Origin of the sequence: Paenibacillus catalpae (assembly GCF_900112695.1) — a bacterium.
In the GTDB taxonomy this organism is placed as follows: domain Bacteria; phylum Bacillota; class Bacilli; order Paenibacillales; family Paenibacillaceae; genus Pristimantibacillus; species Pristimantibacillus catalpae.
Map to the genome: position 1 here is coordinate 173,014 of NZ_FOMT01000002.1, position 57,671 is coordinate 230,684.

58 protein-coding genes and 1 riboswitch (1 of these 59 running past the window's edge) are annotated in these 57,671 nt (G+C 51.6%); of the genes, 47 read left to right on the top strand and 11 right to left on the bottom strand.

All coding sequences use genetic code 11. The features are described 5' to 3' along the window. Positions 1-215: 215 nt before the first annotated feature. A complete protein-coding gene (locus BM200_RS08490) occupies positions 216-908 on the top strand; it encodes a VOC family protein (RefSeq protein WP_091183931.1) in 693 nt (230 codons plus the stop codon). Here BM200_RS08490 and BM200_RS08495 read toward each other — a convergent pair. Beyond that, positions 902-1,750, bottom strand: coding sequence for an AraC family transcriptional regulator (locus BM200_RS08495; RefSeq protein ID WP_175532795.1), 849 nt, complete (start codon positions 1,748-1,750; stop codon positions 902-904). The genes BM200_RS08490 and BM200_RS08495 overlap by 7 nt on opposite strands. A gap of 124 nt (positions 1,751-1,874) precedes the next feature. On the opposite strand from BM200_RS08495, the gene BM200_RS08500 reads away from it, so the two are divergent. Beyond that, on the top strand, positions 1,875-4,283 hold the full coding sequence (locus tag BM200_RS08500; RefSeq protein WP_091183937.1) for a glycoside hydrolase family 2 TIM barrel-domain containing protein: 2,409 nt from the start codon (positions 1,875-1,877) through the stop codon (positions 4,281-4,283). Between the two features lie 44 nt (positions 4,284-4,327). Beyond that, entirely contained in the window at positions 4,328-5,407 is a 1,080-nt protein-coding gene (locus tag BM200_RS08505) for a glycoside hydrolase family 172 protein (RefSeq protein ID WP_091183940.1), read from the top strand. Between the two features lie 59 nt (positions 5,408-5,466). Here BM200_RS08505 and BM200_RS08510 read toward each other — a convergent pair whose 3' ends face one another. Together BM200_RS08510 and BM200_RS08515 are read right to left on the bottom strand one after the other, a co-directional pair. Next, a complete protein-coding gene (locus tag BM200_RS08510; protein ID WP_245772950.1) occupies positions 5,467-5,880 on the bottom strand; it encodes a cupin domain-containing protein in 414 nt (137 codons plus the stop codon). Next, complete coding sequence (locus BM200_RS08515; protein ID WP_091183942.1) at positions 5,877-6,752, bottom strand: helix-turn-helix transcriptional regulator; 876 nt, start codon at positions 6,750-6,752, stop codon at positions 5,877-5,879. The genes BM200_RS08510 and BM200_RS08515 overlap by 4 nt, the downstream gene beginning before the upstream one ends. Before the next feature lie 178 nt (positions 6,753-6,930). Here BM200_RS08515 and BM200_RS08520 point away from each other — a divergent pair, with 178 nt between their 5' ends. From BM200_RS08520 to BM200_RS08540, 5 genes are all read left to right on the top strand, one after another. Then, positions 6,931-8,298 (top strand): MATE family efflux transporter, encoded by a 1,368-nt coding sequence (locus BM200_RS08520; protein WP_091183944.1) that lies wholly within the window; start codon positions 6,931-6,933, stop codon positions 8,296-8,298. Positions 8,299-8,764: 466 nt separating this feature from the next. Continuing rightward, positions 8,765-10,240: a serine hydrolase domain-containing protein gene (locus BM200_RS08525; protein WP_245772951.1), complete on the top strand. Its 1,476-nt coding sequence runs from the start codon at positions 8,765-8,767 to the stop codon at positions 10,238-10,240. A gap of 106 nt (positions 10,241-10,346) precedes the next feature. Continuing rightward, positions 10,347-12,227: a molecular chaperone HtpG gene (htpG, locus tag BM200_RS08530; protein WP_091183946.1), complete on the top strand. Its 1,881-nt coding sequence runs from the start codon at positions 10,347-10,349 to the stop codon at positions 12,225-12,227. A 193-nt stretch (positions 12,228-12,420) separates the two neighbouring features. Beyond that, on the top strand, positions 12,421-13,941 hold the full coding sequence (gene adh / locus BM200_RS08535) for an aldehyde dehydrogenase (RefSeq protein WP_091183948.1): 1,521 nt from the start codon (positions 12,421-12,423) through the stop codon (positions 13,939-13,941). A gap of 1 nt (position 13,942) precedes the next feature. After that, complete coding sequence (locus BM200_RS08540; RefSeq protein WP_091183949.1) at positions 13,943-14,314, top strand: DUF779 domain-containing protein; 372 nt, start codon at positions 13,943-13,945, stop codon at positions 14,312-14,314. A 70-nt stretch (positions 14,315-14,384) separates the two neighbouring features. On the opposite strand, the gene BM200_RS08545 is transcribed toward BM200_RS08540, so the two are convergent. Next, entirely contained in the window at positions 14,385-14,582 is a 198-nt protein-coding gene (locus tag BM200_RS08545; protein ID WP_091183952.1) for a hypothetical protein, read from the bottom strand. Positions 14,583-14,737: 155 nt separating this feature from the next. On the opposite strand from BM200_RS08545, the gene speD reads away from it, so the two are divergent. From speD to BM200_RS08565, 4 genes are all read left to right on the top strand, one after another. Next, positions 14,738-15,547 (top strand): adenosylmethionine decarboxylase, encoded by an 810-nt coding sequence (gene speD, locus BM200_RS08550; RefSeq protein WP_091183954.1) that lies wholly within the window; start codon positions 14,738-14,740, stop codon positions 15,545-15,547. A 140-nt stretch (positions 15,548-15,687) separates the two neighbouring features. Further along, complete coding sequence (locus BM200_RS08555; protein WP_091183957.1) at positions 15,688-16,176, top strand: CYTH domain-containing protein; 489 nt, start codon at positions 15,688-15,690, stop codon at positions 16,174-16,176. A 12-nt stretch (positions 16,177-16,188) separates the two neighbouring features. Beyond that, positions 16,189-16,782, top strand: coding sequence for a P-loop nucleotide/nucleoside kinase family protein (locus BM200_RS08560; protein WP_091183958.1), 594 nt, complete (start codon positions 16,189-16,191; stop codon positions 16,780-16,782). Next, positions 16,766-17,308: a hypothetical protein gene (locus BM200_RS08565; protein WP_091183961.1), complete on the top strand. Its 543-nt coding sequence runs from the start codon at positions 16,766-16,768 to the stop codon at positions 17,306-17,308. Before BM200_RS08560 ends, BM200_RS08565 begins: the two co-directional genes overlap by 17 nt. A gap of 724 nt (positions 17,309-18,032) precedes the next feature. Here the strand turns inward: BM200_RS08565 and BM200_RS08570 are convergent. Beyond that, positions 18,033-18,845, bottom strand: a complete 813-nt coding sequence (locus BM200_RS08570; RefSeq protein ID WP_091183962.1) for an ABC transporter permease subunit — start codon at positions 18,843-18,845, stop codon at positions 18,033-18,035. Next, a complete protein-coding gene (locus tag BM200_RS08575; RefSeq protein ID WP_091183965.1) occupies positions 18,842-19,747 on the bottom strand; it encodes an ABC transporter ATP-binding protein in 906 nt (301 codons plus the stop codon). Before BM200_RS08575 ends, BM200_RS08570 begins: the two co-directional genes overlap by 4 nt. Positions 19,748-19,898: 151 nt before the next feature. On the opposite strand from BM200_RS08575, the gene BM200_RS08580 reads away from it, so the two are divergent. From BM200_RS08580 to BM200_RS08655, 16 genes are all read left to right on the top strand, one after another. Next, entirely contained in the window at positions 19,899-20,501 is a 603-nt protein-coding gene (locus tag BM200_RS08580; RefSeq protein ID WP_175532796.1) for a TetR/AcrR family transcriptional regulator, read from the top strand. 96 nt (positions 20,502-20,597) lie between these two features. Beyond that, positions 20,598-20,774: a DUF3934 domain-containing protein gene (locus BM200_RS08585; protein ID WP_091183969.1), complete on the top strand. Its 177-nt coding sequence runs from the start codon at positions 20,598-20,600 to the stop codon at positions 20,772-20,774. Positions 20,775-21,024: 250 nt separating this feature from the next. Further along, positions 21,025-21,714 carry a thiaminase II gene (gene tenA / locus BM200_RS08590; protein ID WP_091183971.1) on the top strand — a complete coding sequence of 230 codons (690 nt, stop codon included), beginning with the start codon at positions 21,025-21,027 and terminating at the stop codon, positions 21,712-21,714. Then, positions 21,711-22,535, top strand: coding sequence for an ABC transporter ATP-binding protein (locus BM200_RS08595; RefSeq protein ID WP_245772952.1), 825 nt, complete (start codon positions 21,711-21,713; stop codon positions 22,533-22,535). The genes tenA and BM200_RS08595 overlap by 4 nt, the downstream gene beginning before the upstream one ends. After that, positions 22,532-23,281 carry an ABC transporter permease gene (locus BM200_RS08600; RefSeq protein WP_091183975.1) on the top strand — a complete coding sequence of 250 codons (750 nt, stop codon included), beginning with the start codon at positions 22,532-22,534 and terminating at the stop codon, positions 23,279-23,281. Before BM200_RS08595 ends, BM200_RS08600 begins: the two co-directional genes overlap by 4 nt. Positions 23,282-23,481: 200 nt before the next feature. Beyond that, positions 23,482-24,501 carry an ABC transporter substrate-binding protein gene (locus BM200_RS08605; RefSeq protein WP_091183978.1) on the top strand — a complete coding sequence of 340 codons (1,020 nt, stop codon included), beginning with the start codon at positions 23,482-23,484 and terminating at the stop codon, positions 24,499-24,501. 91 nt (positions 24,502-24,592) lie between these two features. Further along, the gene (locus BM200_RS08610; RefSeq protein WP_091183981.1) at positions 24,593-25,615 is read left to right on the top strand and encodes a thiazole biosynthesis adenylyltransferase ThiF; all 1,023 of its coding nucleotides are present in this window, start codon (positions 24,593-24,595) and stop codon (positions 25,613-25,615) included. Between the two features lie 22 nt (positions 25,616-25,637). Beyond that, positions 25,638-26,282, top strand: a complete 645-nt coding sequence (thiE, locus tag BM200_RS08615; protein ID WP_091183983.1) for a thiamine phosphate synthase — start codon at positions 25,638-25,640, stop codon at positions 26,280-26,282. After that, positions 26,266-26,463, top strand: coding sequence for a sulfur carrier protein ThiS (gene thiS / locus BM200_RS08620; protein WP_091186191.1), 198 nt, complete (start codon positions 26,266-26,268; stop codon positions 26,461-26,463). Before thiE ends, thiS begins: the two co-directional genes overlap by 17 nt. A gap of 7 nt (positions 26,464-26,470) precedes the next feature. Beyond that, on the top strand, positions 26,471-27,250 hold the full coding sequence (locus BM200_RS08625; RefSeq protein ID WP_091183986.1) for a thiazole synthase: 780 nt from the start codon (positions 26,471-26,473) through the stop codon (positions 27,248-27,250). Between the two features lie 34 nt (positions 27,251-27,284). Further along, the gene (thiO, locus tag BM200_RS08630) at positions 27,285-28,391 is read left to right on the top strand and encodes a glycine oxidase ThiO (protein ID WP_091183988.1); all 1,107 of its coding nucleotides are present in this window, start codon (positions 27,285-27,287) and stop codon (positions 28,389-28,391) included. Between the two features lie 141 nt (positions 28,392-28,532). Then, on the top strand, positions 28,533-29,360 hold the full coding sequence (gene thiD, locus BM200_RS08635) for a bifunctional hydroxymethylpyrimidine kinase/phosphomethylpyrimidine kinase (protein ID WP_091183991.1): 828 nt from the start codon (positions 28,533-28,535) through the stop codon (positions 29,358-29,360). A 66-nt stretch (positions 29,361-29,426) separates the two neighbouring features. Further along, positions 29,427-29,777, top strand: a complete 351-nt coding sequence (locus BM200_RS08640; RefSeq protein WP_091183994.1) for a hypothetical protein — start codon at positions 29,427-29,429, stop codon at positions 29,775-29,777. A 103-nt stretch (positions 29,778-29,880) separates the two neighbouring features. After that, a riboswitch (cyclic di-AMP (ydaO/yuaA leader) is annotated at positions 29,881-30,019 on the top strand. Positions 30,020-30,198: 179 nt separating this feature from the next. Continuing rightward, on the top strand, positions 30,199-31,218 hold the full coding sequence (locus BM200_RS08645) for a KamA family radical SAM protein (protein WP_091183995.1): 1,020 nt from the start codon (positions 30,199-30,201) through the stop codon (positions 31,216-31,218). 54 nt (positions 31,219-31,272) lie between these two features. Beyond that, positions 31,273-32,373: an alpha/beta hydrolase gene (locus BM200_RS08650; RefSeq protein WP_091183998.1), complete on the top strand. Its 1,101-nt coding sequence runs from the start codon at positions 31,273-31,275 to the stop codon at positions 32,371-32,373. Between the two features lie 289 nt (positions 32,374-32,662). Beyond that, positions 32,663-33,175 carry a C40 family peptidase gene (locus tag BM200_RS08655; protein WP_091183999.1) on the top strand — a complete coding sequence of 171 codons (513 nt, stop codon included), beginning with the start codon at positions 32,663-32,665 and terminating at the stop codon, positions 33,173-33,175. A gap of 281 nt (positions 33,176-33,456) precedes the next feature. Here the strand turns inward: BM200_RS08655 and BM200_RS08660 are convergent, their stop codons facing one another. After that, positions 33,457-34,524 carry a CapA family protein gene (locus tag BM200_RS08660; RefSeq protein WP_091184002.1) on the bottom strand — a complete coding sequence of 356 codons (1,068 nt, stop codon included), beginning with the start codon at positions 34,522-34,524 and terminating at the stop codon, positions 33,457-33,459. Positions 34,525-34,536: 12 nt separating this feature from the next. Next, positions 34,537-35,583, bottom strand: a complete 1,047-nt coding sequence (locus tag BM200_RS08665; protein WP_091184004.1) for a YheC/YheD family endospore coat-associated protein — start codon at positions 35,581-35,583, stop codon at positions 34,537-34,539. Between the two features lie 216 nt (positions 35,584-35,799). Here BM200_RS08665 and BM200_RS08670 point away from each other — a divergent pair, with 216 nt between their 5' ends. The 6 genes from BM200_RS08670 (at position 35,800) to BM200_RS08695 (ending at position 40,442) form a co-directional block, all read left to right on the top strand. Then, positions 35,800-36,549, top strand: a complete 750-nt coding sequence (locus BM200_RS08670) for a YheC/YheD family protein (protein ID WP_091184006.1) — start codon at positions 35,800-35,802, stop codon at positions 36,547-36,549. Between the two features lie 179 nt (positions 36,550-36,728). Beyond that, complete coding sequence (locus BM200_RS08675) at positions 36,729-37,550, top strand: squalene/phytoene synthase family protein (RefSeq protein ID WP_175532797.1); 822 nt, start codon at positions 36,729-36,731, stop codon at positions 37,548-37,550. Between the two features lie 269 nt (positions 37,551-37,819). Further along, positions 37,820-38,284: a heme-degrading domain-containing protein gene (locus BM200_RS08680; protein ID WP_091184008.1), complete on the top strand. Its 465-nt coding sequence runs from the start codon at positions 37,820-37,822 to the stop codon at positions 38,282-38,284. A gap of 94 nt (positions 38,285-38,378) precedes the next feature. Further along, positions 38,379-39,074 (top strand): HAD family hydrolase, encoded by a 696-nt coding sequence (locus BM200_RS08685; protein WP_091184010.1) that lies wholly within the window; start codon positions 38,379-38,381, stop codon positions 39,072-39,074. A gap of 81 nt (positions 39,075-39,155) precedes the next feature. Continuing rightward, positions 39,156-39,629, top strand: a complete 474-nt coding sequence (locus BM200_RS08690) for an MEKHLA domain-containing protein (protein ID WP_245772953.1) — start codon at positions 39,156-39,158, stop codon at positions 39,627-39,629. A gap of 204 nt (positions 39,630-39,833) precedes the next feature. Then, a complete protein-coding gene (locus BM200_RS08695) occupies positions 39,834-40,442 on the top strand; it encodes a polysaccharide deacetylase family protein (protein ID WP_091184013.1) in 609 nt (202 codons plus the stop codon). 94 nt (positions 40,443-40,536) lie between these two features. On the opposite strand, the gene BM200_RS08700 is transcribed toward BM200_RS08695, so the two are convergent. Beyond that, the gene (locus BM200_RS08700; RefSeq protein WP_245772954.1) at positions 40,537-41,175 is read right to left on the bottom strand and encodes a M15 family metallopeptidase; all 639 of its coding nucleotides are present in this window, start codon (positions 41,173-41,175) and stop codon (positions 40,537-40,539) included. Positions 41,176-42,176: 1,001 nt separating this feature from the next. Between BM200_RS08700 and BM200_RS08705 the strand changes: the two genes are divergently transcribed. The 13 genes from BM200_RS08705 (at position 42,177) to thrC (ending at position 56,660) form a co-directional block, all read left to right on the top strand. Further along, positions 42,177-43,793: an S-layer homology domain-containing protein gene (locus BM200_RS08705; protein WP_245772955.1), complete on the top strand. Its 1,617-nt coding sequence runs from the start codon at positions 42,177-42,179 to the stop codon at positions 43,791-43,793. A 291-nt stretch (positions 43,794-44,084) separates the two neighbouring features. Then, the gene (locus BM200_RS08710) at positions 44,085-45,548 is read left to right on the top strand and encodes an aminotransferase-like domain-containing protein (RefSeq protein ID WP_091184014.1); all 1,464 of its coding nucleotides are present in this window, start codon (positions 44,085-44,087) and stop codon (positions 45,546-45,548) included. A gap of 229 nt (positions 45,549-45,777) precedes the next feature. After that, entirely contained in the window at positions 45,778-46,686 is a 909-nt protein-coding gene (locus tag BM200_RS08715; protein ID WP_091186202.1) for a D-alanine--D-alanine ligase, read from the top strand. A gap of 22 nt (positions 46,687-46,708) precedes the next feature. Beyond that, positions 46,709-47,878, top strand: a complete 1,170-nt coding sequence (locus tag BM200_RS08720) for an aminotransferase class I/II-fold pyridoxal phosphate-dependent enzyme (RefSeq protein WP_091184016.1) — start codon at positions 46,709-46,711, stop codon at positions 47,876-47,878. A gap of 439 nt (positions 47,879-48,317) precedes the next feature. Beyond that, positions 48,318-49,208, top strand: a complete 891-nt coding sequence (locus BM200_RS08725) for a DUF72 domain-containing protein (RefSeq protein ID WP_091184018.1) — start codon at positions 48,318-48,320, stop codon at positions 49,206-49,208. 34 nt (positions 49,209-49,242) lie between these two features. Continuing rightward, positions 49,243-49,866 (top strand): DUF2306 domain-containing protein, encoded by a 624-nt coding sequence (locus tag BM200_RS08730; protein ID WP_091184022.1) that lies wholly within the window; start codon positions 49,243-49,245, stop codon positions 49,864-49,866. Between the two features lie 77 nt (positions 49,867-49,943). Continuing rightward, positions 49,944-50,495 carry an RNA polymerase sigma factor gene (locus tag BM200_RS08735; protein ID WP_342716301.1) on the top strand — a complete coding sequence of 184 codons (552 nt, stop codon included), beginning with the start codon at positions 49,944-49,946 and terminating at the stop codon, positions 50,493-50,495. Further along, positions 50,488-51,612 carry a hypothetical protein gene (locus BM200_RS08740; RefSeq protein WP_091184027.1) on the top strand — a complete coding sequence of 375 codons (1,125 nt, stop codon included), beginning with the start codon at positions 50,488-50,490 and terminating at the stop codon, positions 51,610-51,612. Before BM200_RS08735 ends, BM200_RS08740 begins: the two co-directional genes overlap by 8 nt. 24 nt (positions 51,613-51,636) lie before the next feature. Beyond that, positions 51,637-52,719: a PQQ-dependent sugar dehydrogenase gene (locus BM200_RS08745; protein ID WP_091184030.1), complete on the top strand. Its 1,083-nt coding sequence runs from the start codon at positions 51,637-51,639 to the stop codon at positions 52,717-52,719. A gap of 104 nt (positions 52,720-52,823) precedes the next feature. Then, positions 52,824-53,258, top strand: a complete 435-nt coding sequence (locus tag BM200_RS08750) for an SRPBCC family protein (protein ID WP_091184031.1) — start codon at positions 52,824-52,826, stop codon at positions 53,256-53,258. 1 nt (position 53,259) lies between these two features. Next, complete coding sequence (locus BM200_RS08755; protein WP_091184034.1) at positions 53,260-53,634, top strand: ArsR/SmtB family transcription factor; 375 nt, start codon at positions 53,260-53,262, stop codon at positions 53,632-53,634. Positions 53,635-54,095: 461 nt separating this feature from the next. Beyond that, positions 54,096-55,148 (top strand): undecaprenyldiphospho-muramoylpentapeptide beta-N-acetylglucosaminyltransferase, encoded by a 1,053-nt coding sequence (locus BM200_RS08760; protein ID WP_091186204.1) that lies wholly within the window; start codon positions 54,096-54,098, stop codon positions 55,146-55,148. Positions 55,149-55,259: 111 nt separating this feature from the next. Further along, positions 55,260-56,660 carry a threonine synthase gene (gene thrC, locus BM200_RS08765; protein ID WP_091184036.1) on the top strand — a complete coding sequence of 467 codons (1,401 nt, stop codon included), beginning with the start codon at positions 55,260-55,262 and terminating at the stop codon, positions 56,658-56,660. A 79-nt stretch (positions 56,661-56,739) separates the two neighbouring features. Here thrC and BM200_RS08770 read toward each other — a convergent pair whose 3' ends face one another. Together BM200_RS08770 and BM200_RS08775 are read right to left on the bottom strand one after the other, a co-directional pair. Then, the gene (locus BM200_RS08770; protein WP_091184039.1) at positions 56,740-57,249 is read right to left on the bottom strand and encodes a methylated-DNA--[protein]-cysteine S-methyltransferase; all 510 of its coding nucleotides are present in this window, start codon (positions 57,247-57,249) and stop codon (positions 56,740-56,742) included. Beyond that, positions 57,246-57,671 carry the 3' portion of a bifunctional transcriptional activator/DNA repair enzyme AdaA gene (locus BM200_RS08775; RefSeq protein ID WP_091184042.1) on the bottom strand. The gene runs 144 nt beyond the window's last position, so 426 of the gene's 570 nt are visible here — the last part of the coding sequence; the start codon falls outside the window, past its right edge; it ends in the stop codon at positions 57,246-57,248. The genes BM200_RS08770 and BM200_RS08775 overlap by 4 nt, the downstream gene beginning before the upstream one ends.

The window sequence follows — 57,671 nt, forward strand, 5'->3', positions numbered from 1 at the left end:
GACTACGTTGCACGAAATACAGCATAATTACCCGAATTAGCTAGGGTGATAGAGCTACATTGCACAAAATGCAGCATAATTGCCGCCAATCAGCCGGAATGAGCGGAATGCAACCGATTATACTGTAAAAAATACAACGCAGCAGCAGGTGCAACTTATTTTCACCCGATTATCCTGCATAATGTGCAGGATATTGCAAATAAGGAGAGTGCCATATGATCATCCAACGCTTAGAGCTCTACACGCAAGTTTTGACGGAGCAAAAGAACTTCTATACCCGGGTGCTGGGCATGCAAATGATCGGGGAAACAGCGGATTCCTTCACTGTCCAAGCCGGGTATACTCGGTTAACGTTTAAGCAGGCTAATGAAAGAAATATCTATCATTTTGCCTTTAATATCGAGGAGAACAAGTGGGAGTCAGCGATTAACTATGTGAAGGAACGGACCCCGCTGCTGAGCGAAGGGGAGGATGAGGTTTTTCATTTTGAGGACTGGAATGCCCATGCCTGTTACTTCTATGATGCCGGAGGCAATATTGTTGAATTTATTGCACGGCATAACCTTGTCAGCCAATCGGCTGGACCATTCTCGATTCAGGATCTAACAGGCATCAGTGAGCTTGGCATGCCGGTAGAAGCTGTCGCGGACATTGTTCAATATTGCTCGAATGAACTGGACCTTGCGCCTTGGCGCGGCAACGGGACAACCTTCCAGCCCGTAGGCGACGAGCATGGCCTGTTTATTGTGGCCACGGTAGACCGTACATGGTATCCAACGCAGGAAGAAGCGGAGATTGCTCCGTTCTCGATCACGATAGCCGGGCCATCCGATCGGAAAGTTGTTATACCCGGCTATCCCTATGAGATCACGACCTCCAGCTCTCCCGTATCCCTTAGCCCTCATTGAAACTTCTTCTTGTACTCGCTTGGGGGAATACCAACCGTACTGCGGAAGATCCGGCTGAAGTAGAGCGGATTATCGTAGCCGACAACGGCTGCGACCTCCTTCACATGAAGGGAGGACTCGGAGAGCAGTTTTTTTGCTTCATTCATTCGGATCTCGGTAATATATTTCATCGGCGTCATGCCGGTAACTTCCTTAAACTTATGAATAAACCGGAATACGCTTAGGCTGCATTCTCCGGCCAGATCAGAGATGCTTAAGTTCCGGCTATATTTCTCGTGAATGAAAGCAATCATTTGATTAATGTCGGGATGCCGGCCTTGCGTACCGGGTTCATCGGTCGTTTGCAGCCTTCTTCCGAGCAAGGTGAGCATCTCGTACAAATAAGCGGTTGTTAGATGCAGACCAAGCGGCATATGGCTGTTTAGTTCCTGTACGATTTTCTTGAATAGCCCGATTACTTCATCCATGATCCCAACCGTATGGACAGACTGATTCAGGAGACCAAATTGCTGCAAGTAATCATGGGCGCCATAACCGGTAAAATGAATCCAATAAGCCTCCGTTCCATCCTCCGCTTTGTAGCTGTAATATTGTGGCTGACCAGGTATATAGATGACCAGGTTGCCGCTTGCAACCTCGATCGTCTCATGGCCAAATCGAAACGTTCCTTTTCCCTGGGTAATATAGATCAGCTGGTAATCCACTCTGCCTTGATCGCGGCTGCGAGATAAGCTTTTCGTCAGCAGCTTCTGATAGCCGCACCAATTAACGGCAAGAAATTGTTCTTTATTCTCAATGCCAAATTCATGCCAGCTATGCGCATCGCCGGAAATACTGATCAAGAGACTCACGCTCCCGCAACAATTTTGTGTATGTTTACAGCAATTTGATTCATTCTATATTCCCTATTATAGCTCTATAATCTAGGTGAATCGCAACTAAAGGGAATGCGAAAGGGGAAAGCGGATGGACAAGGGGCGTATCATTCAAACGATTAATCTGGACTGGAAGTTTCACAGAGGCGAAGAGCCGCGTGCCTGGTATAAAGGGTTAGACGATTCGGACTGGCGTCAGGTTACGATTCCTCATGACTGGTCAGTCGAAGAGCCCTTCTCGGAGGAGCATTCCAGCGGAACGGGCTATTTGCCCGGCGGCATCGGCTGGTATAGAAAAGCAATAACCCTCCCTCCCGCGCTCCAAGGCAAACGCGTCTACATTACTTTTGAAGGCGTTTACAATAACTCGCAGGTTTGGTGCAACAGCTATTATATCGGCAAACGGCCTTATGGCTACAGCTCTTTTACTTATGATATAACGGATTTTGTTTCTTTTGGAGACCAGGGGAATGTGATTTCGGTGAAGGTTGACCATAAGGATATCGCGGATTCCAGATGGTTTACCGGCTCCGGTATTTACAGGGATGTATACGTGACGGTTACGGATCAGGTTCATATCGATACGTACGGAGTGTTCGTTACAACACCCGCGGTATCGGAAGAGCAGGCTACGGTTGCTGTAAACGTAAAAATATCGAATGGTACGGCCAAGGAGGAGTCGGTCCAAATTCGGAATGTCCTCCTCGATCAGTCGGGGCAAGTCGTACAAGCCGTGAACAGCAGCATGACGGTACCGGGCGATTCCGCAAAAGAGACGGAACAGACGATTATCGTAGCGAATCCGAAGCTGTGGTCGCCGGACAGCCCGTATCTTTATACGGTCAGAACGGAAGTAAGCCGAGACGGCGAGCTGATCGATCATGTCGAGACGCCGGCCGGTATCCGCTGGTTCGAATTTGATCCGGCTAACGGCTTCTTCTTAAATGGCGTGAATATGAAAATGAAGGGCGTATGCGTCCACCACGATGCAGGCGGCTTAGGTGCCGCTGTCCCGGCAAAAGTATGGGTCCGCCGGCTGGAAGCGCTGAAGGAAATGGGCTGCAACGCAATCCGCATGAGCCACAATCCGCCGGCTTCCAATCTGCTTGATCTATGCGACCAGATGGGCTTCCTTGTTATCGATGAAGCGTTTGATGAATGGGAAGGCGTCAAGAATAAATGGTCGACGGGCCATAACGTGTATCCGCCGAAGCATTTTGGCTATTATGAGGATTTTCCGCAATGGGGCGAGATTGACCTGAAGGAAATGGTACTGCGCGACCGGAACCATCCGTCGATCATTATGTGGAGTGTCGGCAATGAAGTCGACTATCCGAATGACCCGTATTGCCATCCTTATTTCGAGACGATGACCGGCAATAATGATGCGAACAAACCGGCTGCGGAGCGTCAGTACGATCCGAACAAGCCTAATGCAGACCGGCTGGCGACGATTGCCAGACGGCTTGCGAAAGCGGTCAAGGAATGTGATACGACACGGCCGGTTACGGCAGCGCTTGCTTTTCCGGAGCTGTCCAACCTGACGGGATATGCAGAGGCTCTCGACATTGTCGGCTACAACTACAAGGAGCATCTGTATGAGGGAGATCTCCGGAAATTCCCGGACCGGGTCACCTACGGCAGCGAAAACAGCTCCAGCCTTGAAGCATGGCTGGCTGTCAGAGATAACGACGCGATCAGCGGCCAATACATCTGGACCGGCATCGATTATTTGGGCGAGGCCAAGGGCTGGCCGGTACGGGTAGCCGGAGCCGGATTCCTGGACACGGCGGGCTTTAAGAAAACAAGCTATTATTACCGCCAAAGCTTGTGGAGCGACAAGCCGGTTGTCTTCCTGGCTGCGATGAAGGCTGAGCAATCTGATAAGGGCTCAAGAAGATGGACGGGCGGCGCTCCTCATTGGAACTGGGAAGCGGGCGAGCTGCTCAAGGTCAGCTGCCATACGAACTGCGAAGAAGTGGAATTGTTCCTGAACGGGCGGTCGCTTGGCGTGAAGAAGCTGGCGGATGCTCCGCAGCTGTACCTGAACTGGGAGATTGCTTATGAAGAAGGCATGCTGGAAGCGGTGGCGAAAGGCAAGGACGGAGAGACCCATGCTTGCATACTTAGCACAGTCGCTGAACCGGCATTGCTGCAGGCAAACGCGGATGCTGCCGAGCTTCAGGCCGATGGCCAGGATATCGCTCATATCGAGATTCAGATCACGGATGAAGAAGGTCGTCCCGTCTATTTGGCGGACCATCCGATCGCAGTAAGCATTGAAGGCCCGGGTGAAATTATCGGGATGGAGAATGGCGATATTCAAGACCTGGAGCCATACAGCTCACGGGTACGCAAAGCCCATCGCGGCAAGCTTCTGGCCTATGTTAGAACAACAACAGAGGCAGGAGAGATTGTGGTAACAGCAGCGGCAGATGGACTCCAGTCATCAAAGGTAACCATTACAGCAATAGAAATTACAGAACCCGTAAACGCATAAGCAGGCATCATCACCTACTTTATATTTCAGGAGGCAGCTGATACATGAACGCTTTTAACGGATTAGGCATGGGACTTGGCAATTTGGCACGGGTATCTAACGCAGTAACGAGATCAATCTCACCGGAAAATTTCACAGGCGAGAAGGGCAAAGGCGCCATGGCTTCAGAGGGAACGGGCGCCCATGCGGCTCGTGACCTCGGCGTAGGCTGGAAGGTATCCCCTTCCGTCAAGATCGAAGGGCATGAAGAGTTTACGATGGGGGTCATTGACGGCCCCGGCGTCATTCAGAATATATGGCTGACTTGCCCTCATCAAGCGGTCAGATCGCTTATCTTCCAGATATATTGGGATGAAGAAGAGGATCCGTCCGTCTGCGTGCCGGTTGGCGATTTCTTCTGCAACGGCTGGGGAGAACGTGCGTTAGTTAACGCGCTGCCAATCTCGGTTAATCCGGCGGGCGGCTTCAACAGCTATTGGGAGATGCCTTTCCGCAAGAAAGCCCGGATTGTGATGACCAATCTGTCGCATGAATCCACCTTCCTGTATTACCAGATCAACTACACGCTGACGGACATTCCTGACGATATGGCCTATTTCCACGCTCAGTGGCGCCGCAGCAATCCGGTTCAATATAAGGATGTCCATACGATTGTTGACGGGATTAAAGGTAAAGGGCATTATGTAGGCACTTATCTCGCTTGGCAGGTGAACAGCAACAACTGGTGGGGAGAGGGCGAGCTGAAGTTCTACATGGATGGCGACAAGGACTATCCAACGATCTGCAGCACGGGCACGGAGGATTATTTCGGCGGCGCCTGGAACTGGGATATGAACGGGCAGTATGTGACGTATTCCACGCCTTTCCTCGGCATGCATCAGGCCATTAAGGCCGACGGATTGTACAAGGCGAATCAGCGCTTTGGCATGTACCGGTTCCATGTAATGGACCCGATCCGCTTCGAGGATGATCTGAAAGTAACGGTGCAGGCGCTCGGCTGGCGCTCGCATGGACGTTATTTGCCGCTTCAGGATGATATCGCATCGGTTGCGTATTGGTATCAGCTTGAGCCGCATACCCCGCATCCGGCAATGCCAAGCATGGACGATTTGGAGATTATTTAGGTCATAAAACAGGCTGACTTCCATGTCCCGCTATCGGGGATTGAAGTCAGCCTTTTCTTTTACCAATCGACTAGTTCGGATTGATATTGCTCAAATAACTTCCGCAGTCCTTCTGCGCTTCGATCCGATGCAGCATGAATCGCCTGAATTAACTCGTTGATCCGGGTTGTCATGATCAGGAGATATCGTGCAGGCTCAGCCTTCGGATTCCAGTAGGTATGAGCCGTTCCCCGCGGAACCATTACGGCTCCGCCGGCACTCGCCTCCACGATCTGGTCGCCGATTTGGAAGCCAAGCGTCCCTTCCAGCACATACCACGCTTCATCATCCTCGCGATGAATATGGAGCGGAGCAATTCGCATAGGCTCCGTCCCTTCCGCACAGCCTTCTGCTATCCACTCGGCCATGACCAGGTTCGCCCCTTCCGTTGCAAGCAGGTGTCCCGCTAATGGTGAAGTTATAGCCTTATTCATATCGATTGCCCCTTTCGAAGATCACGCGGAGATAAGCCGCGTAATTGGCGGAACAGCTTCGAGAAGCTGTTAATGCTGCTGCAGCCGATCTCGGCGGCAATCTCCGTGACGCTCATGGATGTATTCTTCAACAAATATTCCGCTTTATTAATCCGGTTAAGATTCAGGTATTGCACAAACGTTTGGCCAGTCACCTTCTTGAACATCCGGCAAAAATGATACGGGCTCATATGAACGAGCGATGCGGCCTGCTCCACGGTTACACGTTCGGCAATATCTGACTCCAAACGGGTGAGCAGCTCCTTGAACCGGTCCATCTTCACGCGAAAAGCGTTCATCTCCGAATCGCTGCGCTGCATCACGGTAAATTCTCGGCTTAGCCAGGTGAAGAGCAGCTGGCAATACGACCGGACCGCAAGCTCGTAACCATAGCGCTTCTGCTCGAATTCTGCTGCCAGCTGCATGGTTGTCTGTTTCAAAAGCGGATACCAAGGGTCTGTCTGCTCAATCCGGCTCGCGATCATGGACATGCCGTTTGTATAAGGGGCGACCAGATCGACGATATGCGGTTCCTTGAGACCAAGTATGGACGGATTAAACACCAAAGCGTACACCGTGAACGGTTCATTCGGATAGAGAGAGGTGGCAGAATGGAGCTCGCCGCTGTTGACGAACAGCATGTCGCCGGGCTTGGTCGGGAACGGCCGTCCCCCGATTTGGTAGAGCACTTCACCGCTCTCGACGTAGATCAGCTCGAAATGCTCATGCCAGTGCAGACGCAGCGAACACCCAATTCCGAAGGTCGGGTGAAACACATTAATCGGCAGAGCCGGATCGGTCATGAGGGTATTTTCCCATAATTCTCTTCGCATAGCAGCTGCCTCCGGCAATCAGATTAGCAAGATCGGGATAATAAATAACAAGAAGTATTAAGACATTGATAAGCGAAAGCTCTATATTGATTTATGTTATCACACTTATTTGCCGTTGGGGATATCGGATGGTTTGAAGCAAAATCGTTTAAACAGGGCTGGGAGGCAGTTAACATCTATGACCGACTTAAATAAGGACAGACCGATCACGTTATACGCACTCGCTTGGCCGATTGCCATCGAGTTGATTTTACAATTTCTCATGGGCACTGTAGATTCCCTGATGGTCAGCCGCTTAGGGGACAATGCGGTGTCGGCCGTAGGAGTATCCAATCAGGTCATGCGTTCCCTGCTTACGATCTTTGTATTGATTAACGGAGGGGCAGGGATCGTTATTGCGCGCCGATGGGGAGCGGGCGACCCGCATACCGCAAGACGCGCGGCGGCTATGGCGATCAAGGTTGGGCTAATCGGCGGCGTGGTTGTCAGCCTGCTGTTTGCTTTTGGCTCGGGTACGATTGTACATCTGATGGGTACGCCAGCCGAAGTGGTGCCGCAGGCGACCACTTATATGACGTTTATCGGCGGCTGCTCGATCCTGACGGAGCTAAATATGATGCTGACCGTAATGATCCGTAATACTGGCAATACACGTGGTCCAATGATGATCGCTGTCGGAATGAACGTGGTTCACGTCTTGCTGAACTATGTATTTATATTTGGCGAGCTTGGTTTTCCGCAGATGGGGATTGAGGGGATTGGCCTCTCAACGATTATCAGCCGCCTGCTTGCGGTTATCGTTGGGGTATGGCTGCTGCTCCGTTCCTTCCCGAGCCCATTTCAGCGGAGCGATTGGCGCGGGTTTGACCGTCCGCTGCTGAAGGAGATGATCGGCATAGGCCTGCCGAATCTGGGGAATGCGGCATCCTGGGGATATTCCCAGATTGTTACGCTTGCGATCGTCTCATCGATGGGAGCAGCCCAGCTCGCGGCCTTCTCCTACTTTAACATTATCCAGCAGCTGCCTTGGCTGATAGGCAATTCGATCGGAATGGCGGTACAGATTCAATGCGGCCAGCTGTATGGCGGGAGGCGGTATGACGAGGTTTACCGGGCTCCTTACCGGGCTGCTGCGATCGGAATGGTCCCAACGTTTGTGCTTGCCGTACTGCTATACATGTTCGGAAATACAACGATCGGTTGGTTTACTTCCGATAAGGACATTACCGGCATCCTGCTGCCGCTGTTTCTCTGGTGTATGATTTGGCAGCCAATGCGGACATGGACGTATTCGTTCATCCAGTCCTTGACGGCGATCGGAGAAGCCAGATTTGTTGCACTGAGCAGCGTGCTGGGGATGTGGATCTTCGCCACGGGCGGCGCTTATGTGTTTGGCGTTGTGCTTGATATGGGGATCATGGGCGTACTGGTCGGCTTGCTGCTCGATGAATTATTCCGTGCCGTCCTCGTTGGAACCCGCTGGATCCGCCGCCGCAAGCTTCCCCGGCAGCAGGCCGAGCCTGCTTCTGCGATACGGGCGCTGTAGATAGAAAGGTGCAATAAAGCCATTCCTGCGGGAGTGGCTTTTTGTTGTAACGGCTTTCCTAGAGATCAGTTGGCTGTTGTTCTGCGTTCGGGTAACCAGCTTGGCGTACGTTGGAAAACGTACAGTTAAATTACGCTGTAATGCCCGCGTAACCTTGCCACGTTGGAATTGATCCAACCCAATTGGCGCGCAGCCGTTCAAGCTGAACTTTATACAGTAATTTCATTGGATGGAATCCAATCTGAGATTTCCATTATCGGGTAAACAAGCAATCAGGTTGGACAAAATCCACTCTAGAAGTGCTGGTCTTTTCAATCTGGAAATTAGAGGAATATGGAAGCAGTTGATTGAAGTATAAGAGTTATTTATGAAGAACCTGTAGAGGATCATTAAAGCCGCGTTATGCCGATGAATTCAATGTTGGTTATGACGGTAACGGCTTTTCACTAGAATAGGGGGTTTCCATTTGCTGCCATCAGATTACCCGGAAAATCACGGCTTGTCCTCCCGGGCACTCTATGACCTGTTCGGCCAAATCGAGCAGCGTGAACTGCATCTAAACAGCTTTATGCTGCTGCAGGACGGGAAAGTGACTGCTGAGTTTTGGCGGGAGCTTTACCGTAAGGAGATTCCGCAGCTGCTCTATTCCTTAAGCAAAAGCTTCACGTCGATTGCCGTCGGCATCGCCTGGGACAAGGGGTTGCTTGATCTCGATGATCCGGTCATTCTGTATTTTCCGGATAAGATGCCGGATGTCGTATCGCCGAAGCTCGCCCGAATGAAGATCCGTCATCTGCTCTCCATGACCGCAGGCCATGACTATAATATCTATGCTGCGGTTGAGGCGGAGCAGGATTGGGCCGCCGCCTTCCTTGCCCAGGAAGTGGCACTGGAGCCAGGAACTCATTACCTGTACAGTACGCATTCTACTTATATGCTGTCGGCTATAATAGAGCGGGTGACGGGGCAGTCGCTCGTGGATTTTCTGATGCCGTCTTTGTTCGAGCCTCTTAGCATACCAAGACCTGAATGGGAGACCTGTCCGTTAGGCGTAACCGCCGGGGGAATGGGGCTGAGTCTTACGACGGAAAGTGTAGCGAAGTTTGGATTGATGCTGCTCGATAACGGGATCTATGAGGGCAAAAGGATCGTCTCGGAGCGATACCTCGCGCTTGCGACAGCCGAGCAAAGCGATAACCGCATGGCCAACGCCGGAAAAATCGACTCCATGCAAGGCTACGGCTATCAGTTTCATATGTGCCGCCGGGGCTGTTACCGGGGTGACGGCTCTTTTGGTCAAATGTGTTTTGTCGCTCCGAAGGAGAAGATCGTTATTGCGATGACGGCAAGCTTCCGCAGTATGCGTGAGCTGCAGATCATGCTTGATCTCATCTACGAGCATCTCTTGGACCGGCTGGAGATAGAGGAGACAGCTATATCAGAATCCGAACCCAAGTCCCTTCAACACCAACTTAGCCGAATGACCAAGCTGTACCTGCCATCAGCTCATCCACTATCGAGTGATCCCGGTATCCATCTGCCTAACCGGAGATACAGCCTGTCGGATAACGCCCACGGGCTCCGGGAACTCGCATTTATGGAGGGAGCAAACGAACGCCAGACAGAACTCCAGTTTATCTACAGGGACAGTCGGCGGAATAAGAGGCTGCAGTTCTCTTTTTCAAAGCCATTCCTGTCTAAATCTCTTTTCACCAAAGACTTGTCCGATCACGAGCAGACCGTAATTGCTTATGCGACTTGGGAGACCAGCCATCAGCTGAAACTCACGCTCTACTATATAGAGACGCCTTATGTCGTCACTTATCGGTTGGTTTTCCTCGACAAGACGCTGGAGCTTCAGTTCCACATCAATGTGTCGCTTAACATCCCGAATTTTACAGCTCACGGTGCACTTATTCCGCAGTCATTTTCTGTATCGTAGTTGACACTCAAAATCCCGATATTATATAGTTAAAGCAAGGATTAGCACTCTAACTTAGAGAGTGCTAACATACTCATTACGATATTGGAAGGAGAACATCACACGAATGGAAAAGCAACAGTTCAAAGCGGAATCGAAACGGCTGCTGGAGATGATGATCAACTCCATTTATACGCAGCGCGAAATTTTCTTAAGAGAGCTTATCTCGAATGCCAGCGATGCGATTGATAAAATCTACTACAAAGCACTGACTGATGATCAACTGGTATTTAACAAGGAGAGCTATTACATAAAGGTAACCGTCGATAAGGCTAACCGCACGCTGACCCTGTCAGACACGGGGATTGGCATGACGCAGGAGGAGCTGGAGAACAACCTCGGCGTTATTGCGAAGAGCGGATCGCTCGCGTTCAAGAAGGAGAACGAAGCGAAGGACGGCCATAACATTATCGGCCAGTTTGGCGTGGGCTTCTACTCTGCGTTTATGGTCGCGGACAAAGTTGAAGTCATCAGCCGCGCACTGGGCGCTGACGAGGCGTTCAAATGGGAGTCGGAAGGCGCGGACGGCTACACCATCTCCACTGCGGACAAAGGAACGGTCGGCACGGACATCATCATGACGATCAAGCCAAACACCGAAGACGACAACTACGATGAGTTCCTGGAAGAGTACCGCCTGAGAGCCATCATCAAGAAATATTCCGATTTCATCCGTTACCCGATCAAGATGGATATGAAGGGCCAGCGTCCGAAGGAAGGCAGCGAAGGCGAGTTCGAGGAATATCAAGAGGAACAAACCGTTAACAGCATGGTGCCGATCTGGCGGAAAAATAAAAGCGAGCTGACGCAGGAAGACTACGACAACTTCTACTTCGAGAAGCGCTACGGCTTCGACAAGCCGCTTAAGCATCTCCATATCAGTGCGGACGGCGCGGTGGTTTATAACGCGATTCTCTTTATTCCGGAGAATACGCCATTCGATTATTACACGAAGGAATTCGAGAAAGGCCTGGAGCTTTACTCGAACGGCGTCCTCATTATGGACAAATGCGGCGACCTGCTTCCGGACTATTTTGGCTTCGTCAAAGGGATGGTCGATTCCGAGGATCTGTCGCTTAACATTTCCCGGGAACTGCTCCAGCATGACCGTCAATTGCAGCTTATCGCGAAGAACATCAAGAACAAGATCAAGAGTACGCTGCAAAGCCTCCTGAAGGATGAGCGCGAGAAGTACGAAAGCTTCTACACGTCGTTTGGCCGTCAACTGAAGTTTGGCGTATACAACGACTACGGCGCCAACAAGGATACGCTGCAGGATCTTCTTCTGTTCTACTCTTCGAAGGAGAAGAAGCAGGTTACGCTTGATGAATACGTATCGCGTATGCCGGAAGACCAGAAGTTCATTTACTACGCATCAGGCGAGTCGATCGACCGTCTGGAGAAGCTGCCTCAAGCCGAGATTGTAACGGACAAAGGCTATGAGCTGCTCTACTTCACGGACGACATCGACGAGTTCGCGATCAAGATGATCAATACGTACAAAGATAAATCGTTCAAGAACGTGTCGAGCGGCGATCTGGGCATCGAGGCAGACGAAGCCGACAAGCAGACGGAAGAAGAAGTAAACGAGAACAAGGACCTGTTCACTTCCATGAAGGAATTCCTTGGCGACAAAGTAACGGGCGTCAAAGCTTCGAAACGTCTGAAATCCCATCCGGTCTGCCTGTCGTCCGAAGGCGAAGTGACGATCGAGATGGAGAAGGTGCTGAAGGCGATGCCTAACGGCCAGGACGTGAAAGCGGACAAAGTGCTGGAGATCAACGTGAACCATGACGTGTTCAAGGCGCTGAAGGACGCTTACGCAAGCGATAAAACAAAGCTGAATCTCTATACGAACCTTCTGTACAACCAGGCACTTCTTATCGAAGGCTTGACGGTGCAGGATCCGGTAGAGTTTACGAACGATATTTGCAAGATCATGGTGTAACCGCCGCCTGAGCAAAAGCAGCGGAAGCCGGCCAAAGGGACATTCCTTTGGCCGGCTTTTTTGCATTTCGTTCTAACATGAACCTGCCACACATAAGCTTGTATCACTATGGTAGCGTTTTCGTGAAACGGCGTCTCTGAATCTATCAAATAACGCTAGCAAGCTACTTTTCAAAAAGGGAGATGGTTAGCCAATGATTTATGCTGAGCCGGGCAAGCAGGATTCGAAGATTACGTTTAAGAAGAGGTACGACAACTACATAGGGGGAAGGTGGACGCCCCCAACACAAGGCCAATATTTCGAAAATGTTTCTCCGGTGAACAACGCCGCATTCTGCGAGGTGGCCCGTTCGACATCGGAGGATATTGAGCTCGCGCTTGACGCGGCGCATGCGGCAAAAGCCGCCTGGGGACGGACATCGGCGGCGGAGCGCGCCAATATCCTGAACAAGATTGCCGACCGGATCGAGAGCAATCTGGAGCTGCTAGCCGTTGCGGAGACCTGGGATAACGGCAAGCCGATCCGTGAATGTCACGCAGCGGACCTGCCGCTTGCCATCGATCACTTCCGGTATTTTGCAGGCTGTATCCGCGCGCAGGAAGGGTCGCTCAGCCAGCTCGACAACGATACGGTCGCTTACCATTATCATGAGCCGCTAGGCGTCGTTGGCCAGATCATTCCTTGGAATTTCCCGCTGCTGATGGCAACGTGGAAGCTTGCGCCCGCGCTTGCGGCCGGCAACTGCGTCGTCTTGAAGCCGGCTGAGCAGACACCTGCCTCCATCTGCGTGTTAATGGAACTGATCGAAGATTTGCTGCCTGCCGGCGTAGTGAATATCGTAAACGGTTTTGGTCTGGAAGCGGGCAAACCATTGGCATCAAGCAATCGGATTGCGAAAATCGCCTTCACAGGCGAAACAACAACCGGCCGCCTCATTATGCAATATGCCTCGCAGAACCTCATTCCTGTGACCCTGGAGCTGGGCGGCAAATCGCCAAACATCTTCTTCGAGGACATTATGGCGAAGGACGATGCTCTCTTCGACAAAGCGCTCGAAGGCTTTACGCTGTTTGCGCTGAACCAGGGGGAGGTATGTACATGCCCGTCACGCGCGCTTATTCAGGAGTCGATCTACGACAGCTTTATGGAGAAGGCGCTGCGGCGTGTCGCATCCATTAAGCAGGGCAATCCGCTCGACACGGATACCATGATTGGTGCGCAGGTCTCTACCGAGCAGATGGAGAAAATATTAAGCTACATCGACATTGGCCGCCAGGAAGGCGCCGAATGTTTGATTGGCGGGGGACGCGCCGCGCTTTCGGGCGATATTGCGCAAGGCTACTATATTCAGCCGACGGTGCTTCGCGGAGACAACAGCATGCGCATTTTCCAGGAAGAGATCTTTGGGCCGGTTGTTGCGGTCACGACGTTCCGTTCACAGGAAGAGGCGCTCGCGATCGCTAATGATACGTTGTACGGTCTTGGAGCAGGAGTCTGGACACGGGACATTAATGCGGCCTTCCGCATGGGCAGACAGATCGAAGCAGGGCGCGTCTGGACGAACTGCTACCATGCTTATCCGGCACATGCCGCATTTGGCGGCTACAAAATGTCCGGCGTCGGTCGCGAGAATCATAAGATGATGCTGTCGCATTACCAGCAGACGAAAAACCTGCTCGTCAGCTACAGCCCTGATGCGCTAGGCTTTTTCTAATATGGCAGCGGAATCTGTGCTGAAGGTGCTTGCCACAAACAGCGCGCTTGAATTGATCGGGAAGCTTCGGGCGAAGCATGGCGACGTGATGTTTCATCAATCGGGCGGTTGTTGCGATGGCAGCTCCCCGATGTGCTTTCCGCTAGGCGAGTTCCTGATCGGTGATCAGGATGTAAGGCTTGGCGAGATTGGCGGAGCTCCCTTCTATATGAGCAGGGCGCAATACGAGTATTGGAAAAATACGCAGCTCATCATCGACGTTGTCCCCGGGAGGGGCGGAATGTTCTCGCTGGAAGGGCCGGAAGGCTTAAGATTCCTGACGAGATCCCGCGTCTTTACTTCGGAGGAGCTGCGCAGCTTAGGTCTCCTGTAAGAGAGAAAAAGGTCTCCGCTTTGCCTTCACCAGGCACTGCAGAGACCTTTTTCACGCCCGGAAGAAGAGATTAGTTCTCTAATTCCTCGCTGTATGCGCCGACGCGGTAATCATCGGTCTTCTCGCCGTCTTCCCAAATCTCGACGAACAGCGCATCGCAGTTCTCGAAATCCTCCGCCTTCAGCGCGAGCACTCTTTCCTCGTCATCGCCGACATATACATTTTCCATCCCGTCTTCCGTGAACGAGACAACCACATAAATTTTCATTCTTGCTGGCCCTCCATTGCACTTGTTATTGAAGCAGTATACCATAAAGGGCTTATCTCGCCACATCCGGCTTCATGAGATTATTGCCATAATTTGAATCAGCCCCGGAAAAATGGGTAATAGTAGTGGAAGAGTTAGGAACGGGGGGATTCAAGATGAAGTTTACGCCCGAGCAGCGGATTACGCTGCATGGCTTTAATAATTTGACGAAGTCGCTTAGCTTCAATATGTACGATATCTGCTTTACGAAGACGAAGGAAGAGCGCGAGGCTTACATTGCCTACATCGATGAACAGTACAATTCGGATCGCCTGACGAAAATTTTGAAGCAGGTAGCCGATATCATCGGCGCGCACGTGCTGAATATTGCGAAGCAGGATTATGTACCGCAGGGTGCCAGCGTAACGATCCTCGTCTCGGAAGGACCCATTGTTGAGGTGCCGAACGAATCGACGTATGACGAGTCGCCGGGGCCGCTTCCGGACAATGTTGTGCTCCAGCTCGACAAAAGCCATATTACCGTTCATACGTATCCCGAATATCATCCGAGCGAAGGAATCAGTACATTCCGTGCAGATATCGACGTTGCCACCTGCGGAGAGATTTCGCCGCTCAAGGCGCTTAATTATTTGATTCATTCGTTTGATACGGACATTATGACGATTGATTACCGGGTGAGGGGTTTTACAAGGGATATTAGCGGCAACAAGCTGTTTATCGACCATGATATCAACTCGATCCAGAACTATATTCCGGATGAAGTGATCGATCAATATGACATGATTGACGTGAACGTGTATCAGGAAAATATTTTCCACACCAAATGCAAGCTGCGGGAATTCGACCTCAATAACTACCTGTTCGGTTATACGAAGGACAAGCTGAGCATGGACGAGCAGATGGAGATTACGGAGCGGCTGAAGGACGAGATGTATGAGATCTTTTACGGGAAAAATATTAAATGAGGTTAGAGACCGGGGGAACAGGCTTCTCCCGGTTTTTTGGCGCGTTCAATCGGCCGATTAAATTCCAAGCCCTGATATAAGTTCCGTTTCGCCTTGTGGTATGATTAAGCAAATTCATTTTTTTGGGGGGAGAACCATTTATGGCAATAGAGATCGAACGGAAATTTCTTCTGGCGGTACCTTATGAGTCTATCGGAGACCGTATTCAGGTGCGCTCGGAGCAGCGGATCGAACAGACTTACTTGGCATTGGAGGCCGATCAGGAGCTGCGCGTGCGCCGGATTACGGATGTGGGCAGCGGGGAAGTGACGTATACGCACACGTTCAAGAAAGGCTTCGGCATTAAACGCGAGGAAGTGGAATACTCGATTAATGCGGGGCTGTACGAGCAGGTTGTGAAGGCGTTTGGAGCGGTTGCCCTGACGAAAAACCGGATCACGGCGGACTGGAACGGTGTCGTGATCGAGATCGATATTTACGACCAGATTCAGTTGACCGTGCTTGAGGTCGAGTTCGACTCCGAAGAAGCGGCCAATGCGTTTGTCGCACCGGACTGGTTCGGCGAGGACATCAGCAGCTCGAAGGAATACAGCAACAAGACCGTCTGGAAGCAGCTGCAGCAGAAGTAGGAGGCGGAAGAGATGCGGAAGCTTGTGTTTTTCGTTGGCGGCGCGGGGGCGGGGAAAACAACGCTGGCCAAGTCGCTCGCCCGTAAGCGCGGCGCGGCTGTATTTGATATGGACACGCTCCTGCGGCCTGCTGCCGTTCAGATTATGACAATTGCCGGACTTGATCCGTACGACCGCGACTCGGAAGAGTATAAGCTGCTGTGCCGGGATCTGGGCTACCGGATGACGATGGACGCAGCGCTTGAAAATATCGACGTAGGCACGGATGCCTTCGTTATTGGCCCGTTCACGAAAGAAACAAGCGATCCGGCCTGGATCGTGCAGGAACTGGCCTCGATTGGCGCTACTCTGCATGATGTGGATGTGAAGGCGATTATTGTTTATTTGCAGGATGATAGCCTTCATTATAGCCGGATCGAGCAGCGAGGGCTGGCGACGGATCAATATAAGCTGGGACATTGGGATTCCTTTAGCCGCTCGCTTGGGCGAAGGGCGCTAGCTTGGGAGCTGCCTGAATCGTCGGTATTGTACTATGACAACTCCCGGGCTTTTGACGAAGCGGCGCTGGAGCGTTTGGAAAGGTTCGTGTATGGCGATGTTATTTGATCCAACGATATATGATAATTTAAAGGTTGCCTTGGAGAACCAGCTATACGATTTGGACAACCTAGATGAACGAGTACGGGTTGTGAATCGCGCAGACCGGCTCGATATGGCGGTTATGTCCCGTGAGTTTGCGCTGCAGTTTGTGCTGGCCGGCGAGGATCGGGCGAAGCGGATTATAGGCGAGATCAAGCTGGATAGCTCGCTTCGTGACCTGGCAACCGAGCTGCTGGAGCTGCAAGAGGGCGATCCGCCGGGCTGCAGTCTACGACTGTTGTTCCATCTGACGGTGGGGGACGTGGAGGCGGAGTGCCCGCGAATCGAAGCAGCAGTGCGCGAACTGTGGGGGACGGAGCTGTCGGTCACCCAGACACTCCTTTTTGTATATGGCGTGGAGCGCGGCAACTGCGGATGCCGGGATACGGTCGAGCTCCGCTTCAACCGCCGCATTGACGAGGAGCAAATGAATGATTTGCCCGAGCTGCTCGAGCATATGCTGCTGACGCTTGAAGCGCTGGAGCATATTTAAAGCTGGCAGAAGATAAGACCCTGTGAGGGTCTTATTAGCGTTTGACGGGTGAATCCGGCATATCTTAAGATGGCGGACCCCTCGATAAGACCCTAGCAGGGTCCTAAATGGTATATGTAGCTGGAATGAAGGGGAATAAGACCTTGGCAGGGTCTTATCCGATAGCGGAAGTAGTGTGGACGGGCGGAATGGTGGAAGAGGCGGCGAGATAAGACCCTGCTAGTGTCTTATTGGGCTCCTGGATTGCTGTTGGTGCGGACGGAAGCAACTCTAACTAGCGAGGTTAAGATCCCTGAGGGACCTTAACCTGCCCCACGAGGGCGAAAAGAAAGTCTTTAAGGTCCCTGAGGGACCTTAAGTACTCGCAGAATGCCCGAAACTCCGCGGCTAGAGGCTATTTTCAAGAGGTTAAGATCCCTGAGGGGCCTGAACCTGCCCCACGAATGCAATAAGAAAGGCTTTAAGGTCCCTCATGGACCTTAAATACACGCAAAATGCCCGAAACTGCGCGGCTAGAGGCTATTTTCAATGGGTTAAGGTCTCTGAGGGACCTTTACCTACCGCGCACGTGTAAAAGAAAACCGTTAACCTCCCTCTGGGACCTTAACGGCGAAACCGGGGGAGAGGCCGAACTAGTGACCTCACCCCGGGTGGCAGCAACCTCGGGCTGCGGATGGTGCCGCGGAATGCGGGCAACCGCAGGCCATACCCGGCCAAGCCGCCCCTACAGCGGCAGATCGCGCTTGCTGAAGGCGATAATGCCTGAGGCGAAGCAGGCGAGGCCAATCGCGAGCAGCACCAGCGAGGCGAGCAGCGGATCCCCGCTGCCTGCAGCGATATCGCTTGGCCGGTAGAGCGAGAAGATCGAGCCGTACCTCAGCCATTCGACGCTGCCGCTGATTTTGCCGAGCATATCGAAAGCGAACATCCCGATGATGATAAACCCGGAGGTACCAAGCGCCTTCTTCTCATCATTCATAACCGAAGAGATAAGGAACGTGATGCCGCTTGCCGCGATGAACAGCATCCAGGCCACCACGTTCATCTCGATGTATCTCGCTCCGTTGAATGCAAACTTTTCCCCGATAAACCAGACATATCCGAGCAGGCCGGCACCTGTTGTCACCAGAATAATGAGCAACAATCCTGTGGACAGTACGCTTGCTTGTGTAACCGCAACCTGCCTGCGGGTTGTTGGCGTTGACAACAGATAGGACATTGAGCCTTGATCCACCAAACGGGCCATCAGCCCGGTCGACAGCATAATGCTGAATATGGACAGAAGCAGGGGCAATATCAGCCCGTAATATTCGCCGGAGATAAAAGCTTCCATACTGCCAAAGCCGCCTTGAATATTGAAGGCATTTACGAGCCCCTCGGGCATTGATTTAAGCAGCTCGTTAAGGGCTCCCGTATTATCCGCAATGCCGGGATACAGCCAGAACATAAGCAGAATATAGAACGCTGATCCAAAGGCGTAATTGCTCATGCCCTTCGCATGAATCTTCATCATTTGCTTGAACAATGCGAGGTTCATCCGGCAACAGCCCCTTTCCCGGCATCGTTCCGATCGTAATACTGCATGAAGACGTCCTCGAGATTTTGCGCGGTAATATCCAGGCTGCGCACCTTATATTTCGCAGCTTCATGAATCAGCTCGTTATAATTGCCCTGTACGGCGACTATGACGTTTCTTCCGTCATGAGACTCGACCGGCACATGGCCGTCACGCACAAACGCCTCTGCATCCTCCGAATGCTCGAACACGATCACAACCAGCTTCCGCTGCATCGATTGCAGCTCATGAATATTGTTCGTCGCCACCAGACGGCCGTCCTTAATAATGGCGGCGCGGTCACAGGTCCTCTCAATCTCGGGAAAGCTGTGTGAGGACATAAGAAAAGTGGTCCCCCGGGCTTTCTCCTCCACCACAAGCTCAATGAACAGCTGCTGCATAAGCGGATCTAGGCCGGAGGTCGGCTCATCCAGAATAATCAGCTCCGGGCTGTGCATAAATGCGGCGACAATGCCGACCTTTTGCTTCATCCCTTTGGACATTTTCCGGATCGGGGTCGTCACATCGAACTGGAGTCGGTCGATCAGCTGCTTACGCTTGGCCGTGCTGTCCACGCGCTGCATACGGGCCAGAAAATCAAGAAACTCCTTGCCCGTCATACCTTCGATAAAAGCAATTTCCCCCGGCAAATAACCGACCAGCTTCTGCACGATGCCCTGCTGCTTCCACGTATCAAGCCCTTTAATGGACGCGCTCCCGCGGTCGGGCTTCATGAAACCCATAATATGGCGGATCGTCGTGGATTTCCCGGCACCGTTAGGTCCAATAAAGCCAAACACTTCACCTTGCTCGACGGTAAAGGACACATCGGAAATCCCTTTTCCGCCAGGAAAAAGCTTCGTTAAACCGTCTACGACCAGCATGCTGACCGCACCTCTTTTCGAAATAAATATGAAATATATATAGTTCATGATTTCATAATTATGATAGGCTCGGTCAAAGGAGAAGTCAATGGGTTATGAAATATTTATGTGGTATAATTTCATTAAATTCATACAAGAGCCGGAGGGTAACATGAACGGATTTGAAAAAAGAGCCGAGCAGCTCAAAGCCAAGATCAGAGCTGCCGTTTTCAATATGCTGCAAACCTGCGAGCCTAAAAATATCCGCATCGCCGACATTGCTTCCGAAGCAGGAGTATCGCAGGTGACGATCTATAACTATTTTGGCAGCAAGGAGGATCTTATCCGGGATGTCTTCATGCAATATGTATCGGAGCATGTGGATGACTTTGAGGTTTTTATGAGCCAAGGTCCCACGTTCCAGCAGTTCGTTCAGTATGTGGTCCTTGCCGATAAGGAAGCCTTCCGCAGATTCTCGCCGGAATTCATTCAACAGATGATGAGCGGGGATCCGGAGTTTGCCAAATATATCGACGAGGTCACGCAGCAGAGAGCCATGCCTCTCATGCTTGCATTTATAGAAGAATGCAAACGGAAAGGGCAAATATCGGATAAAGTATCCACCGAGATGATCCTGACCTATGTGAATATGTTTGTATCGCAATCCCAAAAGCTGCTGGAGCAGGCGCAGCAAAGCGGGAAGGGAGAGCAATTTTTCGAAGAGTTTCTTCACTTGTTCTTCTACGGCGTCTGCGGGATTGAGCCCGGGTCTTAAGCTGCAAGGGATACCAACAGCAACGTAATAATTGCTATTACGCCCCGGCTATTGGTACAATACACCGTATTAGAGATAACAAGGGAGCTGTATCGATTGACGAAAGCGAAGAAGAGCGGCATCGGGCAAGGAACGGGCAAGAAGGGCTGGAGCCGCTGGGATAAAGCAGCACAGAAGAAGAGCGCGAAGCGTGTATTCAGCAAGGGGCCAAAGGCCGGTGCAGACAAGAAGGACGCGGCTAAAGGCAACGGTGGAGCCGGAGGCGGAGAATAATAGGTTATTGCCTAATATTCACAGATCCGTTATAGTGAGTGTAATTGCATAATGCGTGCGGGTGCTGGATCAAGTCCGGCTGAGATAGGCAACTTGTTTGTCTGACCGTTAATCTGAACCAGGTAATGCTGGCGTAGAGAACCGATCGAATTGTCGCCATTCGTGTATTCTCGAATGGCTTTTTCTGTTGTTCGAACGCCCTCGCGTTTAGTTACCTAAGGTTACTAAAACGAAGGAGTGACAAGAAATAATGAAGACACAAACCCAAACCGGCAAGTTTACCGGGAGATTGTACGAAAGCTCGAAGGATATCTGGGAACAAAGTCACCGTCATCCTTTTCTGGAAGAGCTGAAGGCAGGGACGCTGGATCCCGCAAAGTTTATTTATTACCTCAAACAAGACTACGTCTACTTAATCGATTATGCCAGAATGTTCGCTTACGGCAGCATTAAGGCAAATGACCTCCTTACGATGGGGAAGTTCTCCGAGCTGTGCCATTCCATTCTTAACGTGGAGATGGGACTGCACCGTCAATATGCCGAGAGATTTGGCGTCTCGCGGGAAGAGCTGGAGAGTGCCGAGCCGTCGCCTACCACAATTGCTTATACCAAATATCTACTTGATGTTGCCGCGCATGGCTCCCTCGCAGAGGTTGCGGCAGCCGTACTGCCATGCATGTGGAGCTACCGGGAGATTGGCGTCTTGTTCGCGGACGTGCCTGGCGCGCTTGATCATCCGCTCTACCGCGACTGGATTCTGATGTACAGCTCTGAGGAGTTTGGGGAGTTAACCGACTGGTGCATTGGTATCATGGATCAATTGGCGGAAGGCTTGCCGGAGCCGGAACTGGTTAAGCTCGAGCAGCATTTCATCATGGCATCCAAGCTTGAGTATATGTTCTGGGATATGGCCTACAGAGAGGAAGAGTGGCCCGTGTGAGCAGGCAGCATGTAACCGCGGAGCCGCCGCGAGCGGGCTTATCGGTGCAAGGCTTAACGTACCGCTTTGATGGTGAAGAGCCGCTGTTCGAAGGGCTTGATCTGGAAGTGCCTCAGGGTCAATTCGTCAGTATTGTAGCCGCAAGCGGCATGGGCAAAACAACCTTGTTCCGTCTGCTCGCCGGCCTGCTCCAGCCGGATTCCGGCACGATCAAGACAGCCTCAGCCGGTCTTGTTCATCAAGAGCAGGGCGCCGGCCGCCGCACCATTGGCTATATGCCGCAGCGGGACTGCCTGATGCCTTGGCGGACGGTGCTGGATAACGCCGCCATTGGACTTGAGCTCGCCGGCGTGTCGAAGCGCGAAGCAAGGCGCAGGGTGCTGGAGCTGCTGCCGGAGCTTGGACTTGCAGGCACGGAAGCTAAGTATCCGCATGAGCTGTCCGGAGGAATGCGGCAGAGAGTATCCTTTCTCCGCTCCTTGCTCGCCGGCGGGGATCTGCTTCTGCTCGACGAACCGTTCAGCGCGCTGGATGCGATGACCCGGGTGAGCATGCAGCAGTGGTTGCTGCAGGTGTGGGAGAAGCACCGGAAGACGATCCTGTTCATCACGCATGATATTGACGAAGCGCTGCTGCTCTCGGATCAGGTGCTTGTTGCCGCATCCAGGCCGATTACGAGGCTGGAGCCGCTCGAAGTTGATTTGCCCCGTCCACGTGATTATGAGACCACGCTGGATGAGCGGTTCGTTTATTTGAAGCGCCAATTGCTAAGGCAGCTGGGACGGATTGCTCCCTCTGGGGAAGGGGGAGGCGTATTATGAAGATGCTGAAGGAGAAGCTGCCGATTCTCCTGTTCATTCTATTGCTGGCATTATGCTGGGAGCTTGGAACGCGTGTATTTGATATTCCGCCGTATATTATCCCACGGCTTTCGGATGTTTTTGCCGCACTGGAACAGCACGCGGCGCTTCTGGGCAAGCATTTTGCCCTGACGCTGTGGGAAGCGCTGCTTGGTCTCGCTTTCTCGGTTATTTTCGGAGTATTATCAGCGATCTGGATCGACAGCTCGAGTCTTGCGCGCAAAACGATTTATCCGTTAATTGTAGCTTCGCAGACCGTTCCGATTATCGCACTGTCACCGATTATGGTGATGTGGTTCGGCTATGAGATCGGAAGCAAGATTGCAGTCGTTATCCTATTTACGTTTTTCCCGGTTGCGGTAAATACGGCGGACGGCTTCCGTACGGCCGATCGCGAGATTGGAGAACTGCTTCGCTCCATGGGGGCAGGCAAAGCGCAGTTGTTTCTCAAGTGGAAAATCCCATCCGCGCTGCCGTCCTTCTTCACCGGACTTAAGATGGCAGCCGCCATCAGCGTGGGCGGCGCGACGCTTGGGGAGTGGCTTGGGGGGGAATCGGGGCTTGGCGTATATACGAAGCGGGCGGCGAATATGCTTCGCGGCGATGATGTTTTCGCGGGAGTGCTGCTGCTGTCGCTAATGGGAATTGCCTTGTTTGTTGCAGCACAATTCATAGAGAGACTGGTGCTTGGGCGCCGTCAAAATTAGATGATTCATATGGCTAAGTATTAGCCATATGAAAGGCAATTCTTTAAGCAAATGCTTACGAAGCAAGAATCGCCAAAATGGCTAAGTATTAGCCAAATGATAAGCAATTCTTTAAGCAAATGCTTACGAAGCAAGAATCGCCAAAATGGCTAAGTATTAGCCAAATGATAAGCAATTCTTTTGAGGAGGAAGTTATACTTATGTTATGGACTAATAAATTTTCTAAATCAGGAATAGCCGTAGGGCTGGCATTCACATTACTTCTGTCGGCTTGTTCTTCGGAGAAGGACAACAGCGGTTCCGGAAGCAACACTGCGCAAAAGGCGGAAGAGTTAATCGTATTACTGGATTGGTATCCGAATGCGGTACATACGTTTTTGTACGCGGCGGAGGAGCAGGGGTATTTTGAAGAAGAAGGACTTAAGGTTAAGCTCCAGACGCCGGCCGATACGAATGACGCCCTGAAGCTGGTCGCTACGGGCAAAGCCGATCTGGCTATCAGCTACCAAATGCAAGTCGCGGTCGCGCGTTCGGAGGAGATTCCGGTTGTGTCCGTTGGAGCGCTTGTCCGTCATCCGCTCAATCAGCTGTTTGTCCCGGAGGCTTCTGGCATTAAGAGCCCTAAGGATCTTGTCGGCAAAAAAGTCGGCTATCCGTCCGTTCCACTTGATGAAGCACTTGTTAACACGATGGTGGAGGCGGATGGAGGGGATTCGTCGAAATTAGATTATGTCGATATCGGCTGGGATTTGATACCGGCCATGACGACGAACCGCGTTGACGGTATTATCGGGGGCTATATCAATCATGAGAAGCTGCTGCTGGAGAAAGAAGGCGAGAAGCTTACCGCGTTTAACCCGGCAGATTATGGCGTTCCGGATTATTACGAGCTGGTGCTGACGGCAAGCGAGAAAGGGCTGGACAGCAGAAGCGATGCGATCAAACGGTTCCTCGCTGCCGCGGCCAAAGGTCAGGCGTATACCGCAAGCCATCCGGATGAAGCGCTGAAGCTCCTGCTCGATAAGCAGAGCACCGACTTCCCGCTGGATGCGGATATCGAGAAGCAAAGCCTGGATATTCTGCTTCCCCTGATGGATGCGGGCAAGGGGCCGTTTGGCAGTCAGTCGGAAGATTCCTGGAACAAGGTGATCAGCTGGCTGACGGAGCATGGTCAGATCAAGAAGCCGGTGAAGGCGGCGGATGCTTTCCGCAATTTGTAGGCAATATTGGTTGACGCTTACGAAGTAAGAATCGCCACAATGGCCTTAAAGAGGCCATTTGTGTGTCAATTCTTTTTAGGAGGTTTGGCAGATGGATGAGAGACTGGAGAGATATTCAAGACAAATGCTGTTTGCGCCAATCGGTGAGCAAGGTCAGCAAAAGCTGAGCGAAAGCTCGGTATGTGTCATCGGAATGGGTGCGCTTGGCACCGTCCTGGCCAATCATATGGTCCGGGCGGGTGTCGGACGGGTCCGCATTGTAGACCGGGATTACGTGGAGAAAAGCAATCTGCAGCGCCAGATGCTGTACGACGAGGACGATGTGCGCGAGGGCTATCCAAAAGCAATTGCCGCCGAGCGCAAGCTTCGCCGGATTAATTCCGATGTGCAGATCGAGGCGATTGTAGCCGATGTCACCGTCCACAACATTGATGATTTGCTGGAAGGAATGGATCTCGTGCTGGACGGTACGGATAACTTCCAGACCCGGTTCCTGCTGAACGATGCCTGCTTCCGCCGAGGTATTCCGTTCACGTACGGGGGAGCCGTCAGCTCGCGCGGCATGAGCGCTATTCTGGTGCCGGGCAAAACGCCATGCCTGCGCTGCTTCCTCCCTTCGGCTGACAGCGGCGGCCAAACCTGCGATACGATTGGCGTTATTGCGCCTGTAGTTGATATTGTCGCCTCCTACCAGGCGGTAGAGGCGCTAAAATATTTGGTTGAAGCAGAGGGGGCCAGACGCAGCAGTCTGGTTACCTTTGATCTATGGAGCAACTACTATTACGAAATGAAGCTGGGTGAAGCGGCGAAGGAATGCCCTTGCTGCCAGCTGAAGGAATATCCGGCGCTGCAGATGACGGAAACGGATCAGACGGTGTCTTTATGCGGACGCAGCACCGTTCAGATCAGCGGACACGGACCGCTGGATCTGGGGCAATGGCGCAAACGGCTGGAACCTGCTGCAGCGAAGGTAGAGCTGAACGCATACTTGCTTAAGGCGGAGCTGCCGGAAGGCGAACGGCTTGTGTTGTTCCCTGACGGCAGGGTGCTTGTGCAGGGGACAGAGGATATTGTCCGCGCCAAGACACTGTACGCTAGATATATCGGTTATTAAACATAGAGGAGATGAGAGCAGGATGAAGGAGTTTCGTCTGTATGCGATAACGGGAGAACAATTCCATCCGGGCCGCGACATGCTGGAAGTGATGGAGGAAGCGATCAAGGGCGGTGTGGACATCATCCAGCTGCGGGACAAAGACAGCAGCCCGGATGAGGTGCTGCGCAAGGCGAAGGAGCTGCGCGAGCTGACTTGGAAGTACGGCGTGACGTTTATCGTGAACGATTACATCGACATTGCGCTGGAAGTAGACGCCGACGGTGTCCATCTTGGTCAAAATGACGTCTCGCTCACAGAAGCAAGGCGGCGTGTCGGAGACAAGATTATCGGCATTTCCACACATGCGATTGAGGAAGCGCTGCTTGCAGAAGAGCAGGGTGCCGACTATATCGGCGTCGGGCCGGTTTTCCCGACAAAAACAAAGGTTGATGTCGTTGACCCGGTAACGGTTGCGTATGTACAGCAGGTGGCGCAGCGGATCCAAATTCCTTTTGTTGCGATCGGCGGGATCAAGCTCAGCAACGTGGATGAAGTAATTGCAGCGGGAGCAACCCGGATTTGCGCGGTAAGCGAAATTGTCGGAAGCTCCGATGTTGCGGGCACCTGCCAGGCCTTCCTCCGCAAGCTGGAAGGAGCGGGAGAATCTCATGCAGCTGATCGTTAACGGCGAGGCGAAGGAACTGGAAGCCCGCACCATTCAAGATGTCATTAATCATTTTGGCTTGGAAGGGCGGCCGGTCGTTGTGGAAGCGGGTGGAGAGATTATTACGAAGGACCAGTGGCTGGACATGGAAGTAAGGCCGTTGATGAAGATCGAACTGGTTCATTTTGTCGGGGGAGGCTGAGCGTAGGATGAAGAAGGATGTATGGCATATCGGGGGACATGAGCTCACTTCGCGGTTTTTTATCGGGACGGGATTATTCCCGAGCCCTTATGTGCAGAAGGAAGCGATCCGCGAATCGGGAGCGGAAGTGCTGACCTTTGCGATTCGCCGGATTAATCTGGCTTCAACAGAGGACGATTCCATCCTTCAGCATGTAGAAGGGGAGTCATTCCGTTTCCTGCCGAATACGTCCGGTGCGAGCACAGCCGAGGAAGCCGTGCGTATCGCACGGCTGGCGCGGGCTTCCGGGCTTAGCGACTGGATCAAGGTAGAGATCAGTGCCAATGAACGTACGCTGCTGCCGGATCCGCTGGAAACGCTGAAGGCAACGGAAATTCTCGTGAAGGAAGGCTTCACGGTGCTTCCCTATACATCAGATGATCCGATTCTGTGCAAAAGGCTGGAGGAAGCAGGCGCAGCGGCCGTAATGCCTGGCGCCGCCCCTATCGGCACAGGACTTGGTATTCTGAACCCGTATAATATCGGCCTGATTGTCGAGGAAGCGAAGGTTCCGATTATCGTGGACGCGGGTCTTGGATCCGTAGCGGATGTGGCACAAGCGATGGAGCTTGGCGTTTCGGGCGTACTGATGAATACGCCTGTCGCGAAGGCGAAGGACCCGGTTGGTATGGCCCGGGCCATGAGGCTGGCGATTGAATCGGGCCGTCTCTCGTATTTGTCGGGACGGATCTCGAAGAAACGTTATGCATCGGCTAGCAGCGGGCAAGAGCAGTTTATTGTGAAATAACCCGCCGACTATGGGATAGAAAGCTGGTTTAACCATGGGAGAAACAATAGTTATTATGGGCGGAGGCGTTGTTGGTCTCTCCTGCGCTTTCGAGCTTCAGAAGCGTGGTCATCAAGCGATTGTTCTGGAGATTGGCCGCTGCGGCGGGCAGGCTTCCGGGGCAGCAGCCGGGATGCTGGCTCCTTACTCGGAGAACGTGGAAGGGCCGGATGACTTCTTCCGTCTATGCAGGGAAAGTCTGGAGCTGTATCCTTCCTGGCGGGATGAGGTCAGGAAGGTGTCCGGACGGGCGTTTGAGTATACCGGATCGGGCAGTCTCTATATTGCCTATCATGAAGCGGACCGCCTTGCGCTGGAGGGAAGACGCCTCTGGCAAAATGAGCATGGCTCCGGCGGCATCGTGCTGGAGGGGGATGAGCTGTTCCGTCAGGAGCCGATGCTCTCCCGTGAAGTAAAGGCGGCTCTGTATACACCGGAGGAGAGCCATGTCTACGCGCCGGACTACGTTCTGGCGCTTGAGCATGCCTGCCGGTTAACCGGCGTTCAGATCTATGAGCAGCTTGGCAAGGTCAGCGTGGAAGAATGGCGCAGCGATCTGATCGTTACTTCGCAGGATGGCCGCAGCTTTACCGGCGACAGGCTGGTCGTCTGCTCCGGCGCATGGGCACAGGAGCTGGAAGAGGTATTTGGCATCCGGATTCCGGTGTATCCGATCCGCGGTCAGATCTGTGCGTATGAAGCGGAAGTGAAACCGGTTCAGCATATGGTGTTCTGTAATCAAGGCTATCTCGTTGCGAAAACAAACGGCACGCTTGTTTGCGGAGCTTCCGAGGATGTGGCAGGCTTTGATACCAGCGTAACGGAACGGGGGATTGAAAGGCTGCGCAAATGGAACAAGCAGGCGTTCCCGTTTCTGGCGGAGCAGGAGCCGTTCCACCGGTGGGCCGGGCTCCGGCCTTCGACGCAGGACGGCTTCCCGCTGCTTGGACCGCTGCAGGAATCCGCAGGCCGCGTGGTCATGGCGGCCGGTCATTACCGCAACGGCATTCTGCTCAGCCCGGTAACGGCACAGGTGGTCGCCGACTATATCGATAAGGGCGGCAGGCTGCCGGCGTTTGCGCCGGAACGGTTTACCACATAAGAATTTATAAATTTTCCGAGCAAGTCGGAAGAAAAAATTCTTATTGGCGATAAAACCTGCCTTTAAACGCGGTCGCACATCATTGAGAGGCTTCGATAGAGGTTTTCTCACCTACTAAACGATAAATGGGGTGAAATAGAAATGGCGGAGTACATAAAGAGGCATGTCGCACGGGCATTAACGATTGCCGGCTCGGACAGCGGCGGCGGAGCCGGTATCCAGGCGGATTTGAAGACCTTCCAGGAGCTGGGCGCCTACGGGATGTCTGCTCTGACGGCGATCACCGCGCAAAATACGCTTGGCGTACAAGGCGTATATCCGCTTGCCAAGGAAGCGGTGAAGGAGCAGATTCACTCTGTCGGCAGCGATATCGGAGTGGATGCGCTGAAGACCGGCATGCTGTTCAGCGCCGAGATTATCGAGGAAGTGGCAGAGGCCATTGCTTACTTCGGCTGGTCCAAGGTTGTTGTTGACCCCGTTATGATCGCAAAGGGCGGCGCATCGCTTTTGCAGGCAGATGCCGTTCGGTCACTGACCAAGAAGCTGCTTCCACTTACGATGATTGTCACTCCTAACATTCCGGAGGCGGAATATCTGACCGGCATGGCGATTCGTAACAAAGCAGATAAGCTGGAGGCAGCAAAGAAGCTGTTCAGCTTTGGTACCCGGTATGTCCTTATCAAAGGCGGTCATGAAGCCGGTGATGAGGCAGTGGATCTTTTGTTCGAAGGCAGCGGTTATACCGAACTGTCGGGCAAGCGGATTGATACCTCACGCACGCATGGAACCGGCTGTACCTATTCGGCTGCTCTAACAGCCGGGCTTGCTCAAGGGCTTGGCATCGTGGAAGCCGTGCAGCAGGCGAAAGCTTATATTCAAGCAGCTATTGAGGATGGCATCATCATCGGCAGCGGGCATGGACCAACGAACCATTGGGCCTATCGCAAGAGAGGTCTTGTCTCCAGGTAGCAGGACAAGTTATGTCCTAATTTCATGCTTCTTATCATACATATGTGATAGAGGAGCGTGAATAAGGTGGAAGATAAGACGGTCAAGCGGTATTATCAGCTCAAGCAGAAGCAGAAGGAAATTGAGCAGGAATTATCCGAGCTGCGCGGCGTAATTGTACAGCATTGCGCAGAACTGGATGTTTCCGAGCTCGAGGTCGGAAGCTATAAAGTGAAGATTATCGCCCAGGAACGGAAGGAATTCGATGAGGCAAAGCTGTTCGCCGCTCTGCCGGATGCTGAAGTATGGCGGCTGCTCTCGAAGCCCGACACCTCGAAGATCGCCGGACTTATTAAGTTGAATGTCATATCGGAAGATACGATCAAGGATACGTATTCGGTGAAGCACTTATCTCTTCTACAGGTGGATAAAAGATGATAAATCCCGCCCAGTCCGACGGCAAACTCAGTGAATGAGCTTCCATCGAACATGGGCTATTTTTTTACAGATTAATTATTGACAATATTAAGAATTGTGAGATAATTACAATAAGCTTAGTTCTCGGCGATGCCGAGAAGCGGGGAAACCAATCTTTTGGGGCGAATCAGCCGGTCTTTGGCTGTAGGGAACCATCTATCCCGAGTCCGTCAGCTAACCTCGTCAGCTTTGAGATGGGTCTTTTGCGAACCAATTGCAAATGATAGACCCTTGAAGGGTCTTTTTCTGTTTTAAAGGCCCATAACGCACGCAGACCATGTCCATGCTCTGTGCTGCAGGGGTCTTTTTTTATTTTCATGGGGGTGGGATGGGACTTCCCGGCATAGGTGACGTTTTTAATAACCTTTTGGAGGGATGCGAGATGGTGCAACCAATTGCCGATAACGGTAGAACAACGGGTCTGTCGGAGGCGGAAAGAGAACGGCTGAAGAAGCATTTTCGCGTCAATGATTATTACTTAAATTTGATTGACTGGGATGATCCGAAGGATCCGATCCGCAAGCATTTGGTTGCAAGTGCGGGTGAGGCCCACCACGGAACCCGGGAAGATGATCGGGAAGCGTACGGCTTTATGCATCTTTATCAATCCATGGTCTTGCTCCCTGTATCCCAGGCGGCAGAAGGACTGGCATATATCGCCGAACATAACGAAATTCATAAGGTTGTATTGACGGGGGGAGACTGTCTGATGCTTGGCACCTCCAAGCTGCGCTGGATCATTGAGCAGCTGCGGGAGATCGAGCATGTCGGCACGATCAGACTGGATTCACGCCTTCCCGTTTTTAATCCGATGCGGATTTATGAAGATCAGGAGCTATTAGATTTGATCCATAAGAACTCCAGTCCGGAGAAACGGATTTATGTGATGACAACAATTAACCACCCGAGAGAAATAACGGCGGAAGCAAAGAAGGCCTTTAATGCCCTTCATCAGGCGGGAGCCGTTGTCATGAATCAGACCCCCATTGTCAAAGGCGTAAATAATGACCCTCTCCTCCTCGTTAAGCTGATCGATCAGTTGTCGCAGGCAGGGGTAACGCCATATTCCTTTGTCATTAACCGTCCTAATCCTTCGTATCCCGAATCCAATCTGTCCCTGCAAACGATCTATTCCATTGTCCAGCAAGCAAAAGAGCTTACCGCAGAGCTTGGTCAGAAAATCAGACTGCAGATGGCGCATACCGATGGCAAGATTGAGCTGCTTGATATAGAAGGCGGCAAAGCCTATGTGAAATACCACCATTATAAAGAAGAGGGAAGCGGCCAGTTCATGATGCTGGACTGTCCTCCTGAAGCATCGTGGCTGGATGATTTGTCGGGACATGACGATCATATCTTCTATTTGTCCGGCAGTCCCAAGGTGAATAAAGGATGTTCATAAGGTGAAAGAGAAGTAAGAAGGGATAGCAATTCACATCCCGGGAGGCTTCTATTAATGAGAGAATACAGCCAGGAACTTGTGAACGCCCTGCAGGCTCAGCAGGAAGAAGCGGACATGAACGGAACGCAGGTTATTGTGAAAGTAAATCCGGAAGAGACAAGAGCAGGTTATCTGGATCCCTATGAGCTGAAGATTATGATGAAATGGGCTCAGCAGGAAGCTCCTGCCGCGCCGCAATCGCCGGAGGGACGGCTTCAGCTTATTCGTGATTCGATGGGGTTTCCGAACCGGAATTTGAATACGGTGGAGATCTATACAGGCTATGAGCGTATAAAGCTTGGCGATAATGAGGTTGGACTATGGCGTTATTATCCGCGAAAGTCGATGCGAAAGCCGGATAAACCTTGCCTGATTTATATTCACGGCGGAGGCTGGATCGGCGGGACGGTGTTTGCCGTCGAGAACCCTTGCCGGCTGATCGCGGAGCTTGCGGACGCCGTCGTGTTTAATATTGATTATTCGTTGGCGCCGGAGCATCAATTCCCTAACGGGTTTAACGATTGCTTTAATGCCGTTCAATATATTTACGAGCATGCGGAGGAATACGGGATTGACCGGAATCGTATTGCCGTTGGCGGCGATAGTGCAGGCGGGAATCTGACGGCTGCCGTTGCGAATAAAGACCGGGACCTGGGTACACATATGGTTGCCCAGCAGGTGTTGATCTACCCGTGTGTAACGTTCCTCAATGGGGTGAACGGTTATCAGTGGGAGCTGTCCGAGTTCGAGATGTCGGATGAACAAAGAGCGATGATTGACCCGATGCTGGGTATTGGCAGGCCTACGGAAGCCGATCCTGAACTCAGAAAAGGGTGGGAGCTCTATCTGCCAAGCGAAGAGGATGTCCGCAGTCCATATGCCAGTCCGCTTCTGGGAGACAGCAAGGGATTGCCGCGTACGCTATGTATCGGAGCAGAATTTGACGGGCTGCGTATTCAGTCGGAGTTATACAGCAGGCAGCTGGCAGCGGCCGGCGTCCCCGTGAAGACGATCCGGTATAAGGGCTGCACGCATGCATTTATTGACCGTCTGGGCTTTGTGCCGCAGGCGGAAGACTTATGTATCGAAATTGCAAATGCCCTGAAAGCACTTTAATAGAAGAAATAGATCCGGAAAGCCCGTTCTTCCTTATTGGAAGAGCGGGCTTTTTGTGAGAAAATATGAAAATTACGGATTATAGCATAGAAGATTGCGGGCAACAAGTAAGAAAATACTCATCAAAGGCTCATTAATTCTCAGAAAGAGGTTAAACCTTAAGAAACGCCTAGTTTTCAGCATTCTTAACGCTTTCATTTACCGCTCGTTGCCAATTTTTGCGGGTATTAAGTGGGTCAAGACCTCCTTATAATTAGCCTTATCACCAAAGATAGGGAGTGAACAACAAATGAAATTCACGACAAAAATTGCGATGCTCTTGGTGGCAATTACATTACCGGTTACTGCGCTGTTGCATACGACAGCAGATGCTGCTTCGATGTCCGCAGACGCGAAAAGAGCAAAAATTGTCTCCACTGCATTAAAATTGAAAGGTAAAGTCAACTATGTAAGCTGGCAGAACCGTCAAGAGAAGAGAGCACCTTACGCAACAGATTGCTCCGGCTTCACAGCACTTGTATATAGACTTGCTGATGTTGGCGTTAAACTGGTTAACCGTGACGATGATGATCAAGCTAAAGTAGGTACTAAAGTAGGTTACGGCAACTTCAAAAAAGGCGACCTTCTGTTCTTCTGGAACAGCGGCTCGAAAAACCATAGCGACGTAGGCCATGTCGGCATCTACGTCGGCGACGGTAAAATGATTCACAACGCAAGCCCTTCGAAGGACGTTATTGTATCGAGCATTAACTCGAGCTATTATAAAGAGCGTTTCATCGTGGGACGTCGCGTAATTAAATAGGTCCTATTATCTCAGTTTTGATGCAAACTGCGCATTCGAATGTTCTTTCGACCGCTGTTGCTTGGGTATTCCTTGAACAAGCAGTTGTGGGAATCTCCGAGCAAGGGCGGGCTAAAAGCTTTCTGCAAGAAAGCTACTTCGGAAGCATAATCTTCGCTTCTCAAGAATCATTCGACTGACTCCGTTTCGGAATAAACTGAAGATAAAAAGACAATATTTAATTGCTTAAAAGAGACAGAAAAAGGCCGTACGGAGTAATCCGTACGGCCTTTTCTTTGCGGTTATATGATCTCCGCGTTAACGGAGGCGGGATCTTTGACGATATGCTGGCGGACATGCTGGAGCATCCGCTTCATGCGAACGGCTTCGGCGCTGGCAGGGTCCAGCTTCTTCAAATGGGAAGTAAGAGGGAAGACCCGGAAAGCGCTTCTGCCTCCTGACTTGCTGATTCGCGTCCAGGTTGGGATAAAGTCGGCTTTTTTGATACGGATAGTTCCGTCGTCGAGCTTGCGTACTTGAAGCTGAGTGATGAGTCCGGTTAAGGTATGGTCATTGTAATAAAGGCGGGTGGAGATAATATTACCGAGGGAATAGATAGCGAATTTGCGGATGCCCGAACCGCTGTTATAGAAGACGGCCGGCTGGATCGTATGCGAGTGGGCTCCCAGAATAATATCCGCTCCATGTTTGAATAATAATTGCACCATGTCTTTTTGCTTCTGCACCGGATGATTCGCGTATTCTCTCCCCATATGCAGGCATACGATAATCAAATCGACCTTTTTGGCCTTCAGCCTTTTCACGTCTGAGACCATTTTGTCCGGATTGATGAGGTCAACCGCCCATTTATGGTCAGAGGGAACGGGAATTTTGTTGGTTGTTTTGGTATAGGCGAGGAAGCCGATCTTAATGCCTTTCACTTCCTTGATGACAAGATGCTGCGCTTCGCTTGGCGTCCGGTAAGTCCCGGTATGGGCGATTCCTTTGGCATCCAGTATTCTGAGCGTACGCTTCAGTCCGTTAATGCCGTTGTCCATGCAATGATTATTGGCGGTCGAGACAAAGTCGAAGCCAAGGTTTTTCAGCGTATCGGCGAAAGCATCCGGGCAGTTAAACATCGGCCAGTTCGTGCGCGGATGCCGCTTCACGACGTTGTAAGCATCCTCGGATGTTTTGCCTGCGAATACAGTCTCCAGGTTGCCGATTGTCAGATCGGCGTTACGCAGATAAGGCGCGATCGGCTCAAACAAGTGGTCAAAGGAATAGCCCTTCTCCCCTTTGCAGGAATTAATAATTCGCGTCTTCATCAGGAAATCCCCGACCGCGGCTATCGTTATTTCCGTGCTCATGATTCATCTCCGTTATTTGGTTTTTGGATGCAGACTGCGGGCGTATTGGAAATGGGTGTGCAGGCTTTGCTCCCACGCTTTTTGCCCATAGAGCTGCCGCATAATCAATTTACCAGGCTTGATGTTAATCTCGAGCAGCCATAGCTTGCCTTGCGTATCGACAGCGAGGTCAATTCCAAGCTCGCAGAGCCGGGAGCGGTAAGATCTCTCCGTGAAACCGGGGATATATTCCGCGAGTTCGCGAACGGATTTGGCGAGTGCTTCACCTTTCTCATCGCCAAATTCTTTCTTCAGATAAGAGCTTGCTTCATAAGCATGGCCGCCGCTCTTCAGGTTGGAGGTTATCCGGCCTTTCTGTGCTTCACGTACAGCAATCCCCGTTGTTTGCCAGTTTCCCTCGCTTTTCTTCAGCATCAGCGCCCGAATATCGAATATAATACCTTGCTTGTTCCGGATATCGATCCACTGCTGCATCAAATGCCGTTCCTTGCTCAGTGCTCTTCTGATCATCGTGCGAAGACCAGGGGCACCCATCATTTGCGTATGCTCGCCGTTGCTCTGCACCTTGAACTGGTCCTTCTCCAGCGTAACGCGTACGATGCCTCTGCCGCCCCAGCCGTTAATCGGCTTCAGCATGACGCTCTTATACTTTTTCACAAAAGCTATAAAGTTGTTCGAATCCTTCACCGGTTCGGTAGGAAGCAGATAAGGCTTCAGAACGGGTGAGGCGATCAGATGCTTCTGAATTCGGATCTTGTTGCCGATGCCATAACCGGTAAATGGGAAAGCGGGGGCTTTTTTGACCAGTGTGGCCCTTGTGCTTTGCGATCCCGTGTAAAAACCGATATCCATATTGATCTTTGGAAAAGGTAACGTTTGCTTGTTCCAGGTCCCGCCGTTATATACGTAGCCTGTAATTCTTCTGGTTGTCAGATTCACATCTTTAGGGGTGTATACGAGAATACCGCTAAATTTCTCGGCGAGAGCTGATTTGGCATGTCTTGCAAAGCTGCCCGGATGGCCGATCCGATGCGTCATGATTCCTAAGATGTCGCTCATCTTTCTTTCTCCTGTCCTGTGGCTTTAGCTGTAATCGGAACTGTGTATTATCATATGAAGCAAGGCAATTGTCCGGTATGGATAAACGCCTATTCCTTGAGGAGCGGGCGGGTGCGGAAGGTACTTTTTGCATGCTGAAGGAATAGTATGGAGCAAGCGACTAGCCTCATGCAGAAGGACATGTAACTGCTGTTCATCAATGGAGGAGATTCCACCATGAAAGGCTATATGATTAAATATCCAGGCAGAAAATGGTTAAAGCATGTAGCGTTGTCAGGTGAAGATGAGCTCCGCGATTACTTACCGGATACGGAGCAATTTACACCTAAAGGTTTTGTCAGCATGATTGATCTTTACCCCGTCCTGTTCGTAAAGCCGGATCTTGGCATGAAGGGGCAGGGCGTTATGAAGATCTACCATAAGGATGACCGCATTGTCATTCGGACGGAGAGTGCCCGTTATTCCTTCCGTACTGTGAAGTTTGCCGCCATTAAGCTGAAGCAATTGATCGGATCGAAACGATATATTATGCAGCAGGGCATCGACCTCGTTCAGATTGGCGGGAACCCGATTGATTTTCGCATCCTTATGCATTTGAAGAAAGATGAGACGTGGAAGTATTTTGGCGTGATGGGCAAGGTCGCGGCACCTAACCGGTTCGTAACCAACCACAGCAGCGGGGGAAGAGCAATCCGGCTCCATCATGCGCTGGGTGTTACGAAGCAGGAGTGCGAGCCATGGGAGAAGAAGCTTCGGGAGCTGGCGTTTAAAGTCGCGCGCGGGATGAAAAAGCATTTTCCGCTGATCACCGAGCTTGGCCTTGATATCGCTATCGATAAGCAGCACCGCGTCTGGCTGCTGGAAGCCAATACCAGACCTCAGTTCCAGCTGTTCCGCTACCATTCCAATCCCAAGCTGTACGCGCAGATTGCCTCTTCGGTTAAACATATCCGGGCAGACGGTTAGAGGCGGGGAGAAGATCGCGGAAGGGAGCTTGCTTGGCGGAAATCTCATTATGGATGAGTTTTTCCGCCGGGTAAGCTCTTTTTAGGCTTTATATGGGTCGATCTGAGTCGAAAATTTTACTTTTGGGGATGCGTTAAAGTAAGATGGATACATAAGAATTAACGTGAGATTACCGTGGTATGGAGGGAATTCCCATTACGAACATGATGTTGGATGATGCGATGATGATGCTCAAGCTGACAAGCCGGACTTTTTATATTCCTATCAGCAAGCTTGTGCCTGAATTAAGAGAAGCGGTATCGTCCGCTTACCTGTGCATGAGGGCGATTGACGAGGTGGAGGACGACGAGAAATTGCCGGCTCCGATCAAGAAAGAGCTGCTGCTTGGGGCAGCGGAAGCGATGAAAGCGTCAAACGTTGAGGAAGCGCTTCACCTGGTATGGCAGCCGCACCGGGATAAGCTCCCGGAAGTAACGCTGCGAATGAACGAATGGGCGCAGCTGTGCCCGGCTAGCATTGCGCCTACCGTATACAACTACATTAGGATGATGGCTGAACAAATGGCAGATTGGGTAGGGACCTCGTGGCATATCCGCACGGAAGAGGACCTGGACAAATACACGTATAGTGTTGCCGGCATGGTTGGCGAGATGCTGTCTGATATTTGGCGCTGGTATGACGGAACGGAGACGGACCGTGACAAAGCAGTTGCGTTTGGCCGCGGCCTGCAAGCGGTTAATATTATGCGCAACCGGGCGGAGGATAAGGAGCGTGGGGTTGATTTCTTCCCGGACGGTTGGGATTTGAAGGACATGCTTCGTTACACCCGCCGCAACCTTAAGCTGGCGGATGAGTATCTCGCAGATTTGAAAAAAGGCCCTGCACGCAGCTTCTGCCAAATTCCGTTGTCGCTTGCCCATGCGACCGTTAACCTGATTGCCGTTGGCGGCAATAAACTTACGCGGGATGCCGTGCTGAAGATCGTCAGCAAGATCAAGTAACCCCATATAAAGAAAGTGCCCCGCAGCATCGGGCTGCGGGGCTAAGTATTTATATTATTAAAAGGGGGGTTGAGTCCTATTATAGGCAATCTTCATTAAAGGAAGATGAACATTAGATTTCGAGTATGTTACAAATATTAACCAAACAATTCCAATCTCCCAGGTGAGCCTATGGCCGCCATCCACTTAAAGCACATGTGGTTTCCAAGGGGGATATTTTTATAGTAAGATGGGTTTGTTATGATTCGGATGCAGGGAGAGAAGCAGCTATGAACGATTTGATGAAGACATTGCTGGCACAAGAAGAGGAGCTTCAGTTCGATTCTTTCACCAACGAGGACGCACTGCAATTAGGCAACATCGTTGTGCAGCACGCGAAGGACGTTATCGGCAAAGGCATCGCCATACATATCGAGAATGATGAGCATCCGCTTTATACCCACTATATGGCGGGTACTTCAAAAGATAATATTTATTGGGTAAATACGAAGAAAAATGTTGTGAACCATTTTGGCCACAGCTCTTTATATGTTGGCGAGATGTTCCGTGACCAAGGGACAACGTTCCCGGAAAGCTCTGGACTTCCATTGTCCGAATACCAAGGCGAAGGCGGATCATTCCCGATCATCGTCCGCGGCCAAGGCAAGGTTGGGACGATTACCGTTTCCGGCTTGACTGGTGAAGAAGATCATCAAGCTGCGGTAGACGGCATCCGCAAGTTTTTGGCGAAGTAAATGAATTTGTAATAAAAAAAGAACACCTCCGTTTAATCTTCAGGATTAGTTTAGGAGGTGTTTTTCCTTTTGCGTAATGAGAGGAGCGGCATGGATGAGGGCAATGGCTATTTTTCTCGATTTTTATGGGACGTTAGTACATGAGGATGATGATATTTTGCCGCCTATTTATGAGCAAATCCGGACAAGGGCGGCGGTCGCATGCGAGGAGAAGGAAATAGGTGAACACTGGTGGAAGACGCTCTCCGGTTTGTTTGCCGTCAGTTATGGAGAACGGTTCAAGGCACAGCGTGAGCTGGGCCTTCAGTCTCTCACGGAGACGGTGGAGCTTTTCCGGTCTGACTGTTCGGCGGAAGAGCTGATCCGGCAGCAGTTTGAACATTGGATAAAGCCGGAGCTATACGAGGATACACTTCCTTTTCTCTCGACTTTTAGTCATCTTCCGATTTATATTTTATCTAATATCGATACAGCAGATATTGCCGCTGCTGCTGCTTTTCATGGCATTACGGTGACCGATATCGTGACGAGCGAAGATGTGCGGGCCTATAAGCCGCGTCCGGAATTATTCCTTGAAGGAATGAAGCGTTGCGGCTTAACGCCTTCGGAGATCGTGCATATTGGGGATTCTTATACCAGTGATGTCGTCGGAGCAAGCGCGCTTGGTATACAGACCATATGGCTGAATCGGCTACATAAGCGGCAGCCGCAAGGGGCTGAACCGGGTTATATATGCCACGATTTAAAAGCAGCCGAGCAATGGCTGCTGCAAATACGAAGCGAAATTTAAGTGACATGATTTCGATGTATGAATCCTCACAATGACCTGAACATGGCCATTTGAGTGACAAATCATTTTAGGAGGACGACAATGATAGACAGGCCGCTTACAGGAGCTGGAGCAGCCTATGAGCACAGCAAGCTGCTCGTGGACAGCTACCGGAGATGGACAGGCCGGGATTTGGTGCCGGCAGAGAAGAGTGACGGGATAAGCTTGGAGGAGCAGCTCTTTACGGCTCCAAGGGTTATATTGTCGCATGGCACGGAGAGCGATCCGGTGTTGAATTACGGCAACCGATTGGCGCTGAAGCTATGGGAGATGGAGTGGGAGCAGCTGACCAGCACGCCGTCGCGCTTGACGGCCGAACCGATGGAGCGGGCGGAACGGGATCACTTTTTCACACAGGTTACGGCGAATGGTTATATCGATAACTATACCGGTATTCGAATCTCCCGCACGGGCCGGAGGTTTTACATTGTGAATGCAACGGTGTGGAATCTAGTGGATGAGCAAGGCATATACCGGGGGCAGGCAGCAACCTTTCAGGATTACAAGTACATATAGGGTTTCCGTTTGGGCGCTGGCCTTACTTGTGGATCGGAGCTGTTGGATTTCTGTTTTTTTATATAGGTTTGTATGTCCTATAATAGGTTTGTATGTCATATAAATCTTTAATTATTATGGCTTGTCCCGTCATTTGTATGGTTACAAGCTGTGGAAACGGCATTTATACTTATATGAAGATAACTGACTGGAGAGGTGCTTATTATGTTGATTCAGGCTATTGACACGGCAAGCAAAGTTGTTGCGTTTACGTTTGATGACGGACCAAATCCGGTGTATACCCCGCAGTTGCTTGAGATTTTCGCTGAAGCGGGGGGCAAGGCGACCTTCTATATGATTGGTGAACAGATCGCCGCTCATCCTGAGGTGGCGAAGCTTGTCCATGAGCAGGGGCATGAGATTGGAAACCATACGTACACGCATCCCAATATGACGGAGCTGCCTGATGAGGAGATCGAGAGCGAGCTCGCGCGGACGGAGGAGCTTATTAAGAAAATAACAGGCTCGCGTGCGGCGACGATGCGTCTGCCTTATTTAGCGGGGGACGAAAGAGTGCATGCGATCCTTGCGCGTAATGGTTACCCGTCCATTGGCGCCTTGAATATGGATGCGAAAGATTGGGATATGCCTGGCGTTGATCACATTCTGGACAGTTCGCGTAAAGAAGTGCGTAATGGCAGTATTCTGATCTTCCACGACGGATATGGCGACCGTTCGCAGTCAGTTGAAGCGATTCGTGTTCTTACGCAAGAGCTTACAGCCAGCGGCTATCGTCTTGTTACTGTCAGGGAGTTACTTCAGATGGCGAAGTAGAGGGAAGATGGCTTTACAGATGTGCGACATCGTTAAGACCTAAAAAAGCCACGGCTTACGCTGCAATCTGCAGTCGAAGCCGTGGCTTTTTGTATTATTCCGTTGTAGGCGGGCGTTTGCCTCTCTGCAAATCTTTGATTGAGTAGCCAAAGTCCATTTGCAGGTGGGGGTAATCCTTGAAGCTTGTCCAATCTCCGCCCCATGTGAAACCAAGCTTTTTGGCAGCGGAGACGACTTCCATCCAGTCGGTCTTCCCGTTGCCGTTCCCGTCATATTCCATATCCCAGATCACATCGCCATCCGGCTTCACCAGCGCAAAATCAACCGCAAGGCCATAGTTATGGTAGGAAGCGCCGCCTTTGACATTGGTCACGACTTGTCCGGGCTCGGAACGGCCTTGCTTGTAAAGCACGTTCTGCTCTTCGCTTGAGCGGAAATCGTCCGTAATCAGAATCTTTATGCCAATTTTTCCGGTTTGGGCAACAAGCGAATCTGCCTTCTCCGCAACAATCGGGTTAAGGCCAGTGATCGTGGTGCTGCGTGATGGAGCTTGTTCCGGGGCAGGCGCGGAACGTTCCTGTACCGATTCAATCCATCTCCAGCCCATTAAGATAATCGCGATCAAAACCAGCGAGGTCGTTAAACGGCTTCTTTTTTGCTTCTGCGCAGGCGTTACATACGGCGGACTTATCCGTCCGGCGGTCGTTTGCTGACGCGCCATAGGTTCGGGCATCTTTTAAAGTCTCCTCTCCAAGCTGTCTCTCTCTTAATCTATAACTCTCTCTATTAGCATGCGCAATTATGTACGCTCGTAAACAATCGGATTGTCCTATTGTAGCATAATTGGTCTTAAGCTACCCCCGTCCAGGGTAGGGGAATGCACTCGCATGCATGTCTTGTCAGGATGAGGGGATCCGGGCTTGGCCTGATCGAGGAGGCGATTTGCCCGAAGGGGAAGGGAGGCAGATGGAACAATAAAGCGAGATGATGTGAGTGGTCACGAAACCGGGTAAGTCTGCATGATTGCTTTTGCTTTAGAAGCAGCTTCCTTATGGACTCCCAATCCTGCTCCCTGGAAAATACAAAAGGCCCATCGAAATGGGCCTTTTGCTTGCGCTATATGGTGCATATCCTGTTGTGATGATTAGTGCTTATAAGCTAGGGATTAATAAAATTTACCAAAGCCGCAACCGCAAATTATGATCACCAACAGTATAAAAAGCACCAGGATGAAACCTGTAGAGTTAACACCACCAACGTAACCGGACATTATACATGCACCTCCTTACGTCTTGAATACTCTATAACTTATGACGATTTGCGCCAAGGTGTTTGGGTGTTTGTTCCTAAGGCATCTGACCAATTATAAATGCAGCTCTATGATGCTTGTACCGGAGCGACATATGCCGCGCATATGAATTCCCATTTTCTTGCCGATGTGCACCTGCTTGAACTTTGATACCATTAGAGAATCATGTTCCATAAAGCTTCATGCTTACGATGCAAGAATCATCACGAACAGCCTCAGCCTAGTCTGGCTGGCTGTTTGTGTGATCATTCTTTAAGCTCATGCTTACGACGCAAGAATCATCACGAACAGCCTAGCCTATTCTGGCTGGCTGTTTGTGTGATCATTCTTTAAGCTCATTGCTTACGATGCAAGAATCATCACGAACAGCCCAGCCTATTCTGGCTGGCTGTTTGTGTGATCATTCTTTTTAGGAGGGCATTCTCTTGATTGCTAGCAAGTTTAAGAGATGGCTCGCAGGCGCTGCGGCTTTGTCCTGTCTCTTCGGAGCCGTGCCGGCCGTAGATGCAGCAAGCGCGGACAAGCTGCCTTTCGACGATATTGCGGGAAGCTTCGCGAAAGACGCCATTATACGTTTATATGACAAACAACTATTATCGGGCACTTCTGATAGAATCTTCTCACCGAAAAAGCCCGTTACACGGGCGGAATTCATTACGATTCTGGACCGTGTCCTGGGCATCACGCCCGTCCATAGCGCTATTAGCCCTTTTAAGGATATGACGGAAAAAGCGTGGTATTACGATGCCGTAACGGCAGCAGTCCAGATTGGTCTCGTGGATGGCACAAGCGCGCATACCTTTGAGCCCGCAAAGCCTGTAACCAGGCAGGAAGCGGCGGCCATGCTTGTTCGGGCCTTTAAGCAGTCGGGTATCGAGGGCGATACTTCCGGTTATGCCGATGCGGATGAGATTGCGGCCTGGGCGGATACGGCGGTTGGCGCTGTCCGGACGCTTGACCTGATGAACGGCGATGCGAATGACAAGTTTCATCCGGCGGACGGGATGACCAGGCAGGAAACAGCGGCAGTTATTGACCGTGCGCTGCAAAAGGTGAAATGGGCCTCTGCCCTTGCCAAGCCGCAGAATGCAACCCGCATTCAATTCGGCTGGCAGTATGGTCAGACGGCAGCGCAATATGAGCAGTCCGTGGTTCAAGCTAAAGTAACAACCTTGTCGCCAAGATGGTACTTCTTCGATCCGGCCGGGGGAGTGTCAGACTATACGGATCAATCGCTCGTGAACTGGGCATCCAAAAACAAAAGACAAATATGGGCGATGGTCGGCAACCGATCTAGTCAGGAAGTGACGCATCAGAACCTGTCCAACGTGACCTATCGTACGAAGGTGGAAGAGCATCTCACGAGCTATGTGCAGAAGTATGGCCTCAAAGGGCTAAACATTGATTTTGAAAATCTTGCTCCCGCGGACCGCAGCTATATGACGCTATTTATCAGCGAGCTCAGCGCGAAGCTGCACAAGATTGGAGCAGTCGTCTCGGTCTGCGTCTCCCCGGATCTCGGCAGTGACTGGACGGAAGGCTTTGATTATCAGGCGCTTGGGGCCGCGGCAGATTACATCGTGATGATGGCTTACGACGAGCACTGGAGCACCAGTCCGAAGGCAGGCTCTGTCGCTTCGATGCCTTATGTGAACAATGCCGTAACCAAACTGCTGAAGGTGGTGCCGGCAAACAAAGTGATTCTGGCGCTTCCTTATTATAATCGGGATTGGAAGATCAATAAGGACGGCAGTGTAACCGCAACGGAACTAACGCTGATTGAGCAAAATAATCTTATCGCCAAGCGTTCGCTCTTGCCGGTATGGGATGCCACGGTGCAGCAATATACGGTCTCCTATTCGCTTAACGGGCTTAAACATCAGATCTGGATTGAAGATGGCCGCTCGCTTGCAGCCAAATACAAAACGGCAATGGACCATAATTTGGCCGGCTTAGCCTACTGGTATATGGGCGGAGCAAGTCCGGATATTTACACAAGCCTCAGCAATGCGGAACGGTTCTACGGATTAACTTTTTATTAGGTTATGGATTCACGCCATTATTTATTAACATTATTGTCTTGTCTTGTCTAAGAACCACGCGGAAGGCGAAAGACGCCTGGCGTGGTTCTTTTGCTTGAGGCCATTTTATGCCATGATAAGCTTATGCTTACGAAGTAAGAACTCCCGCCAGAAGCGGCGGCAATTCTTTTTAGCTTATGCTTACGAAGTAAAAATCGCCGCCAAAAAGCGGCGGCCATTCTTTTAGCTTGTGCTTACGAAGTAAGAATCGCCGCCAAAAAGCGGCGGCAATTCTTTTTAAGAGGTGATGGGGTGTATTCTGATATTCAATTCGCGGGCGACCGGCCGGTATCGATGCAGGTCAAGGATTATATGAAACGGCTTATGATAACGGGCGCGCTGCAGGCGAATCAGAAGCTCCCGTCCACACGAGAGTTAAGTCTGCTGATGAATGTCAGCCGCAATACGATCGTGACCGCATATGCGGATCTGGTGGAAGAAGGATTTATTTACGCCGTTAAAGGCAAAGGCAACTTCGTCACGCAATCGGCGGGCGGTTTTGCCGCGGAAGAGGGCGGCGGCAAGCAGCTGGACTGGAGCGAGCGAATCAATGATATGGCACGCACAGCCGAGGAGCATGATCTGATGAAGCATGGCATCCGTGCGAAGCGGGGGGCTATTTCTTTTACAAGCATCGCTCCGGATGAGAAGCTGTTTGACCTTCATAATGTGAAGCGCGCATTCCTCGACCGGATGTCGCTTGAGGGCAATATTATTCTTAATTACGGATATGCCAAGGGCTATAAGCCGCTGATCGAGTTCCTGATGCGTTACATGGAGAACAAAGGCATCGATCTGGCCGGCAAAGACATGCTCATTACAAACGGCTTTACGGAAGGGTTCGATCTTGTCCTGTCGGCGCTTGGGAAGCGCAGCGGACACGCGTTATGCGAGAACCCGACTCATCATACCGCCATAAAAAATTTAAAGATGCACCAATTCGCCATCACCGGCGTAGATATGGAGCCTGACGGCATTAGCCTAGAACAGCTGGAAGAGAAGCTTGGCAGCCAGGAATATGACCTCGCTTATCTTGTTCCTTCGTACCATAACCCGACCGGAATCGTTATGTCTCATGAGAAGCGGGCGGAAACGGTACGGATGCTGAACGACCGCCAAATTCCGATTATCGAGGACGGCTTTAATGAAGAGCTGCGTTATTCCGGCGCTCATGTGGCTCCCCTTCTCGCTTATGGCGGCAATCGCAATAACGGAACAATCTACTTAGGCAGCTTTTCCAAAATTCTGTTCCCCGGCCTGCGTGTCGGATGGATTCTCGCGGATAAGGAGCTGATCGACTACCTGGAAAGCGTAAAACGTGCGCGCACGATTCATACGTCGACACTCGATCAGTCGCTGCTGTATCAATATCTTCATAACGGCAACTTTGAGAAATACCTGAAGCGGGCGAAGGCGGAGTACAAGCGCAAATACGAGCTGGCTGTAGAGAGCTGCAAGACGTATTTGCCGCTTAAAAGGCTGTCGGGCGACGGCGGGCTTCACCTCTTCGTCGAGTTCGAGGAGTCGTTCTCCACTCGGGAGCTGCTTCAGGCCAGCACCGAGCAAGGCGTGCTGTTCACGCCAGGCGATATTTTCTATACGGACGGCGGCGGGCGGCATACGATGCGGCTTGGCTTCTCCCGGGTATCCGATGAGAATATCGTCAAAGGGATTCAAATCATAGGCGACGCTGCGAAGGTTATTTTAGGGCGCTAAGCAAGTTTGAAGTCATTTTGTTTCTAGAACTTTTTACAATGTAAAATTCTTATCTCACAAAATTTGAGCCTATGCTTTCGAAGTAATTTTGTTTCGGAACTTTTTACGATGTAAAATTTTTATCTCACAAAATTTAAGTCTATGCTTTCGAAGTAATTTTGTTTCTAGAACTTTTTACGATGTAAAATTCTTACTTCACAAAATTTTTAGGAGGTCAAAACACATCATGATGAAAATCGGAGTTATTATGGGCGGTATTTCGTCCGAAAGAGAAATTTCCTTATTAACAGGGCAAGAAATGATCGCGAATCTGGATCGCAGCAAATACGAGGTATTGCCGATCGAGATTAACACCAAGCGCGACTTAATTGATAAAACGGCCGGTATCGACCTTGCGCTTCTCGCGCTTCATGGCAAATACGGCGAAGACGGCACGGTGCAAGGCACGCTGGAATCGCTTGGCATTCCTTACACGGGCTGCGGCGTATTGTCGAGCAGCGTGAGCATGGATAAGGAATTGGCGAAAAAGCTGATCCGCTTTGACGGCATTCTCACAGCTGACTGGATCAACGTCGCCAGCATGGAGGAGCTTGCGGCGGCAAACGTGGAGCGCCTAGGCCTGCCGGTTGTCGTGAAGCCAAACTCGGGCGGTTCGAGTATTGCCACGCGTCTGGTCAAGTCGCATGAAGAGATTGCGGAAGCGGTAGCGGAAGCACTCAAATGGGATGATTCCGTGATGATCGAGCAATTCGTTGGCGGCGATGAGATTACATGCGCCGTGCTGAACGGCAAGCTGCTTCCGATCGTATCGATTCAAGCGAACTCGGAGTTTTTCGATTTCGACTCCAAGTACCAGGACGGCGGAGCAACAGAGGAAATTATTGAATTGCCGGCTGACGTTCACGCCCGCGTCGAAGCGTCTGCGCTTGGCTGCTACAAAGCATTGAAATGCAGCGTTTATGCGCGTATCGATATGATCATTAAAGACGGCGTTCCGTACGTCCTGGAGGCCAATACGCTGCCGGGTCTGACGAAGAACAGCCTGCTGCCGAAGGCGGCCAAAGCGGCTGGTATCACTTTCAGCGAGCTGCTTGATAACATCATCGATTATTCTCTTGAGGAGCGGAAAGAGAAATAGTCGGCCAGGGAGAGGATTAACCATGCTGACGAAGAGCACATGGGTGTCGCCGCTAGTTCGCGATTTGCCGCCATCGGGCATTCGCAAGTTTTTTAACGCGGCTGAGGGAAACAAGGAAATCATATCGCTGGGAGTTGGGGAACCCGACTTTGCAACGCCCAAGGCTGCCAGAGAGGCCTGTATCCGGGCACTGGAGCGGGGCAGGACGATGTATACGCCTAACGAAGGGCTTATGGAGCTTCGGGAAGAGATTGCCGCGTATATGCACGGAAGCTTTGGCGTCAGCTATGAACCGGCCAAGGAAATACTGGTTACGGTAGGCGGCAGCGAGGCGATAGACCTGGCGATGCGGGCGATTCTCGAGCCCGGCGATGAAATGATTATTCCGGTACCCGGTTACATTGCTTATGCACCAATCTGCACGCTGAACGGAGGGGTACCGGTCCCCTTGGAGATGACGGCGGCCCAATCGTTCAAGCTGACGGCAGAAGCGCTGCGGCAGGCGATAACCACAAGATCCAAGGTGCTCTTCGTCAACTTCCCGAGCAATCCGACAGGGGCTGTCATGAGCTATGAAGATTGGCTCCCGATCACCAAGCTTGTAGAGGAGCATAACCTCATCGTTTTGTCCGATGAAATTTATGCGGAGCTCACCTATGAAGGCAAGCATGTCAGCTTCGCCTCCTTGCCGGGGATGAAGGAACGGACCGTTGTGATCAGCGGCTTCTCCAAAGCTTTTGCCATGACGGGTATGCGGGTTGGGTATGCTTGCGGCGGCCAGGAGCTGATCGCGGCGATGACCAAGATCCATCAGTACACGGCACTATGCGCGCCGATTGTCGGCCAGGTTGCGGCGATCGAATGCCTGCGCAACTGCATGGAGGATAAAGATGAAATGGTGGAGGCGTTTAACCAGCGACGGCGAATGTTTGTTAAGGGATTAAGCGAGCTTGGGTTAATCTGCCGTGATCCGCAGGGAGCGTTTTATGCGTTTCCTTCCATCGCCTCAACCGGGCTCACTTCCGAGCAGTTCGCTCAGCGGCTGCTGCAGGAAGCGAAGGTGGCTTCTGTACCGGGCTCCGTGTTTGGTTCGGGCGGCGAGGGCTTCATCCGCTGCTCGTATGCTTCATCGGCATCGAACCTGACGGAAGCCATGGAGCGTATTGGCCGTTGGATGAGGACAGCGATGTAGATGGTGCCAGTCCCATCAGCGGCAGGCCGATAAGCTGCTGGATGTTACGTTGTATAAAGTGCAATGTATTCAGCAAAAAAGGCAGCGATGGCTGCTCTACGTTGCACAGAATGCTGTATATTTCCCTCTGATGCGCCCTTTTGGGCTAATTGGGGTTGAATATCCTGCACAACGTACAGGGTAGGACGACTTTTAGGACCTAAACGCACCAATATACTGCATTACATGCAATGAAGCCGAAGAACTGACGGCGGACACTTTTACATACAGGTTATTCCGGCTAACTGGCCTATCACAGGTTTGTTATGCGGGAGTAACCTGTATTTGTTTTGGGGTAAAAGGGCTAATATTTGCAGAATAATCGACAGATATGTTAGGTTGAAGAGAAAGAAGTTGAAGAGAAAAAGAGAGCAGGTTATCTGGAAAGGCGGTGAATCAATTGCCTATACATATCGGACTTGCGGGCTGGGGAGATCAGGACAGGCTGTACGGCCCTGGCGTCAAAGCAAAGGATCGGCTGAAGGAATACGCGAAGCATTTCCCGCTGGTGGAGGTGGACAGCAGCTTTTACGCGATACAGCCCCCGGAGCGGTTTGCGAAGTGGACGGAGGAGACGCCGGAGTCGCTTCATTTTATCGTCAAAGCCTACCAAGGGATGACCGGTCATCAGCGCGGTCCGGCTGCAGCGGCAGCAGCGAATGATCCGGACAGCACCTTCGCTGCTTTCCGGGAATCTCTAAAGCCGGTTATCGATGCGGGGCGACTCCGGGCGGCATTGTTTCAATACCCGCCATGGTTTGATTGCACACGGGATAATGTGCGTGTGCTTCGTGAAACGAAGCGCCGGATGGAGGGGGTCCCTGTCGCTCTTGAGTTCCGCCATCAAAGCTGGTTCACCGAGGATTACCGGGAGCGTACGCTGGACTTCATGCGCCAGGAGGGCTGGATGCACAGCGTCTGTGATGAGCCGCAGGCGGGCTTAGGCTCGATTCCGACGGTGCTTGAAGCAACGGATGCCGCCATGACGGTCGTCCGGTTCCACGGCCGCAACGCAAGCGGCTGGAATCAAGGCGGTGCGCCGAACTGGCGGGATGTCCGTTATTTGTACCGGTATAAGGAGGACGAGCTTAAGGAGTGGGCAGAGAAGCTTCTTCAGCTGCAAGAGCAGAGCGATCATATTTGCGTTATCTTCAACAATAACTCCGGCGGCGATGCGGCGGATAACGCGAAGCAGATGATGGCGCTGCTCGGGCAACTGCGTCCGGACGGGCGGGATCCGCTGGAGCCGCGGGAAGAACCGCCGCAGTATGAGCAGCTTGATCTGTTCTGATTTTTTTAAGAGGAAGACGAAAGAGGCAGTCCCTGTGCGGAAAAATAAAGCTTTATACGTTATAGCGCTTGTCGTATCCATCGTATTTATCGGCTATACAACCTATTCGAACTTTATCTATGACCCGGAAGCGAGCCGGTTCCTAAGTCATAAAACCGATCTAAAGCATGTCTCGCTGTGGCTGACGATCATGGATGTACATATTGTGGCCGCTTGTACGGCTATGGCAGCAGGGCTGATCAACTTTGCGAGGAGGATCAGGGAGAGAAGCCCGAAGCTTCACCGGACGATCGGCTATCTCTACGTATTGGCGGTAGCCATCGTTGATCTGACCTCCGGCTACATGGCGCCGTCTTCGACCGGAGGAAGAGCAAACAGCATCGCCTTTAATTTTATTAATATGATATGGCTTGTCATCACCGTGATTGCGGTTGTGAAGATTCGCAAGAAAAAGATCGCCGAGCACCGCAAATGGATGATCCGAAGCTATGTGTTTGTCTTCACCAATTTGTTTATCCACCTCATTACGACTGCTTTTCACAAAGGCTTCGGCATGGCTTATACCGCCAGCTATACGATTGGAGTGTACAGCTCGATCGTGCTGTTGCTTGTGCTCGCGGAGCTGGTCATCAGACGAATAAACCCGGATAGGCCGTGAATGCGGCTGATTCGGGTTTTTTCTTTTTTAGAAGGAATGAAACTAATGCTCTGCCTGCATTGTCTAATGAGTGAGAGGTGACCAAATTGGAAAATAACTACTGGCGTTATATGGACCGTATGGATGCCGCCGGATTAAGAGAACTGATGGATGCGTACGGTCAGGATGTATGGAATCTCGCCTATGTGATCACCAGAAGGCATGATCTGGCCGATGATATTGCGCAGGATGTGTTTCTGAAGGTGTATCAGAGCATTGGTGCTTTCCGAGGGGCTTCGTCTATACGAACCTGGCTGCTCGCTTTAACAAGAAATACGGCAATTAATTATAAAAGAACGGCTTTTATGCGCAGGGTGCTGCTTGTCGGCAGAACGGCTGCTCATGAGGGTAAGAGCCCTTCGGCCGAGCAGGAAGCGATGGAACAGGAATTGACATCGGAGATATGGAGCGCTGTCCTGGAGCTGCCGGTTAAGCTGCGCGAGGTACTTGTCCTGCATGCCAGATACGAGATGACGACGAAGGAAATTGCAGACGCCTTAGAGCTGCCGGAAGGCACGGTTAAAACAAGACTGTCGAGGGCGCGCAAGCGGATGAGCAGCAAATGGAAGGAGAGTGCCGCGTATGAATGAGAAGCAGCCGGAATGGTACCGTGACCTGCAGAAGGGACCGTATGAACAGCCGACTTTTACGGCGGATAAGAAGGAGGCAGTCGTACGTCAGGCGGTAGCGATCACCCGCGGGGAGAAGAGGGGCAATAACCGCTTGATTCGTTTTTCCTGGACTGCTGTATCACTGATCATTATTGCCGTTATTGCGGTATTTGCTTTCCGCGAGGGCGGAGGAGCACCGGGAGGAAGCGGGGGAAAAGGAGCAACCGTTTCACCGGATCCTAGTCCAACTTCCCAGCCGTCGCCGGATGTTTCGCCAAATCCTCCGGCCCAGGAGAAGGAACACTTTATCGTGAATCCTTCCAGCACGGAAGGTTACTTGAAGGATGCTATACCTTTCTCAACAGAAGAGGTGCAGAACATTTGGGTGAAGGAAACGATGCTCCCTGCTGAACGTATGTATGTTATCCTGCAGAACTTGAATTGGCTGGAGCTGACGAGGGCGGCTTCCGATAACAAGGCTCTAAGCGTGGAGACATTAATTCGTCTTGAGACCGCTGATGCGGTATACGAGATTCCTTACGATGTGAACACGAATGAGTACGCTCTGGGAGACCGCCGGTATTACGCGGATGATCAGGTGATGCTGCTTATGCACGGCCTGCTGCAGCCGGACTCGAAGCTTGCGGAGCTCGACAGGATGTTCGAGCAGGCTCGACTGGAGATGGAGGTCCATGAGGGAGGAATCGACGAGAGCTTTTCTTATAAAGGAGAGAGGCTGACGGTGGCCGAAAAATCCTATATCGAATGGGAGCCTCTGCTGCTGTTTAGAAGCAGTGTGCAGCCGACTTTACTCGGGCATTATTATGATGACGCCGTTCAGAAAATAGGCAATGTAACCGAATATGGCGACGGAATTATGCAGTTGAACCGGAACATCGTCTTTATGGACAGCAATTATGCGACTCCGGACGGCCTGACGGTTGGCATGACGAAAGAGGATGTACGGCGGAAGCTCGGCAAGCCGAATTTGGAGCTTGAATCCCAATGGAGCTATAAAATTGGCGACTATATGAAATTCCATCTTTATTTTGACCACAATAAGATTAAGTGCATCATGCTCAGTCAGCCTCTGTAACTTTAGGGATGAGGAGAGATGGGGATGAAAAAGAGGTTTTTAACCGTTGTTCTGTTGACGGCAGGGGCGTTCTTGCTGGCCTCCTGCGACGGCGATAAGCCAGCTGTAAAAACAGGCGGCACGCAGGTAACAGGGGAACAGGCTTCCTATAGAGTTATGGCGGAGAAGCTGCAGGCTCCGTGGGTTATCGCTTTTGACGGCGATGTCATTTATATTAGCGAGCGGGACGGCAATATTGTGCGGGTCGCTGACGGCAGGTCGACGCGGATGCCGGTCCAATTCCTGAAGAATGTGCATGCCCAGGGCGAGGGGGGATTTTTGGGCTTTGTGCTGGCTCCGGATTTTCAGAAATCAAATGAGGCTTATGCCTACCATACGTATGAAGAAAACGGAGAAATTCTGAACCGTATTATCGTGCTGAAGCTGGAGAATAACGCTTGGACCGAATCGAGGGCGCTGCTTGAAGGTATTCCGGGTTCGTTTAATCATGACGGCGGACGGATGGCGATTGGGCCGGACGGGTTGCTTTACGTGACGACAGGGGATGCCGGACAAGATGAGCTGGCACAGGATAAGAACAGTCTGGCAGGCAAAATATTGCGGATGAAGCTGGACGGCTCGATTCCAAGCGGCAATCCTTTTCCCGATTCTTACGTTTACTCTTATGGACACCGGAACCCGCAAGGATTAGCCTGGAGCAGCTCGGGAATGATGTTTGTCGCTGAGCACGGACCATCGGGCAATCCCGGCGGGCATGACGAGATTAATAGTATCGTTCCCGGCGGCAATTACGGTTGGCCGGTTGTCATTGGCGGGCAGCACCGGGATGGCATGATCGATCCGGTCTATCATACAGGCGAGGGTACGATTGCTCCTTCGGGCATAGCGATGGACGCGGGAAATAATCTGCTTATTGCCACTCTTCGGGGAGAGAAGCTGCTCCAGTACAATACGCTGACGAAAAAGATGGCTGCCGTGCTTCAGAACGAAGGCAGGCTGAGGGATGTCCGTGTTCATGACGGCGGAATATATGTCATTACGAATAATACCGATGGCAGAGGGACACCATCTGATAGGGATGATCGCCTTTTGCTTTTGGCGAAATAAGGCTGTTGACAGGAAACCATATGGTTTCCTATAATAAAAAGCGAAACCAAATGGTTTCCTAATGAAGTGAACAGAGTGAATGATCATAATCGGAGGTAGGAATCATGAGTAACGGAATGAACACATTGCCTGACGTACGTCAGACGGTTGAAGTGAATGCACCCATTCAAAAGGTTTGGAATGCGGTAACAACAAGAGGGGGGATTTCAGCCTGGTTCATGTCGCCAAGCGAAAGCTTTAAGCCGGAGATCGGCTGTGAATTCCATCTGGAGGCCGGCCAGTTCGGCCAGTCCCCTTGTAAAGTGACGGAGGTTGACCCGCCGAACCGTTTGACTTTTAACTGGGGCAGGGACTGGACGCTGACCTTTGAATTGAAAGAGCTTGACGGCGGCAAAACCGAATTTACGCTGATCCATGGCGGATGGGACGCAGACAAGGTTACGGAGTTTAACCAACCGCATCCACAAGTTCGCGAGCATATGGCCGGCGGCTGGGTTGGCATCATGAAGAAGTTTGTCAGCGTCGTCGAAGCCGGGTAATATGGCCACAGAGCCAAAGCATGACGTCTTCCAGGCGATTGCCGATCCGACCCGCCGTAGTCTGCTGCAGCTGCTTGTAGATCAGGAGATGCCGGTTAATGTCATCAGCGGTCATTATTCAATGAGCCGGACAGCAGTATCGAAGCATCTGCGCGTACTGCAGGAAGCAGGGCTTGTGAAGGAGCGCAAGGTTGGGCGCGAGACGCGTTACCGGCTGGAGCCGGAGCCGCTGCTTGAGCTGAAGCGCTGGCTCAGCTACTACGAGCGGTTCTGGGAAAACAAGCTCCAGGCGCTCAAACGCTTCGTCGAAGAGGACATGCCGGCGGGAGAGCCGTCAGGCCCGCTGAAGATTGTAGAAGGCAAACCCGAGGAATAAAGGCCCAAGCCGCGATTGGACGAGCTAACGCTCCGACGGTCGCGGTTTTTTGTGTTAGTGCCAGATGGATAGCTGGAGAGCTGAGAGGGCGAAACGACCCTTCAGATGCGGCAGAGCAGCAGATAGGGAGCTGAGAGGACGAAATCGACCGCTCACCCAAGCTTTCCATTGAACGAGCAAACTAAGTTGGTGCTGCTCGCTCCCTATGAAAGTTTCGCTCCATACTGGAAATTAACAAGCCTGCTGGCTTACAATAGACGGGATAAGTGAGCGGCTTAAGATCATTAGGCCAGTCGGGTGATAATTCTTAAGATTATGCTTTCGAAGCAAGAATCATCACGACCTGCGGTTGGGTGATAATTCTTAAGATTATGCTTTCGAAGCAAGAATCATCACGACCGGCCTATATTAGGCCAGTCGGGTGATAATTCTTTTTAGGAGTGAGCGTTGTGAGTAAAATTATGTTTACAGGCGGCGGATCGGCAGGGCACGTGACGGTAAACCTGGCGTTGATCCCCCATTTTATACAAGAAGGCTGGTCGGTAGACTACATAGGCTCGGAGGCGGGTATTGAGAAGCAGCTCATTGAGCCGCTTCAAAATGTGCGCTACCACGGCATAGCAACGGGCAAGCTGCGCCGATATCTGGACTGGCAGAACGTGAAGGACCCGTTCAAGGTCATCAAGGGCGCCTTCCAGGCTTACCGGATTATAAAGAAGCAAAAACCCGACGTGCTGTTCTCGAAGGGAGGCTTCGTATCCGTACCGGTTGTCATTGGCGCGCGGCTGAACAAGGTGCCGGTGCTGATTCATGAATCGGATCTGACGCCGGGGCTGGCGAACAAGATCGCGATTCCTTTTGCTGCGGGAGTATGCACCACTTTCCCGGAGACGAAGCAGCATCTTCCGGCAGGCAAGTCGCATTATGTTGGAGCGGTCATCCGCGACCAGCTCAAAGCAGGCGATGCGGCACGCGGCCGAAAATTCGCAGGCTTCGTATCTACGAAGCCGGTGCTGCTCATTATGGGAGGCAGCCTTGGTGCCCGCAAGATCAATCAGGCCGTTCGGGCATCGCTTGGCAAGCTGACGGAGAAGTTCCAGATCATCCACCTGTGCGGCAAAGGTCAGGTCGACCAATCCCTTCAATCCCCGCAGTACAAACAGTTCGAATACGTGAACGAGGAGCTGCCGGATTTGCTTGCCATGTCGGATGTGATCATTTCGCGAGCGGGCTCGAACTCGATCTTCGAGTTCCTGTACCTGCGCAAGCCGATGCTGCTTATTCCGCTCACGAAGGAAGCGAGCAGGGGGGACCAGATCCTGAATGCCCGTTCGTTCCAGTCGGCAGGCTTCTGCGACGTGCTCTACGAGGAGAATATGACGCCGGAGACGCTTGTATCCAGTGTGACCGACTTGTACGCGAACCGCGATAAGTACATTGACAACATGCAGAAAAATGACCGCAAGGACGCTTTGTCCCAGCTCATCGATCTGATCAAGAACACGGCGAAATAATCGCCCGATAACCCCGAATGACCGCTATTAACCAGCAAGTATGTCTTGTGGTAATGGCGGTCTTTTTCTATAATAGGGGGAAGGTTAGGCAATAGTAGGAGGGAATTACAGATGGAATATATCAGTACTCGCGGTAATGTGGGCAAAATCGGCTTTGTCGACGCGTTTCTTATGGGTCTTGCGGACGACGGCGGTCTTCTCGTGCCTTATGAAATTCCGGTCGTTTCCGCGGCTAAGCTGAAAGAATGGCAGGAGCTCAGCTATCAGGAGCTGGTGCTTGAAATTTTCTCGCTTTATACGAATAATGAAATTCCTTATGAAGATCTGAAAAAAATGGTATATGACGGCTATGCGACGTTCCGCCATCCGGAAGTGACGCCGGTCCATAAGCTGAGCGATGAGCTCTATTTGCTGGAACTGTTCCATGGTCCTACTTTTGCATTCAAGGACATTGCGCTCCAGTTCATGGGCCAATTATATACGTACGTGTCCAGCAAACAGAACAAGAAGATTCATATTCTGGGCGCAACCTCCGGCGACACCGGCGCTTCGGCCATTGAAGGTGTCAAAGGCAAGGAAGGCATTAAGATCTGCATCCTGCATCCGAACGGCAAAGTAAGTAAAGTGCAGGAGCTACAAATGACGACGGTACAAGAGGACAACGTTCTGAACCTGTCCGTTGAAGGCAATTTCGATGACTGCCAGCGCATCATCAAAGACCTGTTTGCTGATCTGGAGTTCAAGTCGGCTAACCATCTGTGCGCGATTAACTCGATCAACTTCGTGCGCATCATGGCGCAAACGGTCTACTACTTCTATTCCTACTTCCAAGTAGCGAAGCAAACGGGCAACTCGGACGCAAAAGTGAACTTTAGCGTACCAACAGGCAACTTTGGCGACATCTTTGCGGGATATCTGGCCAAGCGTATGGGTCTGCCGGTTGATAAGCTGATTCTGGCGACTAACGAAAACAACATTCTGGAGCGTTTCATCAAGGAAGGCGTGTACAAGCCGGGCGATTTCCGTTCGACATACAGCCCGTCGATGGACATTCAGGTGGCTAGCAACTTCGAACGTTACCTCTACTATGTACTGGGCGGAAATCCGGAGCAAATCCGTTCCATCATGGACGGCTTCAAATCGGATGGGCAAATCGTTGTATCCGGCGATGCGCTCCGCAAGGTACAGGAAGAGTTCGCTGCGCATGGCGTGCAAGGCCAAGAATGCCTTGACACCATCGCTTCTTATAACAAAGAGACAGGCTATCTGCTGGATCCGCACTCCGCATGCGGTGTAGCGGCATCGAACCAATACGCAGAAGCTGGCACGGTAACGATCTCGCTGGCAACGGCACATCCGGCGAAATTCAACGAAGCGATTGAGTTGGTTGGCATTGAGCAAGAGTTCCCTGAGCAAATTCAGGCGCTCTTTAATAAACCGCAGCGTCAGACGCTTGTTGACGGCACGCAGGAAGCTGTCGTTCAGGAAATCGTGAAATTCTACAACGCTTAAATGAGAAAAAAGGGCTGCTCCGTTCAACCGGCATGAAACATCCGGTTCGTTCGGAACAGCCCTTTTTTAGGTTAACGGATCAGCTTCGAGTCTGCTCCAGCTCAAGCAGCGCCGTCTTCATCGGAAGACCTCCGCGGTAGCCGGTCATGGAGCCGGTCTTGCCGACAATACGATGGCAAGGCAGGACGATCAGAAGCGGATTGGCGCCCACGGCGGCGCCTACCGCACGGGCGGCCTGCGGACGGCCGATGTTCTCTGCAAGATCGGAGTAAGCAGCCGTGCTGCCATACTGGACCTCGCTCATCGCCTGCCATACTCTTTGCTGGAACGGAGTGCCGACCAGATCAAGCGGCAGCGTAAAGACATCCAGACTACCCTGAAAGTATTTCGAGAACTCATGCGTATAACGCTCCATCTCGGTATCATGGCGGACGAGCTCATATTCCGGCATGCGCGCTTCGGCCCATTCGGCCAGCTCGTCGAAGGAAGCGCCTTGCGAGCCTACATAACAAAGGCCGTTATCCGTCGCGGCCAAATGCAGATTCCAGTCATCATGCTGAAGCAGGGTCCAATATAAATGTTTTGTCATGGCTCTCGTTTCGCTCCTCGGTATTGGGTTGGGGTAAGTCCGGTTATGCCTTGAAACCTCGTTGCAAAATGGGCCGCGTTCGCAAAGCCGACCTGTCCTGCAATATCGGTAACGGCTAAGTCCGTTGAGGCAAGAAGCTTCATCGCCTCCCGGATCCGGATTTGCTGAATATAGGCCGCGGGCGTTAAGCCCGTTAGTCTTTTGAACGTGCGCTGCAGATGATAGGGGCTGAGATGAAGCACATCGGAAAGCAGCGTTAAAGGCAGGGCTTCCTGATAATGGGCTTCAATATAGGCACATGCCTGCGCTGCCCACTCTTCATCCGGAAGCTGCTGCTGGACGGGCTTGCATCGTTTGCACGGACGGAATTGTTCGGAAAGGGCCTCCCTGGCCGTATGGAAAATTCGGACATGCGAGCGGTT

Coding starts and splice junctions, on each gene's coding strand:
- BM200_RS08490 (WP_091183931.1), top strand. CDS start 216: ATGATCATCCAACGCTTAGAGCTCTACACGCAAGTTTTGACGGAGCAA.
- BM200_RS08500 (WP_091183937.1), top strand. CDS start 1,875: ATGGACAAGGGGCGTATCATTCAAACGATTAATCTGGACTGGAAGTTT.
- BM200_RS08505 (WP_091183940.1), top strand. CDS start 4,328: ATGAACGCTTTTAACGGATTAGGCATGGGACTTGGCAATTTGGCACGG.
- BM200_RS08510 (WP_245772950.1), bottom strand. CDS start 5,880: ATGAATAAGGCTATAACTTCACCATTAGCGGGACACCTGCTTGCAACG.
- BM200_RS08515 (WP_091183942.1), bottom strand. CDS start 6,752: ATGCGAAGAGAATTATGGGAAAATACCCTCATGACCGATCCGGCTCTG.
- BM200_RS08520 (WP_091183944.1), top strand. CDS start 6,931: ATGACCGACTTAAATAAGGACAGACCGATCACGTTATACGCACTCGCT.
- htpG (WP_091183946.1), top strand. CDS start 10,347: ATGGAAAAGCAACAGTTCAAAGCGGAATCGAAACGGCTGCTGGAGATG.
- adh (WP_091183948.1), top strand. CDS start 12,421: ATGATTTATGCTGAGCCGGGCAAGCAGGATTCGAAGATTACGTTTAAG.
- BM200_RS08540 (WP_091183949.1), top strand. CDS start 13,943: ATGGCAGCGGAATCTGTGCTGAAGGTGCTTGCCACAAACAGCGCGCTT.
- BM200_RS08545 (WP_091183952.1), bottom strand. CDS start 14,582: ATGAAAATTTATGTGGTTGTCTCGTTCACGGAAGACGGGATGGAAAAT.
- speD (WP_091183954.1), top strand. CDS start 14,738: ATGAAGTTTACGCCCGAGCAGCGGATTACGCTGCATGGCTTTAATAAT.
- BM200_RS08555 (WP_091183957.1), top strand. CDS start 15,688: ATGGCAATAGAGATCGAACGGAAATTTCTTCTGGCGGTACCTTATGAG.
- BM200_RS08560 (WP_091183958.1), top strand. CDS start 16,189: ATGCGGAAGCTTGTGTTTTTCGTTGGCGGCGCGGGGGCGGGGAAAACA.
- BM200_RS08565 (WP_091183961.1), top strand. CDS start 16,766: ATGGCGATGTTATTTGATCCAACGATATATGATAATTTAAAGGTTGCC.
- BM200_RS08570 (WP_091183962.1), bottom strand. CDS start 18,845: ATGAACCTCGCATTGTTCAAGCAAATGATGAAGATTCATGCGAAGGGC.
- BM200_RS08575 (WP_091183965.1), bottom strand. CDS start 19,747: ATGCTGGTCGTAGACGGTTTAACGAAGCTTTTTCCTGGCGGAAAAGGG.
- BM200_RS08580 (WP_175532796.1), top strand. CDS start 19,899: ATGAACGGATTTGAAAAAAGAGCCGAGCAGCTCAAAGCCAAGATCAGA.
- tenA (WP_091183971.1), top strand. CDS start 21,025: ATGAAGACACAAACCCAAACCGGCAAGTTTACCGGGAGATTGTACGAA.
- BM200_RS08600 (WP_091183975.1), top strand. CDS start 22,532: ATGAAGATGCTGAAGGAGAAGCTGCCGATTCTCCTGTTCATTCTATTG.
- BM200_RS08605 (WP_091183978.1), top strand. CDS start 23,482: ATGTTATGGACTAATAAATTTTCTAAATCAGGAATAGCCGTAGGGCTG.
- BM200_RS08610 (WP_091183981.1), top strand. CDS start 24,593: ATGGATGAGAGACTGGAGAGATATTCAAGACAAATGCTGTTTGCGCCA.
- thiE (WP_091183983.1), top strand. CDS start 25,638: ATGAAGGAGTTTCGTCTGTATGCGATAACGGGAGAACAATTCCATCCG.
- thiS (WP_091186191.1), top strand. CDS start 26,266: ATGCAGCTGATCGTTAACGGCGAGGCGAAGGAACTGGAAGCCCGCACC.
- BM200_RS08625 (WP_091183986.1), top strand. CDS start 26,471: ATGAAGAAGGATGTATGGCATATCGGGGGACATGAGCTCACTTCGCGG.
- thiO (WP_091183988.1), top strand. CDS start 27,285: ATGGGAGAAACAATAGTTATTATGGGCGGAGGCGTTGTTGGTCTCTCC.
- thiD (WP_091183991.1), top strand. CDS start 28,533: ATGGCGGAGTACATAAAGAGGCATGTCGCACGGGCATTAACGATTGCC.
- BM200_RS08645 (WP_091183995.1), top strand. CDS start 30,199: ATGGTGCAACCAATTGCCGATAACGGTAGAACAACGGGTCTGTCGGAG.
- BM200_RS08650 (WP_091183998.1), top strand. CDS start 31,273: ATGAGAGAATACAGCCAGGAACTTGTGAACGCCCTGCAGGCTCAGCAG.
- BM200_RS08655 (WP_091183999.1), top strand. CDS start 32,663: ATGAAATTCACGACAAAAATTGCGATGCTCTTGGTGGCAATTACATTA.
- BM200_RS08660 (WP_091184002.1), bottom strand. CDS start 34,524: ATGAGCACGGAAATAACGATAGCCGCGGTCGGGGATTTCCTGATGAAG.
- BM200_RS08665 (WP_091184004.1), bottom strand. CDS start 35,583: ATGAGCGACATCTTAGGAATCATGACGCATCGGATCGGCCATCCGGGC.
- BM200_RS08670 (WP_091184006.1), top strand. CDS start 35,800: ATGAAAGGCTATATGATTAAATATCCAGGCAGAAAATGGTTAAAGCAT.
- BM200_RS08675 (WP_175532797.1), top strand. CDS start 36,729: ATGGAGGGAATTCCCATTACGAACATGATGTTGGATGATGCGATGATG.
- BM200_RS08680 (WP_091184008.1), top strand. CDS start 37,820: ATGAACGATTTGATGAAGACATTGCTGGCACAAGAAGAGGAGCTTCAG.
- BM200_RS08685 (WP_091184010.1), top strand. CDS start 38,379: ATGAGGGCAATGGCTATTTTTCTCGATTTTTATGGGACGTTAGTACAT.
- BM200_RS08690 (WP_245772953.1), top strand. CDS start 39,156: ATGATAGACAGGCCGCTTACAGGAGCTGGAGCAGCCTATGAGCACAGC.
- BM200_RS08695 (WP_091184013.1), top strand. CDS start 39,834: ATGTTGATTCAGGCTATTGACACGGCAAGCAAAGTTGTTGCGTTTACG.
- BM200_RS08700 (WP_245772954.1), bottom strand. CDS start 41,175: ATGCCCGAACCTATGGCGCGTCAGCAAACGACCGCCGGACGGATAAGT.
- BM200_RS08715 (WP_091186202.1), top strand. CDS start 45,778: ATGAAAATCGGAGTTATTATGGGCGGTATTTCGTCCGAAAGAGAAATT.
- BM200_RS08720 (WP_091184016.1), top strand. CDS start 46,709: ATGCTGACGAAGAGCACATGGGTGTCGCCGCTAGTTCGCGATTTGCCG.
- BM200_RS08740 (WP_091184027.1), top strand. CDS start 50,488: ATGAATGAGAAGCAGCCGGAATGGTACCGTGACCTGCAGAAGGGACCG.
- BM200_RS08745 (WP_091184030.1), top strand. CDS start 51,637: ATGAAAAAGAGGTTTTTAACCGTTGTTCTGTTGACGGCAGGGGCGTTC.
- BM200_RS08750 (WP_091184031.1), top strand. CDS start 52,824: ATGAGTAACGGAATGAACACATTGCCTGACGTACGTCAGACGGTTGAA.
- BM200_RS08755 (WP_091184034.1), top strand. CDS start 53,260: ATGGCCACAGAGCCAAAGCATGACGTCTTCCAGGCGATTGCCGATCCG.
- BM200_RS08760 (WP_091186204.1), top strand. CDS start 54,096: ATGTTTACAGGCGGCGGATCGGCAGGGCACGTGACGGTAAACCTGGCG.
- thrC (WP_091184036.1), top strand. CDS start 55,260: ATGGAATATATCAGTACTCGCGGTAATGTGGGCAAAATCGGCTTTGTC.
- BM200_RS08770 (WP_091184039.1), bottom strand. CDS start 57,249: ATGACAAAACATTTATATTGGACCCTGCTTCAGCATGATGACTGGAAT.